This window comes from Egbenema bharatensis FJBBOT/2019, assembly GCF_048077055.1.
Lineage (GTDB): Bacteria > Cyanobacteriota > Cyanobacteriia > Elainellales > Elainellaceae > Egbenema > Egbenema bharatensis.
In genome coordinates, this window is the sequence record NZ_CP182236.1 from 7,164,335 (window position 1) to 7,222,005 (window position 57,671).

A 57,671-nucleotide genomic window follows, 5' to 3' on the forward strand; every position below is an offset into this window, starting at 1 on the left:
CGCCTTCACATCCTTCGGGAAACAGCTTCCCCCGAAGCCACAGCCTGCCGCCAGGTAAGTAATAGAGGCAGGGAAAATGCGCTCGCCAGTTTCCAGAATTGGCGTAAACCGCTTATCCAGATGGACTCCGTTCATGGCTTCCACTACATCTACGCCGACGGTAGCGCAGAGGTTGCCAATTTCATTGGAGAAGGAAATCAGCGTTGCCAGCAGCGAGTTTGCGGTGTACTTAATCATTTCAGCGGTGCGGGTGTTGGTGCGGATCTTGTCCACTCCATCAAAAATCGCGTAGAGTTCCGCCAGGGCATCAATACTGCGATCGTCAATCCCGCCCAGAACGATGCGATCGGGATACATAAAATCAGGAATCGCTTCTCCTTCCTTCAAGAATTCGGGGTTCATGCCTACCCCAAAATCAGTTCCCGCCTTCTTTCCAGACGCTTTTTCCAGAATCGGCAACACTACGCCATCGCTGGTGCCCGGCACGACGGTACTTTTCACCACCACCACATGGTATCCGTCTTTATCCTTGAGAACCGTGCCAATCTGTTCGGAAACCTGCTTGATGTATTTCAGATCAATTTCGCTACCATCGAAGGGCGTTCCCACCGCAATCAGCGAGAGATCAGTGTCCATCACTGCCTGCCGTAAATCGGTACTAGCCACCAGATTCTTATGCAGATTCTTCTGGAGCAGTTCTTCCAGCCCCGCTTCATAAATCGGAGGAATGCCCTTGTTGATTTTGTCTACCTTGGCCTGGTCAACATCCACACAAATGATTTGATGTCCTTTCTCAGCCAGGCAAACGCCCGAAACCAAACCGACGTATCCTGTTCCAATCACTGAAACCTTCATTTATGCATCCTCCGCAACTTGATTATCTTGATACCAAATCAGGGCCCGGCGTAATCCTTCATCAACCGAGATACAGGGGTCGTAACCCAGGTCATTCCGCGCTTTGGTGATGATGGGGCAACGGCGATTGGGGTTATCCACCAGGTACGCCTTATCTTCGCTGACTTTGCGAATTACCTGACCTTGATAGCCAAACAGCTCGCGGGAGAGTTCCACCACTCTTTCCGCCAGGGTTGCCATCGAGATTTCCGGTGTCTCAATCCCAATGTTGTAAGCTTCGCCCTGACGACCCACCACCAGGATTTTGTAGTAACCCACGATCGCATCGGCGATATAGCAGAAGGTGCGCGTGGGGGAACCATCGGAGAGCATGATGATGTCTCGTCCTGCCAAAACATCCCGGGCAAAGTCTGGCAACACGCGGCGATCGGTGATTTTTAAACCAGGGCCGTAGTTGTTGAAGGGACGAGCAATTTTAATCGGCAAGTTATACTGCTCGGCGAAGTTAACGCAGAGGGTTTCGCCATAGCGTTTCGACTCGTCGTAGCAGGCTCTTGGCCCCGTACATGAGACATTCCCCCGGTAGGTTTCAGGAGTCGGAATGTTCTCAGGGGTTGGATCACCGTAAATTTCACTGGTGGAGTAGAACAGGAATCCATCCAGCGGCTTGCCCTTCTCCTGCTGTTGCTTGGCGTATTCCAACAGCGATCGCAGTCCATTCACGTTGGCATCCATTGTTTCGATCGGATACTTACGGTAGAAAATGGGCGAGGCGATCGATGCGGCGTGGATGATGTACTGAAAATCATCCATATCGTCTGGCAGAGGATGGGTAATATCGTGTTTAGCCAGAATTAAGTTGGGATTCCCTTTCAGGTTCGTTAACCACTCAGGAACGCCACGAATGTAGTTATCAAAAACCGTGAGATGAATGGGGTCTTTACCGCTAATTTGATTCCAGTGCAGAATTGATTGCACCAGATAATAGCCCAAGAATCCAGCTCCACCCACAATCAGCAGCTTTTTGCCGGACATCTGAGAAAATTCAGATTGCAAATTGCCGCAAATATAATCTAAGTCAGCACTAATTACATCCTGAGCAGTTTTCATGCGTTTTTCCTAATCGTAAAAAATTTGTTCAACCAGGGATGCATCCCTGAACCTAGACAGCAGCAGGCAGTTTAACGGGGAAGTGAGCATCTTGCTCTGCCCGGAGTTTGTGGGAAAGGCTGTTTTCAGGCAATTCCACATCGTCGTAAGTCAAAACTTGATCCTTGGGAACATCACGCTTGAGGCGGCACCCTTCGGCTAATCCCATCGGCAGCAGATTTTCAGCGCGCACCGTTTCGTAGTTTTCGCACTGGCCGTAGGTCATATACCAGCCCAATCCATCCAGGGTTTCACCCGCCTTCAGGTCAATCTTGGCTGTCGTCACCACATCCACCTGGGGTGCTCCCAGCGGCGCAATCACCACGTCATTGAACAGCACCACTCGCGCTACGGAGAGCGGCACTTCAAAGATGGTCAGGTGGTAGGGAACATAGAAACTGTAGAGTGGGCCTTCACCCAGCTTGCCGTAGTTGAGGTAGTGTTTTTGGGTGGATTCGTGGGCTTCCGCAAATACATAAACCCCAGGGCTGGGTTTAGCTCCGACGACATAATCAACGATGCCGCCCAGGGAACGCAGTTGGTCAATATCGTACATACCAACCATTTCATCAACATGACCTTTGTAGTCCAGCCCAATCATGCCGCGTTGCGCTACCTTCATGCCCGTTGCGTTGGCCACGATCGCCTGTTCAAAGGAGATTTTAGTCCCATCCGCAAAGCTTGTGACCATGTGAGGTGTTTGCCCCCACTGTTTGGCAAAACCTGCCTGGGTCGTAGGGTTGCGATAACGGTCTTGTAGCCCTTTGATGTTGCCGCAGAGTAAGGGTTTTAGCCCAATGCTCTTGACGAAACGATAGAGGTTGAGCTGCACGCCGGGTTGGTCGCCATCGCAGCCCGTTAAGATCACGCCTGCTGCATCCGCCTTCGCCTTGAGGATAGGGCCAACCGTGCCGTCCAGTTCTGCATTCATCAGCACCATGTGCTTTTTATGCTCGATCGCCAGCACTGTCACCTGGGCTCCGTATTCCACATGCCCCGTCGCTTCCACCAGAGCTTCAATACTGTCCGCCTGACAGGGAACTTTGGGATCGCTGGTGACGGCATACTTACCTTGCTGGATTGCGTCCTCCAGTTCGCCCGCTGTCTTCACCTCGACAATTTGCGCTCTGGGAACGCCAATCTGAGTGTAGGCTTCGATCGCCGCTTCAACGGTGCGGTTACAAATCACAGACAGGTGCATTCCAGGCATATAGTTCACGACCTGGTTAGCCAGTCCGCGCCCCATAAAGCCAGCTCCATACATGCCGAACCGAACCGGATTGCCAGCCTCGGCCCGGGCTGCCAATGCAGTATCAACAATAATCATGCGATAAACTCCTTAATTTTGAGTGCTTGATGCGTATTCAGATGCCTATCCCAACGCCTATTCCAATGCCCATTCAACAAAGTTTCAGGCTTTCACCCCTGCGGAGATCTGCAACAGCTCCCAGGCGACATCTTTAGCGGATATTTCGCTGACGGGCAGCGGCCACTCGATTCCCAGAGCCGGATCATCGTAACGAAGTCCCTGCTCATATCCTGGCGCATAAAACTCACCTACCGAATAAGTCACTTCAGCATCATCGGTTAAGGTTTGATAGCCGTGGGCAAATAGATCGGGCACGTAGAGCATCCGATAGTTATCGGCGGTTAGCTCAACCCCAAAATGCTGCAAGTAGGTCGGCGAGTCGGGTCGCATATCGACAATCACATCGTAGATTGCGCCGCGAGTGCAGCGAACCAGCTTTGTTTCAGTGGCAGGGGGCAACTGATAGTGCATTCCCCGCAGGGTGCCGCGCTTGTGGTTAAACGACAGGTTGCACTGAGCAATCACAGGTTTGAGTCCGTGTTCCTCGAATTCTCGACCGCAGAAGGCACGAGCGAAAAACCCCCGGTTATCCGATCGCTTTTCCAGGTCGATGACGAAGGCATCTTTGAGCGGAGTTTCTGTAAACTGCATAAAATGTGAAAACGGTTTGTGAGCTTACTGTAGATTGAGTCAAACAACCCTGGGGTAAATCCAGTCAGACAGGGACAGCCAGTCAGACAGGGGCAGCCATCACAGGGTTCGACTTACCAAACTTTCCAGGGGGCCTTTTTGTCTTCCCACAGACCTTCCAGGTATCGCTTATCCCGCAGCGTATCCATTGGTTGCCAGAAACCAGAGTGCTTGTAGGCGTGGAGTTGTCCTTCGTGGGCCAGCTTCTGGAGGGGTTCCTGCTCCCAGGTAGTGGAATCATCTGCGATGTAGTCAATCACTTCCGGTTCCAGAACAAAGTAGCCGCCATTGATCCAGGCTCCATCGCCATCCGGCTTTTCGTGGAAGGAGTGAATTTTGGTTTGTTCTTCACCAAGGACGATCGCCCCAAAGCGTCCAGCAGGCTGCACAGCGGTCAGAGTTGCCTTTGCCCCATGGGACTTGTGAAACTCTACTAGCTCACTGATATTGATATCGGCAACACCGTCCCCGTAGGTAAAGCAGAAGGTTTCGTTGCCAACGTGCTCACGCACCCGCTTCAAGCGTCCGCCTGTCAGCGTACTTTCCCCCGTATCCACCAGCGTTACCCGCCAGGGTTCGGCATTACCCGAATGGATATTCATTTGATTAAACCGCATATCAAAGGTGACATCTGACATCCGGAGAAAATAGTTAGCAAAGAATTCTTTGATGACGTACCCCTTGTAACCGCAGCAGATCACAAAGTCGTTTATTCCATGGCTTGAATAAATTTTCATGATGTGCCAAAGGATGGGCTGACCACCAATTTCCACCATTGGTTTTGGTTTAACGGAGGTTTCTTCGCTCAAACGAGTGCCTAGTCCACCAGCCAAAATTACTGCCTTCATGCAACCTATACCTCTACACTCCAAAAGTTCTGTTACGACTAAGGAATCTATTCAGTCCAATCACTTCAAAATCGGTCGATCGATCGACCTCAAAGCTGGAACAATACTTGAAAGACAGCTTGCAACCTTGCTGCGGAGCAAATTCTAAATTGCTTTGAAGAGGTCTCAAAGAAGATATTTTGAACCTACCAATTTCCGCAGTTCCAATTACAAGCCCTGGTCAACAATTCAACTGAAAATAGAACTCTATATAGGGAACATCACATGATTCAAGCCGTGTTCCAGAAAAGTTATTCCACCAGGAAGTCCTTAGCAAACAGCACATCATTGCAATATGAACGTATCCATAAGAGAAATCAGAACTTGTTCAAAACATACCTGTAGAAAAGCTTCTGGATGCACCACTTGACTTATAAATATAGATTACAGTGAGACTGGCAAAAACTTCTAGAGCAACCTGTAAAGGCACGATAAACAAATATCTTTTCTATGTAAAAACTGCGTGAACGATGGGCAGTACAACGGTCTTGATCAACTACAAACTTCAGTGGAATGACCGAGTAGCAACGTTTTTGTGAATAAGCTCAAAGTTGTTGGATCCATTCCAGCCTGAACCTGTCAAGGCGATCGCTGGGCTGCCTCCGCAGGGGAAGGCTGACAATCTCAGCCAAATCCTTGTACTGGAGCAAAAGTAGACCAGGGAGCGTTTTAAAAAACCTGTACAGTACTAGTAGAAGCGAGGGTGAATTGAGCAACCGTAGAGCGGGCATCTTGCCCGCGCAGGCTGGAAGCCTGCACTATGAAAGGTGGGCGTATTGCTGCCGAGGTGTCTACATAGTATGTCTGAACGCACCCCTTTCCAGCCCTTTTGCACGAATATCAGCCCATACCAGCGAAGATGTATCTCTGGGTAGACGATTTGGTATAAATCGCTTCATAAAATCCTCTTTAGCGTATGGCTGAAAACCGAATCGGGTTTTTACAGTCCCGGATATAAGGATTTTTACGCCAGGTTTTCCATGCTTTCAATTAGGAGTTTTTTAGTATGCAACAGGTTATTTCTGGATTAGCTTCTGTACTGGTTCGATCGCTGCGTCGAGGACTGGTGCTGGTTATTGCTTTAGGTTTATTCAGCGTTGCCGGATGGTTTAGCTTCAGTCAGCCCAGCCAGGCAGCCACTTCTACCCCCGAAGAGGCTCTGCAAGAGATTCAGCGCGATCAGTCCAGGCAAGATCGGCAAGAGTTCTACAAGCAACAAGTTCAGATCACCGAGCAGCCGAAGACAGGCGCGGAACAGGAATACGAGCAAAATATTGAGCAATATTATCAAGCAAACCCTGATGAAGCAGGCGTTGTGGAAGGGGCAAAGGAACTGGTCAACAAAGTAACAGGTAACGATTAGAAGCTCATTTGCCTGTAGAACTCAGCTTCAAAGAACCAGAACTGCGAATTGATCTTGCATTCCTTCGAGGAAACTTGAGGATGAGATATGAGACTCGAATTTAATTGAAATTGCATCTAAAAAGGATGTAGTTTGAGTCATTATTCTGAATCAGTCAGATGAATTTCTGGCTGATTTTTTTATTGGTCTGGTGGCAACTTTGGGGAAGGCAAAAGGAAGCATCCCACTTTTGTAACAGAATGAAGATTAACCCACCTCTGCCCCGCCCAAGCGGGGAAATGGAGGCCCCCTGCTCAACCAGGAGAACATCCAAGTGCCTGGGTTGTCAGGTTTGTTTCACCCTTGCTTCTGCTTTGCTTGTTTCGCAAACGAAAGATACTGTTCCAGAAAAGGTAACCCGCCGATCGCCGGGAGGAAATAGCGAGAGGTGCAGAGTAAGCCCAGGGCCGCTCCAGTTGCGGCATCAAAGTAGGGTTGATAGAACAAAATTAGGGCTGCATCACGGGTTCCTACACCGGCGAAGGTGAGGGGTAAAAGTCCCGCCAGGATGGCTAGCGGAGATAGGGCCAGGTTTGTTAAAAACGGGGCATAGGCGTTGAGAGCCAGGATGAAAAACCAGATCTGCAATAAATGTAAAAACCAGATAAAAATTGAGGTCAGGGCAATCTTCGTCAGGTTCCACTTATCCTGCCAAAAGTAGTCATGCATATCCTGCCAGGCGTAGCTCATTTTACCCAGCTTGGCCTTTAGCTTCTTGGGCGCGATCGTTTGCAGCACTTTAAAAAACGATCGGGCAAATCTAGGAACGCTTAAGATTGCAATTCCCAGCACCAAACCCAGCCCCACGCTGAACGTCATGACCCCAAACAACCAATCTCCCTGAGGATACAGCAGTAGCCCAAACACGCACCACAGCAGTAAGGACAGCATATCGCAGGTCTTTTCAAACACCACTAGCGATAACGCCATTGCGCCCGTTAAATGCCCCCGTTCTTGCATGAAGTAGGCCTTGGCAATATCTCCCATCTTGGAGGGCAACACCATATTTAAGCTGCTAGCCGCCAGGATGAGCTTATTCGCCTCTAAAAACGTCAGCGACTCGGATCTGGGTTCAGAGGGAAGATTAACTCCCATCGGCTCAACCTTCGCACCAACCATCGCTTCAGATAGGGTAGAGGGCATAAGCTGCTGGAGCCGCCATGCGGTGATCATCGTGATGGGAATGACCATGCCCAGACTAATCATCATCCAGGGAAGATTGCTATTGCGAAAGACTGCAATTAGCCCCTGAAAGTCAATTCTCCAGTAGATGAGTGCCAGGATCAGGAGACTAACGCAGATGGAAATAAGACGTTTCATGGGCACCTGGGCAGTAAAGGACGCAAAACAAACGCAACAATCCTTTAAACGAACAAGATTTTACCCTATTTCTTTTCATTTCGTTTCCTGGGTTCTTGCTGTTCCCCTTTGCATTGCTGGGGGTTGGCAGTAGACTGTTAGTCACTATAAAAGAGAGCAAAAGGCAAAAGAAAAGCCCTTGCAACTGTTAACTGAGCGAATTGAGCACTGCTACCCCCCAATAAAGTCAATTTATGCGTATTTTACTGTTGTATCCTCTGTTTCCTAAAAGCTTTTGGTCCTGGGAAAAGACAATGGAATTGCTCGATCTTAAAGCATTTTTGCCGCCACTTGGGTTGATTACGGTTGCGGCCCTGCTGCCGCAGGAGTGGGAATTTAAGCTGGTCGATCGCAATGTTCGCACCGTCACCGAGGCAGAGTGGGAATGGGCAGATCTGGTGATTCTGTCGGCGATGATTGTCCAGAAGCCCGATTTTTTAGCACAGATTCGAGAAGCCAAACGCCGGGGGAAACGGGTGGCAGTAGGCGGGCCCTACGTTACGTCCGTCCCTGATGGGGCAAAAGCAGCAGGAGCCGATTATCTGGTTTTAGATGAGGGAGAGCTTACCCTTCCCCTCTTTGTGGCTGCCCTGGAGCGCGGAGAACCGACGGGAACGTTCCGCGCCACCGAAAAGCCCGATGTCACCAGTACGCCCATCCCACGCTACGACTTACTGCAACTGGATGTTTACGATAGTATGTCGGTGCAGTTTTCCAGGGGATGCCCGTTTCAGTGTGAATTTTGCGACATTATTGTGCTGTACGGTCGCAAACCCCGCACCAAAACCCCCCAGCAGTTAATTGCAGAGCTGGAATATCTTTACAACCTGGGTTGGCGCGGCAGCATTTTTGTCGTAGATGACAACTTCATTGGCAACAAACGCAACGTCAAACTGTTGTTGAAGGAGTTGAAGGAATGGGTGAAGCAGCGGGGTTATCCCTTCAGTTTTGGTACGGAGGCATCCGTTGATCTGACCAGGATCAGGAGCTGATTGACTTGATGCTGGAATGTAATTTTGCCAGTGTGTTTTTAGGCATTGAAACCCCTGATGAAGATAGCCTTTCCCTTACCCGCAAGTTCCAGAATACGCGCAATCCACTGGCGGATGGGGTGGAGCAGATCGTCCGGAGCGGATTACGGGTGTTTGCGGGATTCATCATCGGCTTTGACAACGAAAAGTCAGGTGCAGGCGATCGCATTGTGCGGTTCATTGAGCAAACCTCGATTCCAGGGGCTTTCTTCAGTATGTTGCAGGCCCTCCCGGATACTGCCCTCTGGCATCGGCTGGAAAAGGAGGGCCGTTTACGCTCCAGGGATTCTAACCTGAACCAGACAACGTTAATGAACTTCGTGCCCACCCGCCCGATCGAAGAGATCACGCGGGAATATATTGATGCCTTCTGGACGCTCTACGATCCTCACGTTTACCTCGATCGCGCCTATCGCCATACGATGATGACAGGTCTACCGAAAGTGAAGGTGACAGCCCAACCCACTACCTGGAAGAAGCTGAGAGCCGGACTGATTCTGGTCTGGCGGCAGGGCATTCGGCGGCAAACCCGCTGGCGGTTCTGGCATCACTTAATCAGCGTTTGGCGACAGAAACCTCAGCTCGTCACCCGATTTTTGATCACCTGTGCCTACGGTGAGCATTTCACCGAGTATCGGCAGATTGTCTGTGAGCAGCTCGAACAACAGTTAGCTGAATTTTTAGCAGAGGAAGCCCAACGGCAAGTAGCAAAAGGAGCGATCGAGGAGGTGATTCCTTTTTAGGGAGGCAAATTGAATTGGCTATTGCGGGTAGGTGGCACAATACTGGGTAGGGGTACATGGCTTGTGGCAAAAAACGTACCGGGTGGGCGCACTTGCACTGGGCGGGCGCACAGCGGTGCGCCCCTACTGGGTTGCTTGGAGGGAACCAACGGTTTTGGTTTGGGGAATGCGAACGGTGAACGTTGTGCCGACTCCAACCTGGCTTTCTACGCTGATCTCCCCTTGATGGAGATCCAGACAACGTTTAACTACGGCCAGTCCTAACCCGGTTCCCATGACTGCTTTGGCATTGCTACCCCGAACGAATAGATCATAGAGATGCGGCTGATCTTCAGGTGGTATGCCGATACCCTGATCTTTGACCTGAAATAGAACTGCATCCGGTTCGCAGAGAAGAATCAGGTCAACGCTACTGTCAGGCGGAGAAAACTTGATCGCGTTGGACAGAAGATTGCTGAGGATGGCATACAGCAGCTTTTCATCTACACAGGCGCGAATGCAGTTTCCCTGTTGTGTAAAGGCGAGCGATCGCCTGGAATCACCATAGAGCTGAAAGTCTTCAACTAAATTGAGGCAAAAGGTTTGAATTTCAACCCATTCTGGCTTGTATTCCAGCTTGCCAGCATCGGCTCTGGCCAAAGTCAGAATATCGCTGAGGAGTTGGGTCATCATCTTGGCGGAAGACTGAATTCGGTACAGGTTCTTCAGCTTGGTGGGTTCCACTTGCTGCTTCAAGGTTTCATCTAAAAGCTGGGCAGATCCCAAAATCAGGCTGAGGGGAGTCCGAAATTCATGGGACACCATAGAAAACAATTGGAGCTTGAGTTGGCTTAACTCTTTCTCTTGAGCCAGGGTACGCTGCTGGGTTTCGGCTTCTTGCCGTTTCACCATCTGACGATAAAGCTGGGCATAAACCCCAAACAAAATGACAAAGGTTAGTAAGGTTCCTAACGGCTCAATCAACATCCTGAAGCGCAGATTGGATTGGGATTGCTCAACGCGCAGTTGCAGCAGCTCTTCTTCCCTAGCTTCCAACAGAGCGATCGTTTGCCGAATCGATTCCTGGTTTTGGCGGCTCTGCACCACTAGCGGATCAGCACTGGAAAGAATAGCCGGTAAGGATAACTCCGATCGCCCGTCTTCCGGCTCCGCTTCCCGGATAAAGCGATTTCGTTGTAGCATCGACCGTTCCAATAAATCCACCTGCTCAATGATTAGCCTCTCTAAGGTGTCGAGCCGTTGCTGTTGCACGGGAGTATCTGCCAGGGATTGTCTCAACTGCTGAAGCAAGGGATCTATATCGCGGATCGCGGCTTGATAGTGGTTCATCTCCATGCGATCGCCGGAAAAGATATAGCCCCATCGCCGGGACTCCGCCTCCGCCAGAGTGATAGACAAATCAGTCAAAATATTAAGGATCCCATTGGTCTGCTTCACCTGATTTGCGCTGTCCACCAATCGCATAGCATTCTGATAAGAAGTCAGGCTGACAGCCCCCATGAGCAAGACGGCCAACCCAAATCCACCTGTCATCCATTTCCCTTGATGTAGCCATTTCATACTGACCCTATGCGTATTTTGGTTGTTGAAGATGATGTTCAAATTGCTGATCTATTGACGGAAGCGTTAACAAACCGCCAGTACAAAGTTGATGTAGCGAAGGATGGCGAGGAAGCCTGGAGTTGGACAGAAGCCCTGGAATATGACTTGATTTTGCTTGACATTACCCTGCCTAGACTGAACGGAATCCGATTTTGCCAACGGCTACGCGAGCAGCACTCGACGGTTCCCGTTTTGATGCTAACTGCTCGTGACACGATCGCCGACAAGATTGTTGGACTGGATGCGGGAGCCGATGACTATATGGTGAAGCCCTTTGACATTGAAGAATTAATGGCGCGCATTCGGGCCCTGCTGCGACGGGGAGGCACAGCAATGCGACCTAATTTGTTTTGGGGCGACTTATCCCTCAATCCCAACACCTACGAGGCAACCTATGCCAACCATCCCCTGACGCTCACCCCCAAAGAATATGCCCTACTGGAACTACTGGTAGCAAACGGACGACGGGTCCTGAGCCGACCGGGAATCATTGAGCGATTGTGGGCTTTGGATGATCCCCCTACCGAAGAGGCAGTCAAGTCCCACGTTAAGACTTTGCGCCAAAAACTGCGATCGGTGGGTGCGCCAGAGGATTTTATTGAAACGGTACATGGATTGGGCTACCGCTTACAGCAAACCCAGTAGGAATCATCTCTCGAAATGTTGAAATTTAGAATCCCCTCTAAATCTCCCGAAATCCCCCCGAAATCCTCCCCATTTTTGAAAGATGAAACGGTACTCTTAAACGTAGCGATTTCATAAATGCTCTAGAGTACCCCTTCATGCACTGTATATCCTCACCTCGGATTCGAGTTGAGGTTTTTTTTGCTATTCTTCCCCCCGAAATCCCCCCGATTTTCCCCTCTTTTCGCCCATTGGGACAGTATCTTGGACGGGTTAAACCTCATTTGATACTCCCCCAAGCGGCCGAGTTTACGGGGCGGGCGTAGAATACAGTGATTAACCGTTTGAGTCACCCCATATTTGAAGGGCTGGGAACCAACGAATTAACAGACCTGGTAGCAAAGACCCGCCGATCGAGGTTTCCAGCTTTTGTCCCTGGACAGCAACTAGAAAAGCAACACGAGTCATGGCTATGTTAACTGTTGGCGATCCGGCTCCCTGGTTTACCCTTCCCTCCACCTCAAACCCTCAGTATCACTTTGATACGGTGGGAGGCTACCGAGCCGTTTTGTTTTTTTTCGGTAGTTCCCAAATCCCAGGAGTAGCTGAGGTTCTTAAGAATTTTTTACAGTGTCAGGAGCAGTTTGCCCGACTGAAAATTCCCTTTTTTGGGGTCAGTATTGATCCAGCAGACGAGGGGCTAAAAGCGGCGATCGAAGACCCCACCTACTGTAAGTTTCTGTGGGACTTTGAGCAGTCCGTCAGTCAGAAGTATGGCGTATGTCAGGCGGAGGGAGAAAAATTCTACTACGCCCCCACCACCTACATCATGGATGAAAGCCTGCATGTGGCGCATGTTCTCCCCCTCGAAAATCCTGAAGCCTATGTCACGGCGATCATGGCTATTCTGGAAGCTTTTCCGGAACCGGAACCCCACTCGATCGCAGCACGGCAGGCTCCTGCATTAATCATTCCCCGAGTGTTTGAACCCGAACTGTGCCAGCACCTGATCCAGCTTTACCAGACAAACGGGGGTGAAGAGTCTGGATTTATGCGCGAGGTAGACGGTAAAACCGTTGCCATTATGGACTATGGCTTTAAGAAGCGACGGGACTTTCTGGTTGAAGATCAAACCCTGCTGGAGGCAATCAACACCCTGGTGATTCGGCGGATCAAACCCGAAATTGAAAAGGCCTTCCAGTTTGAAATCACCCGCTTTGAGCGACATTTAATTGCCTGCTATGATTCCAGGAATCAGGGATTTTTCAATCGCCATCGAGATAACACCACCAAGGGAACTGCCCATCGCCGCTTTGCCATGACCCTGAACTTAAACACGGGGGAGTACGAAGGAGGCTGTTTATGGTTTCCAGAATACGGCAGACAATTGTTCCGTCCGGGGGTGGGGGAAGCAATAATCTTCTCCTGCTCCATGCTCCATGAGGTGACTCCCGTAACAGCAGGGCAACGGTTTGCCTTGTTATCCTTCTTCTACGGTGATGAGGATGCGCAGATCCGGGAGCAGAACCGGAAATATCTGGCCACGAAACAAGCTGCTGATCGCCAGGAAGTGAATCCTCAGGAAGTGAATCCTCAGGAAGCCAGCCCTCAGGAAACCAGCCCCCCGGAAAGAGCCGCAAAAGCAGCCGCAACGCACACAACTGTAGTCGAAAAGGTCACAAACTCTGAAGGGAACCCGGATTCCCAGGAAGCAATCCCAGCCGTTGGCGAATCTGAAGCAGCAGAGAATGTTGCAGTCCCGATCGCGTTGGAGTCACCGACAGATGAACCGATGCATCCAGAAGAGCTAGATCCAGAAGAGCCAGATTCAGAAGAGCCAGATTCAGAAGAGCCAGACGATACGTCGCTGGACACCCTATCGCCAGCAATGTCCACAGCAATGGCGGAAACTGATATCAGGTTAGCCGATGGGATCGTTGAGCCGGAAGCAGAGGAGCTAGAGGCAGAGGAGCTAGAGGCAGAGGAGCAGCCAGACAAACCGGATACCCCTACTGGAAAGGGGGTTGTAGTGGGCGATCGATCGACCAGAGAACAATCATCGACCAGCCAACGATCGGGACGGGGATTTCAACCCAAATCCAAGAAAAAGCAGATTAAACGGGCGAAAAATCCCACCAAAATTCTGTTCCTGCATCCCAACTTTCCGGCCCAGTTCCGTCATCTGGCCACCACCCTGAGCAGCGATCCAAACTATCAAATTGTCTACGGCACAACCCGCGAGGAAGGTTCGATTGCCGGGGTGAAAAAAATCCTGTATACCCCTAACCGAGAACCCCATCCCGAAACCCATCATTATGTGCGATCGTTGGAAGGTGCCGTGCTGCAAGGGCAAGCCGTCTATCGCATCCTTCAGCAGCTTAAAGACGAGGGCTTCGTTCCCGATCTGGTGTATGGCCATTCCGGCTGGGGTCCAACGCTGTTTATCAAAGATGCCTTACCCAAAGCCAAACTCCTGTGTTACTTCGAGTGGTTCTACCGGGCCCACGGTTCAGACAGCGACTTTGATCCAGCCAACCCTCTGAATGCCGATGATGAAGCCCGAATTCGGATCAAGAATTCACCGATTCTGCTTGATCTGTATAGCTGCGATCAGGGACTTACGCCCACTCGCTGGCAACAGCAGCAATTTCCACCCGAATTTCGATCGAAGCTCAAGGTCCTCCATGATGGGGTAGATACTGACTTCTTCCAGCCAAATCCCGGAGCCAGGCTAGTTTTACCCGATCTGGGCATTAACCTCTCTGAAGTCGATGAACTGATCACCTACGTAGCGCGAGGCATGGAACCCTACCGGGGCTTCCCACAATTCATGCAGGCGGTTTCCCTACTACAAAAACGTCGTCCCAATTGCCATGTCGTAATCGTTGGTGAGAATCGGGTGGCCTATGGGCGAGAATTACCCGATGGCAAAACCTACAAGCAGGTAATGCTGGAACAGTTGCCCCTCGACCTGTCCCGCATCCACTTCACGGGCTATTTAGCCTACAGCGACCATCTGAAGGTTCTACAGGCTTCCTCTGTTCATGTTTACCTGACCTATCCCTTTGTGCTGTCCTGGTCGATGCTGGAGGCCATGGCCACCGGATGCCTGGTGCTCGGTTCCAATACACCCCCCGTTCTGGAAATGATTCAAGAAGGGGAAAACGGCTTGCTGGTCGATTTCTTTAAGCCCGATCGCATTGCCGAGCGCATCATTGAAGTACTAGATCACCCCGATCGCATGGCATCCCTGCGGCAAAAAGCGCGGGAAACGATTTTAGAGTCCTATCGCCTCAGTGATCTACTACCGCAACATTTAGCCTGGCTGAAGGAGTGGATCACTGCTTAGGGACGCAAATTAAATAACTCCGATTTTTTCTGTACGGGCGCACAGCAGTGCGCCCCTTCTGGAGATTAAATTATGGATATCTTACTGGCAGGCAAGATGCCTGCGCTACAGACGATCGGTTGACATCGGTGGGATACTCCTAACCCGCTAACGTTTTTAGAATCTAAAATCCCTGACAAAATGTTCGTTAGGTTTTTAACAAAAATACACGAAAAATAGACAGGCTTAGGGATTACAGTCAATGATATTCCTGAAAGACCTTATTCCTGAAAGACCTGCTGAAACTTTCCCTGGACTATTCATGTTTCACCTTGCTCACCTTTCGCTCTACTGGCTGGTTCACGCCCTCCAACCGCTCTTTGTTCCTATCTGCTTTGTTTCTGCCTGGACGATCGTTTTGTTGTTGTGCTGGAACATTTGGGCTGCTCTGCGAGATGGAGTCAGTAGTGCCCAAACCATGCATCAAATTCCCTGTTCAAAGTGCCGTTTTTTCACCGATAACTATCACTTGAAATGCCCCGTCCATCCCTACAAAGCTCTTTCCACTGAGGCAATTGATTGCGTAGATTATGAAGAAAATTCTGGCTATTTGATCGCACCCCATCAAGATTAAACCTAGCAAGAGATCAGCACTGTGCTAATTCAAAACCTCAACGATTGTCCAGAATTTATTGCTGGAGACGGTACCCAATTGCGCGAACTGCTGCATCCCGACAAACAACCGATCGCCCTGCGGTATAGCCTGGCCCATGCGATCGTTCCCCCTGGGCAAACCTCCATCCCCCACTCCCTCACCACCTCGGAGGTGTACTACATCCTGGAGGGAACTGGAGAAATGCATATCGATGAAGAAACCCAGCCAGTTGCCCCTGGAGATGCGATATACATTCCTCCCGATGCGATGCAATATATCCACAACAACGGCACGATTCCCCTCGTTTTCCTGTGCATTGTTGATCCAGCCTGGCGTAAGGAAGATGAAACAGTGTATCCTTAGACACTTTTTCGTGTTTGAAGAATAATTAAGAAATGAAATCTATTTAAATTGTTTATTGGCTGGACAAAAACCTGAAAACCCTTTTGTACTGCCAGGTTCACTCGAAATTGATGTGCACTACTCTACCAGGCAAAGCAGTGAATTGTATAGCAGAATACAGAACTGTATTATTATCAATTGATGAAATCTCATATGATACATACCTTGCTTTCAGTGCTGCTTGAATCTCGCATCAGCATATTTTCAGCAAATGTGATTGATGCTATATGATTCCGTTGGCTGGTTCATCTGACGTTCCTGCCCTCCTACTTAGAACCTATCCGAAAATCCCGTCAGGGGTTTTGGATTCCAAAAGCTCTAGTGAGTTCTCGGATAGGCACTTAGAGGGTGACTGAAAGGTTGCTAAAGGGTATTGGTTGCTCCTCCTATCCGAACGGTAACACTCTGCTGTCCTTGTAGAGTTATTGGCTAACTGCAACGATTAAGGAACATCTGACGATGTCTAAAAACCTGGTTCTCAAGAGAAAGAGGAAACTGGGAAGCAAATCAGCACGGTCTGCTTCCTGGGGATCTGCCTTACCAAACGTTTCTGAGGCGTTTAAAGCGCTGAAGCGTGTAGTCCCCCAAGTTTCGATCGGTTGGTTGGCGTGTGTTCCCCTCACTGCCCTAATCGTCGGTGTCTGGGGCATTGCGGCCTCGGCTCAAGTTGAAGAAGAAATTACAGCTGAAAGCGTTCAGGCAACCCTGGATAACATCTGGGTTCTGGTGGCTGCCATTCTGGTGATTTTCATGAACGCAGGTTTCGGAATGCTGGAAACCGGCTTCTGCCGCCAAAAGAACGCAGTAAACGTCCTGTTCAAAAACCTGATTGTATTTGCTCTGGCTACAATCGCATTCTGGGCGATCGGCTTTTCCCTGGCCTTTGGTGCGGGGGGGGGCTTTGCTGGCAGCGGCGGCTGGTTCCTGACGGGTGATCAGGCGACCTATGGACTGGACGGTACAACCCTAACGGTTCCGGTCTTCTTCCTGTTCCAGGCGGCCTTTGCTGGAACGGCTGCGACGATCGTTTCCGGGGCTGTTGCCGAGCGCATCAAGTTGATTGACTTTATCCTTTTCAGTCTGCTACTCACCGGTATTGCTTATCCCATCAGTGCCCACTGGACTTGGGGCGGTGGCATGCTTTCGGAAATCGGTTTCCTCGGTGGTGCTGGCTTCAGTGATTTCGCTGGATCAACCATTGTCCATTCAGTGGGCGGTTGGGCCGCCTTAATGGGGGCAGCCATTCTTGGTCCCCGGATCGGCAAATATCAAAACGGTCAACTTTCGGCTCTTCCCGGTCACAACATGAGCATTGCGACCCTGGGATGTTTGATCCTATGGATCGGCTGGTTTGGCTTCAACCCTGGCTCAGAGTTGGCTGCGAACGAAGCTGTTCCTTACATTGCTGTCACTACGAACCTGGCAGCGGCAGCCGGCGGAGTTGCGGCAACGGTCACGTCCTGGGTTGCATCGGGCAAGCCCGATCTGTCCATGACCATTAACGGGATTCTGGCTGGTTTGGTGGCCATTACCGCTGGTTGTGCAGGTGTCACCTACCTGGGAGCCGTCATCATTGGTTTGATTGGGGGCATCCTGGTGGTCTTCTCGGTCTACTTCTTTGACAGTATCCGCATTGATGACCCCGTAGGCGCAACGTCCGTTCACCTTGTTAATGGAATTTGGGGAACTTTAGCTGTTGGTCTATTTGACCAGGAACTTGGCTTGTTCTTCGGAGGTGGCGCAACCCAACTGATTGCTCAAATCCTTGGTATTCTGACCTACGGACTCTGGACCGTGGTACTGAGTTCCATTTTCTGGTTCGCCCTCAAGTCCATCTTAGGTTTGCGGGTGTCAGAAGAGGAAGAACTGATCGGGCTGGACGTTGGCGAACACGGTATGGAGGCCTACAGCGGTTTCCTCAAGGAAGCGGGTGGTGTTTCTGGTGCTTCGGTGACGACTCCTACGGGTTCCACGGGTGCAGCTAGCAGCAATTTCTAAGCGTCCTGTAAGGATCCTGAATTTTGAGGTAGAAGCAGTTCAAACTTCTATCTCTGGAAAATGATGATCGTGGGGGCATCGACAACGGTGCCCTTTTTGCGCTTCAGGGACATCCGGAAAACGTACCCGTCAGGGTTCTACTGCTGTATGCCCTTATTCCTCTGTTGCCGATGTTGCCGATTCTGTTGCCGATCGCAATACACGACAGGGATTGCCGACCGCCACCACATTGGCTGGAATATCTTTCGTCACCACACTGCCTGCGCCGATGGTCGTACCATCGCCGATCGTGACTCCCGGACAGACAATTACCCCGCCGCCAATCCAGACGTTACGGCCAATGCGAATGGGAGAAGCCAGTTCTCTGCCCGTCAAACGGACGGTGGGATCAACCGGATGATGGGCCGTGTAAATCTGGACATAGGGCGCGAACATCGTATCATCCCCAATGTGAACCGTATTGCAGTCCAGAATCACGCAGCCATAGTTCATATACACCCGATCGCCCAGATAAATATTGCTGCCATAATCGCAGTGAAACGGTGGTGTGATTACAATTTTTTCACCCACCTGGGCAAATAGTTCTTGCAGAATTTCAGTCCGGCGATCGCGCTTATCCACCGTCGTTTGGTTATATCGATGGAGCAGGCGAAATGCCCGTTTGCTACCAGCGGCTAATTCTGGGTCAGCGGCAAGGTAAAGCTCTCCCGCCAGCATTTTTTGCTTTTCTGTTTTAGATTCCCTGTCCATTTCGTGCCATCCCACACGTAAGTTTGTAATTTGCAATTTAAGTTTGCAATATAAATTCCTAATTAAATTTCTGTGGAAATATCGACGCGATATCCTGACCGAGGCTATTGTATTGTTCGATTTCTCTACTTTTTCAAAACCTATCGCGTGATAGATTCTAGATTGAGTCAAATTACCGCTTTAATAAAAGCGTAGGCTGAAGCCATTCTGAACCTACACCCACTCAAATAAATTTTTCATTACACTGACCTCTGTACTCGTCTAAAACATTGCTATGCTCTTTCCCCGATCGAGCGGTATCCTGCTGCATCCTACGTCTTTCCCCAGCCGATTCGGTATTGGCGATCTTGGCCAGAAGCCTATCGGTTTGTTGACTTTCTGGAGGCGGCCGGACAACGGTTCTGGCAAATTCTCCCCCTGGGCCCACGGGCTACGGGGATTCTCCCTATCAGTGCTTCTCTTCCAATGCGGGAAATCCCATGCTCATCAGCCCGGAACGACTGCGGGATGAAGGGTTATTAACCGATGCTGATCTCAGCGAAATGCCTGAGTTCCCCCTGACGATAGACTATGGCTGGGTGATTCACGCCAAAATCCCCCTACTGCGAAAAGCCTGTGACAACTTTCAGACTCAGGCGACTCCCGCCCTGAAGCAAGCCTTCGAGGAATTTTGCCAGGATAAGGACTGGCTGGACGACTATGCCCTGTTCCGCGCCATTAAGGATGCCCACGATGGAGTGAGCTGGCACGAGTGGGATCCGTCGATCGCCCGTCGTGAACCGGATGCGATCGAGCAATGGCGGCAGAAGTTAGCCTCCGAGCTTTTCTATCACAAGTTCTTCCAGTTTGAATTTTTCCGGCAGTGGACGGAGATTAAAGCCTACGCCAATCAAAAAGGGATTGAGATCTTAGGCGATTTACCCATTTATCTAGCCCACGACAGCGCAGAAGTGTGGGCCCACCCCGAACTATTTTGCCTGGATCAGGAAACGGGCTTACCGTCCTTAATGGCGGGTGTTCCACCAGACTACTTCAGTGAGACGGGGCAGCTCTGGGGCAATCCGATCTACAACTGGGACTACATCCAGGAAGAAGATGATTTTAAGTGGTGGATTCAACGCTTCAAGGGCTTGTTTGAGCGAGTGGATCTGGTGCGGATTGACCACTTCCGAGGGTTTGAAGCTTACTGGGCTGTACCGATGGGTGAAGAAACAGCCGTCAATGGGGAGTGGAAGCTGGCTCCAGGCAAGGAATTCTTTACCCGGTTGCGGGAGGATCTGGGCAAGCTACCGATCATTGCTGAAGATCTGGGTTTAATCACGCCGGAGGTGGAGGCTCTGCGGGATGAATTTGAGTTTCCTGGGATGAAGGTGCTGCACTTTGCCTTTGACTCGGAACCAGACAATCCCTATCTCACCTTCAACTACGTGCATAACTCGGTGGTCTACACCGGAACCCACGATAACGATACGACGGTGGGCTGGTTCAACAAACGATCGCCCGAAGAGCAGGATCGCGTTCGTCGTTACTTTAGCTGTTTTGGCACGGATGGCATCCACTGGGATCTGATCCGCATGGCCTTTAGCTCTGTTGCCAATCAGGCGATCGTCCCCCTCCAGGATGTCCTGGGGCTGGATACAGAGTGCCGGATGAATGAACCCAGCCGTCCGATGGGTAACTGGGGCTGGCGATATCATCCAGATTCCCTGACTGATGCAGTGGCAGGTCAATTGCGGGATGTGGCAGCGTTGTATGGGCGAGTGCCGGAGCGGAAGAAGTAGGGAGTGGGGAGTGGGGAGTGGGGAGTAGGGAGGGAAGATCCCTGATTGGGGACTCAGCTCTTGGTTGACTGGGCGGGCAAGATGCCCACCCCACAAGAGAAAGGATGAAAAATGAAGTAGAAAAACTTTATTGCTGGCCCCTGACTCCTGACTCCTCCTTCCTTTGCTCTCTTCTCTCCTGACTCCTCACTCCTCACTCCTCACTCCTCACTCCTCACTCCTCACTCCTCCAAATTCTCGATCGCCACAGGTTCTACCTCGTCCGCTAACTCAAACCCAAACACCCTGGAGTAGAAGTAAATCTCTCCGTCTAACGTGCGTTTGATGTTTTCGGCTTTGCGGAAGCCGTGTTGTTCGCCTTCGTACAGTACATAGGCAACGGGGAGTCCCTTGGCTCTTAAGGCATCCACCATCAGTTCAGCCTGGTTGGGGGGAACGATCTTGTCTTCATTGCCCTGGAAGAAGATCACCGGACAGGAAAGTTGGTCAATGTGATGAATGGGGGCGCGTTCTTTGTAGAGTTGGATTTCTTCGGGATATTTGCCGATCAGTCCATCCAGGTAGCGAGACTCAAACTTGTGGGTATCTCGCACTAAGGCTTCTAGATCGCTCACCCCATAAAAACTGGCTCCTGCCTTAAAGGTATCCCGGAAGGTTAAGGCCGCCAGAGTAGTGTAGCCGCCCGCACTGCCCCCGTCGATACACAGCCGATCGCCATCTACCAGCCCTTTCTCCGCCAGATACTTAGCTCCGTTGGCGCAGTCATTTACATCCACAATGCCCCAGTTGTCCTTCAGCCGTTCGCGGTACTCCCGCCCGTAGCCCGTGCTGCCCCCATAGTTGACATCCAGGATGGCAAAGCCGCGACTCGTCCAATATTGAATCCCAGGATTGAAAGCAGCAGAGGTGGCTGCCGTGGGGCCGCCGTGACTTTTAACGAGGAGGGGGGGACGTTCACTGTCTGGAGCCGCGTAATCTCGATTTTTGGGTGGGTAAAAGAATCCGTAGGCGGTCAGTCCCTCTTCCGTCGGGAACTCAATCACCTCTGGTTCAGACAGATAGCCTGCATCCACATCTAACTGACTCGATCGCCGCAGTTCATCAACCTGCCCCGTTTGCAGATCCAGACGGACGATCGCGCTCGGCTGAGTTGCTGATCCACCCAGGAACGCTGCATAGCCCTCACCCACCCGTAAACCGCCCAGGCTGGTGTAGGGAATTCCAATCTCGGTTAGCTCCAGCGTTTGCGTATTCAGCCGTGCCAGATGAGCAATGCCGTCTTCGCTATAGGTGCAGATCAGTGAGGTCGATGATTCAAACCCATAGGTGGTCATACCAAACACCCAGAGGGGCAAGCCAAACTCCGCCGATTTCTCACACAATGGTTCAACCTGTCCCCCCCGCCAGCGATACAAGTTCCACCAACCCGTGCGATCGCCAACGAAATACAGCACCCCATCCGGCGACCATTCCGGCTGAAAGATCGATTCAGTTTCACCACCCGCAATGCATTGAGATTCACCCAGCGAACCGTCTGCCTTAACTTCCGCGACCCACAATTCCGTCCCATCCCAGGGCATATTCGGATGATTCCAGCTAATCCAGGCAAGCTGAGTTCCATCGGGGCTGAGGCGAGGCACCGCATAGAAATCACTGCCAGACACCAGCACTGTGCCACCGTTTGTAGCGTCTAAATCCACCGAGACGATCGTATTTTCGGGTTCATGTTCATCGACCGTATAGTCTTCCCGCACGCAAATCAGCCGCTTTCGTGGCGCATCCAGCACCGCATCGGCGTAGCGCAAATCCACCCCTTCGGGAGTCAGGGGAACGGGAGCTTCACTGATCGTCTGCCGATACAATCGCTGATCGGCAAAATTAGAAAAATAAACCGTACCGCCTTCAACGATATAAGCCCCACCGCCATACTCATGCACCCGCGTTCGCACATTGTAGGATTGCTCAGCAGTGACATCGGTGATTTGCCCATCGGGCGATCGTCGCACCACCACATTTCGTCCACCTTCCGTGGGTCGGCCTTCACTCCAGTAAATATCAGCTCCATCTAAACGAATTTCTCCCAGCCGTAAACTACCCGCCACAATCAGGTCAGAGGTGATGGGAGATTTCCAGGAGCCATAGGGTGCAATTTGGGGAGTTGTCATTGATTCCAATCCAGCGATCGACTAACGTTGCAAACTCTTTCTAGTCTGAGCATAGAAGCAAAATGGGGCATGACTCAATGGAGGGAATCAGGTAAGCGGATTCTGGACTTTCACGTTTAGTGGGTTGGTATAGGGCATACTAAATCAGTTGCTTCAAACTAGCGTATAAAGCAGGTAAATCAGATTGGATTGTTTCCCAAATGATTGACAAATCCACCTGAAAATATTCATGTACGGTGATATTTCGCATTCCTCTCATCTGACGCCAAGGAATCTGCGGATAAAGCTGTAGCCTCTGGCAACAAACTCGCAGCAGCTTCTCCAATCACGGCCAAGCTATAGAGAGTTGCCTTAATAGTGCGTTGATCTTGACAAAATTCTTCAAAACTCAGCTCAGTAACCATCTGCTGAATTTCCTCAATCTCAGTCAAAATATCCTGCAAGCGTTCTTGAAAACCTCTAGAAGGCACGAACCGCCTCCTTTAACACGGCATCTCTAAGAGTCGGACGTAAAGACTGGGGCGTACCTAAATCAACAGAACAATTTAAAATCTCTTCCAGATACTCCTTTAGCTCAATAAAGGCGAATAAGCCTACGGGTTTCTCAAACTCCACTAGCAAATCGACATCACTTTCAGCATGGGCTTCATCCCGGGCCACAGAACCAAACAGTAAAAGCGTCTTAACCGCAAACTTTTTAAGCTGCTCTTGATGATTCGCCAAGGTCTGTATGACTGCCTGCTGACTTAACACCTTTTTCTCCTAAACAAGAATTTGGAAGCTCTATTGATTAAACTCAAGCAAACCGATCGCCCCACGTCAAGAGAACCTTAGACAGGATACAGTCCTCATTCAAACAATTAGCCTGTCAGCCTCAAAACGTCTTTTGGATCTTTCGCGCTGAGTTTCGATGATGCGATCGCCCGCTTTGTCTCATTCAGCAATCTCATTCAGCGATCGTGATGAGACGAATACACCTCAAGCCATTGCTAGTGCAATCGTGCGGGTCGTTGGGAGTGCGGCATTTTATTATTAAGTTTAGTGGTTTAGACAGTGAATTAGCCCAATCCTAACAGCGATCGGGTTCCCTGCATTGAGTTCGTACACTCGTGACTTTGCCAAAGCATAGAATCAATGAAGAAGCTTGAAATATCAGATCTGGTTGGCTGCCAAGATCTTTAGTTTGTAGGGGGAATTTTTGTATGGTGGCATCCAAGCGACCCGTTGAACTTCAGAATCATCCTCAAACTCATCCTCAGAAATATCCTCTGATCCATTCTCTGGAAGATTGGCTGGAGAATCCGCCAGAGCGGACGGAGTGGGTGGATGAGTCACTAGTCGAGAAAAATGGGATGACGCTGAAACATAGTCGGGTTCAATCTAAGCTGGCACGGTGCTGGGGAAATTACAAAGAGTCTAATGGTTCCGGGGGAGAAGTCTATACGGAGGCTCCCTGCCGCACCCAAAAACAGGGTCGATCGCCGGATGTGGCATACTTGACTCCCGAACTTGTTGCCCAGTACGGAGATGGCAAAGTCCTGCCCCAGAGTTTTCCCCTGACGGCTGAGATTGTGTCGCCAACGGATTTAGCCGAAGACCTGCTTGCCAAAGCCCTGGAATATCTGGAGTCAGGTGGTGAAGAAGTCTGGCTGGTTTATCCCGAAGTGCGTTGGATTATGGTGATCACAGCCGACTCTCGCCAGATCTTTGTTGCAGAGGATGAGGTCAAAACGCGATCGGTTTTGCACGGGTTCAGGATTGGGGTGGATGAGTTGTTGGGGTGAGGTTATGCCTTGGTGGATTGGGCGGGCAGGATGCCCACCCCACAAGAGGTATGGCTTGTCGTTTGAATTTTCAAGATTTTTTGGCAGGCAAGATGCCTGCGCTACAACACTTACTCCTCACTCCTCACCCTAAGCCGCTCTTAACTTCGATCGATCGACTCCGTGGAGAATGGGCGGTGGTGAAGCTTCAGAGGTGGCCTTCATTAAGCGGGGAATGTCGTGACTGTTGTAGACGCGGAATTCGCTGGCGACGGTGGCGCTGGCGGTTCGTACAGCTTGATTCAGAACCAGGGAACCATCTGGGTCAGACACCGATCGATGGAATGTGCCAGGGGGAATGCGGAGGATCGCCCCGTTGGCTTCTAAGCGGACAATATGAAAGGGCTGTGCCCAGGAAAAATTAACTAAGTAGAAGGTTCGTCCTCCCGTCAGAGCCAATAGGTTATCTTCTTGGTTAGGGTGGAGATAAAATTGCCAATAACCTTCAGGGCTATTATTTGGACTGGTGGCTGGCCCATCATGGGAAACCAGATCACGGGCATTTGAGTTGGGAATCGTAATATCGAAAAACCGAACGCTAGGAGTATCTCTAAACTTCTCGTAAGGAATTAGTTCAAACATGACAGCAGAGAGGTAGATGGGACAACAAAATGGGTCAGCCATTGGTCAGTGAATCGATCGTCGTGTGTTTCAATCCCTTAACCAATGTCCAACCAACTTAACGCTGGGTGTTTGATTGAATCAAAACAGATTGCGATTTGTATCTATTTCAAAATCGAATCGATCGACTAGATGAACATTTTTCATTTGCAGGTTTTGCTGACGGTTGTGGAGTGCAAAAACTTCTCGACGGCTGCCCTGAAGCTCGACATTTCCCAGGCGGCAGTCAGTCGGGCGATCGCTGCCCTGGAGGATGAACTGGGGGTGACACTCCTGGCACGGGGGCGATTTGGGGCATACCCTACCTTGATTGGGGAGCGAGTAATAACTCACGCTCAACGAATTTTGCAGGTGCGGGAGGACATGGAGGATGAAATTAATCACGCGAAAGGATTAGAAGGGGGACGGGTGCGGATTGCCTCCTTTCGCAGTGCCGCCACTCACCTGCTGCCTCCCCTGATTGCCCGCTTCAGCCATCGCTTCCCCAATGTGGAGGTGTCCCTGGTGGAGGATGACCCGACGGGTGTGGAACAAGCCTTACGCGAGGGCAAAGTGGATATTGGGCTGGTTCCCCTGCCCCGATCGTCTGAGGATCTGGAAACCTGGGAGATTGCCAGGGATGAATTTGTGGTGTTGCTGCCTCAGTCGGCGATCGTGCCAGAAACCCTAACCTGGGAGGAATTATCTGCCTACTCGTTTATTTTGCTGAACTACGGGGAATGTACTTCGGTGGTGCAGAGTCACTGGGAGAAGTGGGGACAGTCCTTTAAGGTCGCCTACGAAATCAAAGAAGATTCCACGATCGTCAGTATGGTGGCGCAGGGATTAGGGGCGGCCATTCTGCCTCGACTCGCTGCTATGCCCATTCCCGAAGGTGTACAGGTGCGATCGATGCCGGTTCCGCTGGAGCGCAGTATTGGGGCCGCAGTGATGGCGACGGTGCTGCATCCGCCAACGGTGTTTACGTTTTTGGACTTGCTACGGGGAACGGGGATATTTGCAAAAACGGCTTAGATTGAGGAAAATCTGCAATGAAGGTCTTATGAGTTAATAGCTTGTCAGTGTTAGACGGGACTGAGTCGTGAGCTGTTTTGCCGTGTCGATTCACAACCCCACCCGATACACACCAACCGGAAAACAATCAAAGAGAAGGGAAACAGGAACGATCGCCTGCTACAATCCCACCATGTTTGACAATGTTTGCAAGTTTCTTGCCGAGAATTTTTCTGCTGACATCAGCACTTGGCTGCTGGGAGAATCGATCGAACTCACTGAATTAAGCCCATCTGAACTCTCCCTGGAACCCATTCGAGCAGATGCTCTAATTTTGCAGCAGTCCGAACAAGTCGTACTGCATATTGAATTTCAAACAGAGCCAAGACCAGATATACCCTTTAGAATGGCAGATTACCGTTTGCGAGTTTATCGACGTTTTCCTCAAAAGCGGATGCAACAAGTAGTAATTTATCTGCAACCAAGCCGTTCACAACGGGTGCAACAAAATGTTTTTGTTTTAGAACGGACTCGTCATGAGTTTGATGTCATTCGGTTGTGGGAACAGCCAACAGAAATTTTTTTGCAATCTCCAGGACTCATGCCTTTTGCTGTGCTGAGTCAAACTAGCGATCGTCTTGAGACTTTGCAGCAAGTAGCTCAAGCTATCTCGCAGTTTTCAGATCTGCGTTTGCAAAGCAACATTACAGCATCAACAGCTATCCTGGCTGGGCTACTATTGGAAAAAGCGTTAATCCACCGAATTTTGCGGAGAGACCTTATGCAAGAATCCATCATCTATCAAGATATTTTGCAAACAGGAGAACTCTCTCTAATTTTGCGGCAGTTGAATCGTCGAGTAGGCACAGTTCCGCAAGAGGTGCAACTGCAAATCCAGGCTCTGCCATTAGTTCAACTGGAGGCGTTGGGAGAAGCCCTGCTCGATTTTTCCAGCATTTCAGATTTGATCCATTGGTTGCAGCAACAGCCCACTGATTAACCAAACCCGATCGCCTCTAAAATTTCATCAAAAAGTATTGGGATACGCTTGATCTCTCCAAACGTATCCCTTATGCTATTGCGATGCTGGTTGTTTCGACGAGAAGGAGCCAGTTCAACCCATCCGGCTTAAGGTGAGGTGTGACGCTGATTAGGGAAGTATCCAGCGACCCTAACCAGCTAACCTGACTCTCTGCGTTATCAGAGAGCTAGGCTGTGCTGATTGTAGATCATGTATTGAAGATCAGTTGCCTCGCTGTTTTAGTAAGGAGTCTGGGGGATTGTTCCTGGAACATACTCCCCACACCTTAAGCTTTTCTTCCCTTACGCCATTTCCAGCGAGGAACTAAATATGTCTTCAGAGTTCAACGAACGGTTGCCCGTCGTGCCAGACGAGCGGGCCCAACTTTGGATTATCGGTACGCGGGATCAGGTGATTTTCACCATGAATGAGCTATACGTCCGGCGAGTTGCCACCGATCGCGTCCAGTTCACCCCAATCATTCCCGCTCCCTTTGCCACTGGAAAATACATGACCGTTCTGGTGCGTTAAAGTGCGTTAAAGAACGATCGATTTCCGTAGCGCAGGCATCTTGCCTGCCTGCCAGTGAACGATCCATCCCAGTAAACGATCCATCCAGTAAACGATTCACTATGCAAATGCAATAGGATACACCCCTATGTCAGTGCCATTCACGCATAATTGGTTGACGTGGCTCGAATCACCGAACCCAGGTCAGGGGCAAACTCAACCGTGTAGTTGGGCGAAGTCCCCGTCACGCCTTCCAGACGAGTCATTGCAGTGCGATCGGGTTTGCGAGGGGCAAAGGCAGAATCCGCCTGAACCAACAAATAGCTGCCGTTGAGCGACAGACTTTTGACCGAAACAGAGTTCGTTTTATTCCCATTTAATGCAGTCAGGAAAGAAGCATTCGTCACCGTTCCCGTCAAAGGATCGAGCTTTGCCAGAATCGCAACTTTCCCGCCACCGCCACCTCCCGGACTGTAATCAGAATAGCTGCGGAGCCAACCATTTTGGGCAAAGCGGCGGAAATCCTGGGCGGGTGTTCCCTGCGTTCCAGTAGACGTAAAGGCAGCATAGAGCAGTCCCGTGTTGTTATCCCACAGTAAATGAGTTCCCCGGCTATCATCGTTGGTGATTTCATAATCATCCCGATACCAGTTCAGTCTGTCATTCGTAAAACTGGCCACCCAGGGGTCTTGATTGCCGATATCGTTTCCGGTAGACACCTGATTGTAGCCCGTGTAAATCGTCGTGTTACCCGATGTCATCTGAGTCGTAGCCCGACTTTGAATTTGAGCTTCCGTCGGTGCATCATCATCCACAATGGTCAGGAACGCTTTGGATTGACCCAGAGTTGCACCATTGGTGGGATTACTCAAGCTTAAGCGCAAAACTTCTGACCCTTCAAACAGGGCATCTTGCAGAATCGGCACGGTAAAAGTCTTGCTGGTTTCCCCTGCATTGAAGGTCAGGACTCCGCTAGCGGCACGGTAATCCTGTCCGGCTTTTGCCGTGTTGTCACTGGTGCTGTAACCCACGGTAACACTTCCAGTACTCCCTCCAGTGCGTGTTACGGTAATTGTCGCCAGTCCCCCCCCTTCGCTGACTCGATAGGAAGAATGGCTGAAGGATAGCGTACCGATTCCAGGGGTAGGGCTGGGTATTGGGCTGGGGGATGGATTAGGGCTGGGTATTGAACTGGGTATTGGGCTGGGAGATAGATTAGGACTGGGTATCGGCGCAGGATTCAGTCCCGTTGACATCAGATCCGCCCGACTCAGACGAACGTTTTGCAGAATGGCCAGATAGTTTCCGGTGGACTGATCTTGGAGCAGCGTATGACCGGACTGCTGACCTTTACCTGCAATTACATTCAGTTGATCAAACGACAGTCCAGCCAGTTGAATGGAGTCTTCTCCTCGCTTAAAGTCTGTAATCACCGTCGTATCCGCCAGCTTACGGCTCCCCCACTGCCGACTTAAAACAAACACATCCTGCCCGGCTCCTCCCGTCAGCCGATTTTTCCCTTTCCCTCCCAATAGGATGTCATTCCCCAATCCGCCGACCAGCGTATCATTCCCCTGACCGCCAACCAGCCGATCGTCCCCGCTATTGCCCACCAGCCGATCGTTGCCACTGCCGCCATTGAGCGTATCACCGCCCGCTCCCCCCACCAGGGTGTCATTTCCTGTATTGCCAAACAATCGATCGTTTCCAGCACGTCCGTAGAGCTTGTCATTTCCCCCTTTGCCACGAATGATGTCATTGCCCTCTCGTCCGCGCAGCACATTATTAGCGCGATCGCCCACCAGGGTCAGTCCAGGGGTGCTCTGACTGCGAAAGCGAGGTAAACCGCTGCCCATACCAGCAGGGTGACTTGGAGGAGAAATTGGATCTAATAATCCAGTTCCTGATGAATGGAATGCGATCGAGTTCAGGTTGAGATTTTGAGAAGAATGCGAATTAGGGTCTGAAGTGAACATGACTACCTCAAACAAAGAATAAATATTATCGATGAACACTCAGCCGAATCTATTTCAGCACAAACGAGCGATCGCTTCAGGAAACAAAAGGCGATCGAATTGGCAATCCGTAACTCAGTGTTTCAGGACAGACTCTGGTTGATTAGCTGGAACTGTGATCAGTTCTAGTTGGTAAATGATGGACTGATGGCGATCGTTGTCAAGCAACAGATGGGGATAAAGGGCAGACTCTTCAGCGAGACAATGAATTTACAACCTGTTATCCCAACGCTGCTTTACCAACGAGATGCTCACAGCACAAACCCTGTTTCGTACCGTCTCTGTTTTAAACAGAAAAAAGGATGGATGCCCTCAGAGGTTTTGCGGAGGACATCCTCAAAGTTTTTGTTAATTTCTCAGAAAAATTACGTCCTGCTCAGAAAAATGCCCCTGCATTCAGGACAATTCATCCAAGACATTGAATCTGCCAGGCAAGATCAGTAGATCACAAACCTGGTTTAGATCCCCCCTAGCCCCCCTTGAAAAGGGGGAACCGTTCGCGGAGCGTGTGCGTAGCACAAACCGAAGAGGGTTGAAGTCCCCCTTTTTAAGGGGAATTTAGGGGGATCAACCCCAGGGTTCACTGTGAAACGAACCCATTTTAGATCTACTGAGTCTGTCAGTTTTTTGTGCCACTCCAATGTCGGCTGCGGTTCCCCAATTACCCGCAGATGAATTCGCGGGCTTTCCTATCTCACAGCAATTCTCAACGCAATCACGAGATTTCTAATGAGACGGCACTGGATTTCGTTCCCGCTCCTTGTTCGCAATCCACTCTGCAAGTTGCACCACTTTATTGGGGTGCACAGTTCGCCAACCTGCTTGCTCTAGCTGAGACGGGGTCGCAGTAGTCACGATCTCGTAGCGGGGACAATAAATGACCACCATGCTGTTGTTACTCATCGTCACGTAGCACGAACCCCAGTCCAATCCTTTACACTCTACCCGTTGTCCTTCTTGCCAAGTCATGGAACCTACCTTCAATCCTCTTATTCAACTGTAGATGCAACACCACAGTTAAACGTCCTACTTCTATGTCAACCGATTGGGTGACGCTTTACTCAGACTTTATATTAAAGCTGCCCTATCCAGTATTCCCGTGCAGGGGGACAAGTATTTCAAAAGAATGCTTAAGAAAAACCAAAAAACATTACGTCGATTCAGGTCGCGCAGAAGGGAGTCTCACCCCCATAATAGAAAAGAAACGCTTTACATTCCTTCATTATGGCGAGAGACTTACGGGAATTTTTGAATTTGCTGGAGCAACGGGGTCAGTTGCAGCGGATTAAGGCTTTGGTAGATTCTGATCTGGAGATTGCCGAAATTTCCAATCGGATGCTGCAACAGGGTGGCCCGGCTCTGCTGTTTGAAAATGTCAAGGGATCGCCCCACTCGATCGCCATTAACGTCATGGGAACCGTAGAGCGGATCTGCTGGGCCATGAACATGGAGCAACCCCAGGAGTTGGAAGATCTGGGCAAAAAACTGGCGATGCTTCAGCAGCCAAAACCACCGAAGAAAGTGGCCCAGGCGATCGATTTTGGTAAAGTTCTTTTTGATGTGGTGAAGGCAAAACCCGGTCGAGATTTCTTTCCGCCCTGCCATCAGGTTGTCGTTGAAGGAGAAGACCTGGACTTAAACCAGATCCCAATGATTCGCCCCTACTGCGGCGATGCAGGGAAGATTATTACCCTGGGACTGGTGATCACCAGGGATTGTGAAACCGGAACACCCAATGTGGGGGTCTATCGCCTCCAGCTTCAGTCCCAAAACACCATGACCGTCCACTGGCTCTCGGTGCGGGGTGGGGCACGGCATTTGCGGAAGGCAGCCGAGCAGGGCAAAAAGCTGGAAGTGGCGATCGCTTTAGGAGTAGATCCGCTGATCATCATGGCCGCAGCGACTCCCATCCCGGTAGACCTATCAGAATGGCTGTTTGCAGGACTGTATGGCGGTTCTGGGGTGAAGCTGGCGAAATGTAAAACGGTCGATCTGGAAGTGCCGGCCGACTCAGAGTTTGTCCTGGAGGGAACGATTACTCCGGGTGAAGTGTTGCCCGATGGCCCCTTTGGCGATCACATGGGCTACTACGGCGGCGTAGAGGATTCCCCCCTGATCCGCTTCCACTGCATGACCCACCGCAAGGATCCAATCTACCTCACGACCTTCAGCGGTCGTCCTCCTAAGGAAGAAGCCATGATGGCGATCGCCCTCAACCGCATTTACACGCCCATCCTGCGGCAGCAAGTCTCGGAAATTACCGATTTCTTTTTGCCGATGGAGGCCCTTAGCTACAAAGCGGCCGTGATTTCCATTGACAAAGCCTATCCGGGACAGGCCAGACGGGCGGCTCTGGCCTTCTGGAGTGCCCTACCGCAGTTCACCTACACCAAGTTTGTGATTGTGGTAGACAAATCCATCAACATCCGCGATCCCCGTCAGGTAGTCTGGGCCATTACCTCCAAAGTGGATCCGGTTCGGGATGTGTTTATTCTGCCAGAAACGCCCTTCGACACCCTGGATTTCGCCAGCGAAAAGATTGGTTTAGGGGGACGCATGGGGATTGATGCCACCACGAAAATGCCACCGGAAACCGATCATCCTTGGGGCGATCCGCTGGAATCTGACCCAGATGTGGCGGCAATGGTCGATCGGCGGTGGGCAGAGTATGGATTAGCAGATCTGAAGTTGGGTGAGGTCGATCCGAATTTGTTCGGGTATGAAATGTGAGGTTTTGATGAACTCTCTCCATGCCTGGGAACTCTGGATCTCATTCCACTCCATTTTTTGGAGAACCTAGGTGCATTGACCCATGCGACGGGATTCGATTTTCTACGCTCTATTTCAGCAGTATCCTGCCCTCCTGTTCGACCTGCTGGAACACCCACCCCCCGATGCCCAACACTATCGGTTCGATGCCGTTGCCGTCAAAGAACCCAAATTTGAAATCGATGGGGTGTTCTTACCACCTGAAGCTGAAACGCCTGGAGTGGTGTACTTCTGCGAGGTGCAGTTTCAAAAGGACGAACAGCTTTACGAACGGCTATTCGGCGAGTCATTTCTGTACTTCTACCGCAACCGATCGCGCTTCAGCGATTGGCAGGCAGTCGTAATTTACCCCGATCGCCCCACTGAGCAGACCACGACCCATCCTTACCGGGCTTTACTCACCAGCGATCAAGTCCACCGAGTTTATCTAAACGAGTTGGGCGACATCCAACAGCTACCCCTGGGAGTCGCACTGATGGCTCTAACCACGGTAGACGAGGCAGATGCTCCAGCAGTTGCCCGATCGCTGCTCTCCAGATCAGGGCAGGAGAAGGAATCGCAGGCAGCTAATCGCACCATAATGGAGATGATCACGACGATCATGGTCTATAAGTTCACAGCGTTGAGTCGGCAGGAGGTGGAAGCAATGTTGGGGTTGAATCTGAAAGAAACACGAGTCTACCAGGAAGCCAAGGCGGAAGGACACGAGGAAGGACGAGAGGAAGAAGGCCGATCGCTCATTCTGCGTCAACTGAATCGCTGCTTTAGAACTTTGCCTGAAGACTTGCACGCCAAAATTACCAGCTTATCGATCGCCCAAATTGAGTCCCTGGCAGAAGCCTTGCTAGAGTTTCAGACGATCGCTGATCTGGAGAACTGGTTAAACCAGGATGGGTCAATTGATCCCTGATCCAGCACAATAAAAATAGATTCCCCTTGCGACCCACAGCCCGTTAAACGAATGAACCTGACTTTTCTTCGAGGGCTGACCCAATCTGAGCCTGCTCATCCGTCCTCCTCCCGCCTCGCCCATCTACTCGATCGCCTCCAACCCTCTCCAGAAACCCTGGTTCTGCTGTTAGCCGTCTTCATTGGTACGGGAGCAGGGGCAGGGGTAGTTTTGTTTCGGGCATTAATCCAGTTGATGCATCGATTGATGTTTGGTGAGGTATCGAGTCTCCTGTCGGCGTGGGGTCATTGGACATTGGCACTGATTCCCTTGCTCGGTGGCATGATGATTGGTCTGCTACGCTGGCGGATGCAGGACTTTGGCCCCGGACTGGCGACGCTGATGGAAGTGGTGCAGGGCAAGCGGGAACTGGTGCTGCTTAATCCCATTACCAAAATGAGTGCAGCATCTATCTCTCTGGGCAGTGGGGCTTCCCTGGGCCGGAAGGGCCAAGTGTGGAAATTGGGGCTTACTTTAGCTTGTTACTGGGACAGGCGTTGAAGGTCTCTCAGGAACGACAGCGTTTATTGCTCAGTGCTGGAGCGGCGGCGGGATTAGCGGCGGGATTTAATGCGCCGATCGCTGGTGTATTCTTCGCCCTGGAAATCGTCATGGGGTCAACCTTTGCTGCCTCAGCCGCCAGTGTGGTGCTGTTATCCGCCGTGATCGCTGCCTGGATTGCTCAGATTGGCTTAGGTTCTCAACCCGCCTTTGCCTTGCCTGCCTATGAAGTGCGCGGGGTCTTGGAACTACCGCTTTATATGGGCTTAGGTCTGGTGGCTAGCCTGGTATCTCTGGTCTACGTGCGATCGTTGCAGTTCTCGCAGCAGTGCTTTCAGGGAAAGATCGCGGGGCTGGAAGGATTAGCTCAAATTCCTCGATCGCTGCATCCGGTCATCGGTGGATTGTGTTTAGGATTGGTGGCATTAAACCTCCCGCAAATCCTGGGAGTCGGGTATGAAACGGTAGAATCCATGCTGCAAGATGTGCAGTTTCCCCTGCATCTGGTGATTTCCCTGCTGGTGATTAAGCTGATCATGACCGCCATCAGCTTTGGTAGTGGCTTTGTGGGTGGAGTCTTTGCACCTGCCTTATTTCTGGGAGCCTCCCTGGGATCCGCCTACGGCAAAATCCTGGCCATTACCTTACCAGGCGCAGAGAATTACATGGCATCCTCCCCCGCCTATGCCATGGTCGGCATGGCGGCCGTGCTGGCTAGTAGTGTTCGCGCTCCATTAACGGCAATTTTGCTCTTGTTTGAACTAACCCATGATTATCGAATTGTTTTACCGCTCATGGCGGCTGTTGGTTTAAGCATCTGGCTGGTTGAATACCTGCATCCTCAAACGATTATCGACAACACGCCAGAACCGGAACCCTCCGTGCCCCTGGCTGAACCCAGTCTCCCAGCTTCCCTCTCGGTGGCCGAAGCCATGCAGCCCGCCCCCCTACAGATTGCGGACAACTTACCCCTGGTGGTTGCCGTGCAGATGTTGTTAGATCATCGCAGCCATAGCGCACTGGTTCTAGACCAAGACAAACAACTGATTGGCATCTTAACCCTACGGGATGCTTATCGCTGGATATCGAAAAGCAAGACAGACACAGAGACTGATTCTTTATTGCAGCAACCCGTTCAGACGCTTTGTACCACTGAACTAGTATGCGCCTACGAAGATGAGTTAGTGACAGATGCAACCGATCGCATGTCTACCAGAGGATTACAACAGATTCCAGTTGTGGAACGCGATCGCCCCCAATCGGTTGTTGGGTTACTCACCCAGGAAGGAATCAATCTTGCCTACAGCCTGAGCCAAATTCGTGAAGCTCTGGAGCATCAGCTAGAGAAACCTGACTTTAAAGATTTAGCGAATGAAGGGGATAAAGGTACGAACGACCCGACGGATCCGGAGTAGATGGATGAGATATCGCAAATCCTCCGATACCGTTCCATATAGTTCCGGCTGTCGCTGCAACATTTCCTCCAATTCTGCATATTCCGCAGCCGTCATTGGCTCACCATCAATGGGCGATCGAGCTTCTGTGATCACCTCTGTCCGCAAAACTTCTTCGGGTAAATCCTCGGTCGGCGGTAGAGCAAAAGCGGCGATCGGTGAGGTCAGCAGAACAGTTTGAAGAACACACGATAAAAATTTCTTCATCTAGCCATAGATTTGAGCCAGAGTAGGACACTAACAAAACAGAGAAATGAACCAGAGGGATGTGAATGAACGCGAATAGTGCGAATAAAAAGTTGATACCAAGTCTGCCTGGTTAAGCAACACTGTCAGACTGATCCCTCACAGAATCAGCATATCTAGCAAGCAAGTCTATCAGGTGAATGCCTCTAACCAAGATGCAAGAAAAACTCCCTGCTCAATAAATCGTAATAAAGATACCGCTTCCAGTGTTGTTCCGATGTGCCGAAGCATCGGAGATAAAACTAAGACAGTTTGATCTGAAAACAGCCCAGAAACCACCCCAAGCGGGCGTAGATTCCGAACCTCCAAACACTCGATCGAGCCTTCGGAGTTGATTAAATGTATAAGAATGGCAGACTTGGCATCAACACAAAATGGACTCGGCTTGTCCGACTCAGCCGCTATTAAGGAGAAGGAGACTCTACGGGAGACTCGGCAGGAGCATCAGCTGGAGGAGCATCAGCCGGAGCGTCAGCCGGGGGAGTCGTCGTATCGGTGGTATCGGGGGTACCACAAGCAGCCAGAACTGTGGATAAGCCCAGAGCCAGGAACAATCCGAGCATAAGTTTCTTAGTCATTGAATTTCCCCTTCTATACAGTGAATTAACATCGACGAGATCAACGAGTGGAAGATTGCCGGCACAGCTAAAACAGCGGCAAATTCATTTCATCCCCGGACAGAGCACAGAATCACCAGCTTGCTAGAAGTAGCTTTACCAGATCTCTGCGACCGACCATTTGTGAACGAAACGGGCCATCTTCAAAAGCACTCTAGATACTTTTAGCAGATTAAATGATTATTTGTGTATCCGTACAAAGATAGGCTTCCTGTCTCAGTCTAAAGAGAGACGTTGCAAGATTGGATCAATGCAGTCGTGCAGGGACTTTTGCCGTTTCTTCAAGTCGAGCAGTTCTGGATGCTCTATGAGGATCTCTGGATAATCTCTGGGCGATCGAATTTACAATTGTTCATAGGAGCTATGGACTGAGCATTCATCTCAGGGAAAGGTTATGCAACGGATTGTTTTGATTGCTGGATTTGAATCCTTCAACGCAGACCTCTATCGGCAGGCCGCCAAACTGGCTGAAGACCGCTGTACTGATCTAGAGATTCAGGTCTTCAGCGATCGGGATTTAGCGGCAAACCCAGAGGCAGTCGAGGCAGCGCTACAAACCGCTCAGGTGTTCTTTGGCAGCCTGCTATTCGACTACGATCAGGTGCTATGGCTACGAGAACGAGTCCAATCCATCCCGATTCGTCTAGTGTTTGAGTCTGCGCTGGAACTGATGAGCCTGACGAAACTGGGTAAGTTTGCGATCGGGGATAAGCCGAAGGGAATGCCCAAACCCGTTCAATTCATCCTCAGTAAATTTGGTGGCTCTCAGCGGGAAGAAGACAAGCTAGCCGGATATCTCAGCTTCCTCAAAGTTGGGCCTAAACTCCTGAAGTACATTCCCGTTGGCAAAGTCCAGGATCTCCGCAACTGGCTGATCATCTACGGCTACTGGAATGCAGGCGGTTCAGACAATGTTGCTGCCCTCTTCTGGTTTCTCGCCAAAACCTACCTGGGACTTCAGGTGGGAGAAATCCCGGCACCGATCGAAACGCCCAATATGGGACTGCTCCATCCGGACTATCAAGGCTACTTTGAGTCCCCTCGGCAGTATTTAGAGTGGTATTTGGAGCGGGGAGTGGGGAGGCGGGAATGGGGAGTCGGGAGTCAGGAGTCGGGAGTCGGGAGTCGGGAGTCGGGGGTTGGAGGTTCAAACCATGCCTTCTCCATGCCCCAACTCGCAGGCAAGATGCCTGCCCTACGGACATCGTCTCCTCCGACGATCGCCCTTCTGCTTTACCGCAAGCACGTTATCACCCAACAGTCCTACATCCCACAATTGATTCGTCAGTTCGAGCAAGCAGGATTGCTCCCTCTACCGATTTTTATCAATGGCGTGGAAGGCCATGTGGCGGTGAGGGATTGGTTGACGACTAGCCATGAGCAATCCCAGCGACAACAGGGGACGATCGAAACGGCTTCTTTGTCGCCAGAGGCAGTGCAGGTGGATGCGATCGTTTCTACGATTGGGTTTCCGCTGGTGGGTGGCCCGGCGGGTTCGATGGAGGCGGGTCGTCAGGTGGAGGTAGCCAAGCGAATTCTCAGTGCCAAAAATGTGCCCTATTTTGTGGCGGCTCCGTTGTTGATTCAAGATATTCACTCCTGGACACGCCAGGGAATTGGTGGATTGCAAAGTGTGGTGCTGTATGCCTTGCCGGAACTCGATGGGGCGATCGATACCGTACCGCTGGGGGGATTAGTCGGCGATCGAATTTACCTGATCCCTGAGCGCGTTCAGCGATTGATTGGTCGTGTCAAAAGCTGGGTGACTCTACGCCAAACCCCTGCTTCTGAACGCAAGCTAGCGATTATTCTCTACGGGTTTCCGCCTGGATATGGAGCCACGGGCACAGCAGCTTTGTTAAATGTCCCGAAGTCCCTGGTCAAACTGTTGCAGGCATTAAGGGCAGAAGGTTACACCGTTGGTGATTTCCCTGAAGATGGAGAAGAACTGATTCGGCAGGTACGGGAAGCCGATGAAGCCTATGTCGGGCAGGTTCCGGCAGTCGGCAGCCTGGAGTCAGCTCCGATTACAACCGTTACGGCAAAATCTCTGGAGCATTGGCTCGGTTATCTGCTCACGACGCGAATTGAAACCCAATGGAAATCTTTGACCGAAAGCGGCATTCGCACCATTCCAGACGATCGCCCGGAGGAGTCGCGCTATCTGCTGGGGGGAGTGCAGTTAGGCAATATCTGGATTGGAGTCCAGCCTCCCCTCGGACTATCCGGCGATCCGATGCGCCTGATGTTTGAGCGAGATCTAACGCCCCATCCCCAATACGCTGCTTTCTACCAGTGGTTGCAAAATGAATTTCAGGCCAATGCGATCGTCCACTTCGGTATGCATGGCACAGTAGAATGGCTGCCGGGTGCTCCCCTGGGCAACACTGGCTACTCCTGGTCAGATATTTTGCTGGGCAATCTCCCCAATCTTTACCTCTATGCGGCGAATAACCCTTCAGAATCCATCCTGGCCAAGCGACGGGGCTATGGGACGCTGATTTCCTACAACGTTCCACCCTACGGCAGGGCGGGACTGTACAAAGAACTTGTTGCCCTACGGGATTTGATCAGCGAATATCGGGAAGATCCAGAGAAAAACTATGCCCTCAAGGAAGCCATTTGTAAAAAAATTCTGGATGCGGGACTGGAAGCCGACTGTCCGTTTCCGGAGGCTCGAAAACTAGGAATTGAATTCACGCCAGAAAATATCCGGCTCTTTAGCCAGCACACCTTCAACGATTACCTCGTCACCCTTTACGAATATCTCCAAGTCCTGGAAACCCGCCTCTTCTCCTCCGGACTCCACGTTCTGGGTGAACCCCCCACCCCCGAAGACCTCCGCCAATACCTCAATGCTTACTTCAACGAAGACATTCCCCCAGACTGGCTAAATACCCTATCCCATTCCTCACCCACCTCACCCACCTCCTCACCTACCCATCCACCCACTTCCCCTCCTCACTCCTCACCCCTCACTCCTCACTCCTCACCCCCCCTCGATCAGGTTCACCAAATCTGTACCCTCCTCAACCAAACCACCGATGAGTTAACCAACCTCCTGCGGGGACTCAATGGCGAATACATTCCTCCAGCCCCAGGAGGTGACTTACTGCGGGACGGCATTGGCGTATTGCCCACCGGACGGAATATCCATGCCCTGGATCCCTACCGGATGCCTTCTCCTGCGGCCTACGAACGCGGCCGAGCAATTGCCCAAAAAATCATCGCCCAGCATTTACAGGAACAGGGCAGCTATCCTGAAACGATCGCCGTCATGCTCTGGGGACTGGATGCAATTAAGACGAAGGGGGAATCCCTGGGAATTGTGTTGGAGCTGGTGGGGGCGGAGCCGGTCAAAGAAGGAACAGGTCGGATTGTGCAGTACGGCTTGAAACCGCTTGCAGAATTGGATCATCCCCGGATTGATGTCCTGGGGAACCTGTCGGGCATCTTCCGCGATAGCTTTGTCAACATCATTGAACTGCTGGATGATTTGTTCCAGCGAGCGGCAACCGCAGACGAGCCAGAAGCACAAAACTTTATTCGCAAGCACGCCCTGGCACTGGAAGCTCAGGGAATTACCAACTCCGCTGCTCGATTATTTTCCAACCCAGCCGGAGATTTTGGCTCCCTGGTCAACGATCGCGTCACGGATGCCAACTGGGAGTCGGGAGCAGAACTGGGTGATACCTGGCAGGGTAGAAACACCTTTAGCTATGGCAGGCAGGATAAGGGGCAGGCCCGTCCAGAAGTTCTGAATACCTTGCTGAAAAGTACCGATCGCATTGTGCAGCAGATTGATTCTGTAGAGTATGGCTTGACGGATATTCAAGAATACTACGCCAATACGGGCGGGCTGAAGAAAGCGGCAGAAATGCAGCGCGGACAGAAAGTGACGGCCAACTTTGTCGAAAGCTTTTCCAAAGACACCACACCCCGAAAACTGGAAGACCTGCTGCGCATGGAGTATCGCACCAAGCTACTGAATCCCAAATGGGCGGATGCAATGGCAGAACAGGGATCTGGCGGGGCCTATGAAATCTCTCAGCGGATGACTGCCCTGATGGGCTGGGCGGGCACGACCGACTTTAAGGAAAACTGGGTCTATGATCAGGCGGCAGATACCTATGCTCTGGATGCTGCAATGGCAGAAAAATTGCGCCAGGCTAACCCTGAAGCGTTCCGCAATATTGTGGGCAGAATGTTAGAAGCTCACGGTCGCGGCTTCTGGAGTCCTGATCAAGAAAAGCTGGAAAAACTGCGATCGCTTTACGAACAAACGGACGAAACATTGGAAGGAGTCACCCTTTAAGTGATTTCCCAATGAAGACCCGGTGAATGAAGACCCAGCGAAGGATAGATCAACCCCGATCAATTTTGATAGTCTTGGACAGAATCAGGAACGTTTCGATAACGTTCATTTCAGGGTCGCATTGGGAGCATTCCACTTTTGTAACCATGAACCCACCCCTACCCCTCCCAAAAGGGGATTTTATGGACATTCTCCTGGTTGAGCAAGGTGTCTTCAGAGTTTCCCCCTGATGCAGAGGTTCCAGTCAATAATTCTCAAGTCAAGACTCAAGAGACTCACTTCCATTTTTCAGGTCAATGTTCTTGCTTTTTTCACAATGGTTAAATCGCAGTGAAAGTTACGACCAGACGGGATGGAATTCAAGTCGGTTACTGGGTTTCATGATTAGATTGAATGAGCTATGCATCACCCCATCTATAAACACGGTTTTGCTGACACATGAGTAACCTGAAGAAAATAACGCTTACAGGGGCATTCTGGACGCTGATTGGCTACGGAGGAAGTCAGGTTCTACGCTTCGGTAGTAATCTGCTGCTGACTCGGTTGCTGTTTCCAGAATTTTTTGGCTTGATGGGGCTGGTGAATGTCTTCATCATTGGATTGGCTCTTTTCTCCGATGTCGGCATTGGGGTCAGCATTGTTCAAAATAAGCGGGGTGAAGAACCTGCCTTTGCCAACACTGCCTGAACCATGCAGGTAATTCGGGGGATTGGACTCTGGATTCTGTGTGTCGCAGGTGCAGTTCCCCTGCCCGAGCCTATAACCAACCTGAACTCCAATGGCTGATTCCCGTTGTCGGACTCAGTACTCTAATCGCAGGGTTTGAGTCTACTTCGCTGGGTATTTTACAGCGACGTATATCTCTGAAGGAGTTAACCTTTATTGAACTGGGAACCCAAACCGTTCAAATCGTGGTGATGCTGATTTGGGCTTACCTCAGTCCAACCATCTGGTCCCTTGTGGCAGGTGGCATGGCGGCGGCTCTCACTCGAGTCTTCTGGAGCCACCGCATCCTGCCCGATCGCCCGAATCGCTTCAGATGGGAACCCAGTGCTGTCCGAGAATTGTTTGATGTAGGTCGCTGGGTATTTCTCTCCACCGCCCTGACGTTTTTGGCAGAACAAAGCGATCGGCTGCTCCTGGGAAAATTCTTTAGCCCAGCTCTATTTGGGATCTACGGTATTGCCCTCATGCTGAGTGAAGTGCCGCGATCGGTGGCATTGTCCGTCAGTGGCAGGGTCATCTTTCCCGCCGTTTCTCAGTTGATCGATTTGCCACGTTACGAACTGCGAGAAAAATTGCTGCGGAACCGCCAAAAGCTACTACTGATGCTCACGGCAGGTATGATCGTTTTGATTGCATTGGGCGATCGAATCATTTTGTTTCTCTACGACGATCGCTATGCTGAAGCCGCCTGGATGCTGCCGATTCTGGCTCTGGGCATTTGGCCCAGATTGCTTTGCTCCACAATGGATGCGGCCCTGGTTTCCTTCGGCAAACTCCACTATGCAACCATTGGCAACTTTACGCGCTTAGTCTTTACGGTGGTGGGGATTCTGCTCGGCTATCAATGGTTTGGTAATGTGGGAGCCGTGAGTGCGGTTGCTTTGAATGATCTGGCTTACTATGCTGTGGTCATGTACGGGCTTTCCTATGAAAAGCTAGGCTGTACGGCTCAGGACATTAAAGCAACGGCCATGCTGTTTGCTGGAATCGGCATCATTGCGATGGTTCGGATTATCCTGGGAATAGACTTTCCGTTCGCAACCGCTTTTTAGGAGCCAATTGATTCATGCACGTCCCGCTTCAGACCCCCCACAGTGGCTATCACTGGGATGGTTCAAGCCGACGCTTTTTTGAAGGGTGGTACTACAGAGTCACTCTACCCGAAATCGCCCAAACCTTTGCCTTCATGTATTCGATCGAAGATCCGATCGGCGGTCAACCCTACAGCGGCGGAGCAGCCCAAATTCTTGGCCCGGATGGAGAATATCTTTGTCGAACTTTTCCTGATGTCCGCCAGTTCTGGGCCTGGGAACAGGCTCTGGGTTTAGGCCATTGGGGACAAGTGAACTTATCGGCAGACTCAGCGGCAGACTTACCCCAACCTCCCACCTATCTTGATCCAGCCGAATTCGATCGCCACCTTGATCAGGGAACCTTCGGTCAGGGCTATCAGGGCACTGCTACCTGGCATCAGGGATATCTGGCTGATCCGGGAACGAACCAAACGGCACGCTGGGCCTACACGATTCAGCCGCTGTATGGCTGGGGAAATCCCGATCGCCCTCAGCAATCCACCGCTGGCTGGTTGTCTCAGTTCCAAATTTTTGAACCAGGCTGGCAAATTTTGATGGCGCATGGGTGGGCAACGGGTTGGATTGAGTGGAATGGCCAGCGTTACACTTTCACTCAGGCTCCGGCCTATGGCGAAAAAAACTGGGGGGGAGCCTTCCCGCAAAAATGGTTCTGGTTGAATTGCAATGCCTTCGAGGATGAACCCGATCTGGCATTAACGGCGGGGGGAGGCCGACGGGGGGTGCTGGGCTGGATGGAATCGGTGGCTATGATTGGGATTCACTATCGCGGCCAGTTTTATGAGTTTGTCCCCTGGAATGCTCAGGTGCAGTGGGAGATCCATCCCTGGGGCTACTGGCGAATGACGGCTGAAAATTCGCACTATCAAGTTGAGTTAACTGGAACTACGACTGAATCTGGAACTCCCCTGCGGGCCCCCACCATTCAGGGTTTAGACTTCTGCTGTCGGGATACGATGAACGGTCACCTGAGTTTAGAACTGCGGGAACAGGGGGAAGGCCGTACCATGACGCTGCTCAGAGCAAAAAGCTCCCTGTGTGGGCTGGAAGTGGGAGGACAACCCTGGGATGAAATCTGGCGATCGGCGAGCTAACCCTGGATATCAGCAAAAACCTGTGACAAACTATCCTACCCTCTCCGGAAGACCGCCCCTGATCATTGCCCATCGGGGTGCCAGTGGCTATTTACCAGAACACACCCTGGAAGCCTATCAACGGGCGATCGAATTGGGTGCTGATTTTATTGAACCCGATCTGGTGATCACCCGCGATGGTGTTCTGATGGCTCGCCATGAACCGAACTTAATTGAAACCACCAATGTCAGTGAGCTGCCAGAGTTTGCCGATCGTCGTCGTGTTGTTGAGATTGATGGACAGCCTGTGGCAGGTTTTTTTTCTCACGACTTTACCCTGGCTGAAATCAAGCAGCTACGGGCCAGGCAACCCCGTCCGTATCGAGATCAGTCGGACAACGATCGCTTCCAGATCCCAACGCTATCAGAAATTTTAGATTTGGTGCAGCAGGTGAAGGCAGCCACAGGACGCAGGGTTGGGATTTATCCAGAAACCAAACATCCCACCTACTTTCAGCAATTGGGATTGGGGTTGGAGGCACCGTTGATTCAAACGCTCATGGAGTATCACTTTGTTGATCCCAAACGAGTCTTTATTCAATCCTTTGAGGTCTCCAATCTCAAGGATCAACTAGTTCCCTTGATGGCAGATTATAGGATTAATCTACCGCTTGTGCAGTTGTGTGATGCACTTCATCTTCAACCCTACGATTTTGTGGTGAATCAAGATTCGCGCACCTATGCCGATTTAGTTCATCCCGATGGACTTAAAGACTTTGTTTCCACCTACGCCAGCGCGATCGGCCCCTGGAAACGATCGATTGTTTTCACCGAGGCGATCGAGGCGATCGAGGAACAGAATCCGCTTCAGACCAACGAACGCCTGACGGGAAAAGTGTCATCCATCATAACCGATGCCCATGCCGCAGGACTGGCGGTTCACGCCTACACCTTTCGCAATGAACCCCAATTTCTAGCAGTGGATTATCACAACGATCCGATCGCTGAGTATCAGCAGTTTTACCACCTGGGTATTGATGCTGTGTTCTCTGATTTTCCTGACACTGCCCTTCAAGCCAGGTTATGGGATTAAGTTGACTAAGCAGACAAGATGCCCACCCCACAAGAGGTGCTGTCAATCATTCTGTTTTGTTGACTGGGCGGGCAAGATGCCCACCCCACAAGAGTTATAGGTTATTCAATTTGCCTGCTCGTGAATCTTAATCCATCAAAAGTCAAACCGTCGGGCCGTCATCAGTTTATAACCGCCAAAGAGGGAGGCAAACGAGAAGAGAAACGTTACTAAACTCGTAGGACGCAGCACCACCCCTCCACTCAAGAACACAAACAGGATGCCCAGTCCGATTAAAATCCAGCCAAAGTCTCGTCCACTCCGACCGGCAAACAGTAGCGTTAAGAGTCCACCCGTCAGCATCAGGACTGATCCCATCGCTGGAATCCCACGCCACCAGAAGCGGGAGAACTGAGTGGTGAAGAAAATATTTTGTCCCAAGAAATAGATCCCAGCCAGAATCAGCAACAAGCCAAGAATTTGATTAAAAAGACGCATAGCGGTATCCGTAGTTAGACCAGGAGTAGACGTAGATGAGTCGTGATCAGCCTCGATCGCCAAGGCACTGCATTTCGCAGCCCAATCCAGTATGCCCGGAAAAAGCTGGCTCATTTTCATTTGTCGCCTCTGGGGCCGCAGGTTCAGGAAAAATGTAAAACAACTTTAGAATTATGCATTCGTTGTGAGATTATTCCCGATGCCGTTTCAATCTCCCAATCAAGCGAATCACATGGCTGGCTCCCTGATTGAAAAAGTGCTCTGTTAGGGTATCTTCCCCACCCCAGATTGGAATGGCTCCACCAATGCGAGTGAAGGTGTCATAAACAATAAAGCTAGCTACCTTGCCGTGCTGTCCAGCCGCAGAATAGAGCATCTGACAGGGATAGGCAATATTGCCAATCATCAAGGGAATCATCCCAACAAAAAAGGCAAGCCAAGGAATTTCTTTTGACTCTGCGGCGGATTGAAACATTCTAAATCCGGTGTAAACCGTCCGAGAAAGCGCGCCTCCCATTAATAGAATTAACGCCAACGTAAATTCGTTGATAAACCCTGCGGCATAGACGATCGGGAAGATGCCATACTCCACCGCTTTCACAAACACCTTCATGCCCAGGTGAACGCCCAAATCGCTGACATAATCACTCCCACTTTCCCGATCTAAGCGGGCGAGTAAGTCGTCGGATTCTTCATCTGTGAGCTGATGGCGATCGCGCCAGGCTTCAATACGGCGAATCACATAATCTCTGGCAACTTTCGTCCGAAATCTTCTTGAAATAATCAATTTACATAAATCTCGGAAGAACCCAGTAAAAGAGATATTACGGATTTTTTGAGTAATTTTGACGGGTAAATCAACAAATAGTTTTTTGACAACTTTAGGTACAACTTTTTTGAGTTCTTTAATGTACCAGAGCGGGGGAAATTTCAGGTAGCGATCGGCTTGAGTCTGAGTAATTTTTCCCAGGCGAAGCTGACAGAATACTCCCCGCTTCAGACGACTCAACGATCGCCATTCTCGCTGATAATGATCTAGTTTGCCAATATGATCTAGCAATTCATAGTAGCGCTCGTTGCCGACCCTTTCCTTCAGCGTATCTTCATGCTGATAGGTGTAAGCAATTAACTGCTTGACATCAACATCATCAAACAAAAAGGTTTTATGCTTATAGCATTTTGGCAAATAAAATGAAAACAAAGTGGAAACATTCAAGGGAAATAGGGCTGGTACTCCTGATTCCATATCAATCCAGACAAAGGTGCGATCGCCCTGCTCTGTATCGATGACCAAGAAGTTGTTGAGAGCAACGGGATTGCCCTTTCCCGCCTGCCAAACTAACCCATCAAATCCGGATTCAATCAACCGTTTCTGCAACGGCTCCATGACTTTGTGGAGTAGCTCCTCAATCTCCTGACTGCCTCTAGGGTCAAAGGGTTGACGGAGTGCCGAATTCCGACCCGGAATAAATTCTGCATCTAACTGATTCGCCTGGAGTTCTTCATTCCATTCTGCCCCGATCGCTCTGGCAATTTTCAGCTTAGAATCAAACCAATACTCAACTAAAATATCTAAAATTTTTCTGCGGTAATAGCCACATTGTAGAAAGTCACCATTCCAAATATAGGGATTATCTGCCCCTAATAAAACATAATGCACCAGGCTGGCTAGAGAATCCCCTGAAAACACTTTTCGAGCAATCTGACCCGATGGAGTTTCAATCAGGAATACCTGCCCCGATCGCCCTGCGCCTAATTCCTTGGCTTCTAAATTTGTTTGCAAATGGCCCATTTTCGAGTAGCAGTTACTAATAGCGTTGCTGCAGGTATGACGTAGTTATAGATATAGCCTTCCCAACATAGCCTCTCTAAAGGTTGGTTGCTTCTTACCATAGATGGATTGTTGTCACAGCGCGGACTATGGCGATCGATGGATTCTTTTCTACAGACCATGACTGATGCCCATTGGCTTTGTACAGTAGTAGAAACGGGAATATTCACTTCAGGGATGAACAGTTTATGATGATGCAATCATTGGGCAACTCTGGAATCCAAATTACGCCAATTATTTTTGGCACCTGGCAGGCGGGAAAAAGTGGCTGGGTTGGAATCGAAGATGCAGACGTGATTCAGGCCATGCGATCGGCGTTTGAGGCAGGAGTGTCTACCTTTGATACAGCGGAAGTCTATGGTAACGGCTATTCAGAGCAGCTTGTGGCAGAGGCTCTGGCTGACGTGCGGGATCAGGTTGTGTATGCCACTAAGGTGTTTGCCAATCATCTGGAATATCAGCAAGTGATTGAAGCCTGTGAAGGATCACTCAAACGCCTGAAAACGGACTATATTGACCTGTACCAGATTCACTGGCCAGCGGGTTCATTCAAAAGTAAGGTGGTTCCCATTGAAGAAACCATGAAGGCATTAACCGATCTGAAGCAGCAGGGCAAAATTCGGGCGATCGGCGTTTCTAATTTTTCCCGAGATCAGCTGGCAGAGTCCGCACAACATGGGCAAATCGACAGTATTCAACCGCCCTATTCGCTGTTCTGGCGACAGGTGGAGCAGGAAATTATGCCCTATTGTATGAAAAACAATATTTCCATCATTGCCTATTCCGCTTTAGCTCAAGGGTTACTGACAGGAAAATTTGCCCCTGATCATCAATTTGAAGAGGGTGATATTCGGGCTAAGAATAAGCTGTTTCAGGGTGAACACTATCAGCGGGCCAGGCTGCTCTGGATCAACTCCGGCCGATCGCTGAACGCCACGGCTGTACGCTGGCGCAACTGTCTCTAGCCTGGTTGATTGCCCAACCGCAAACTAGCGCGATCGTAGGAGCACGCAATGCCGAACAGGCGATGCAAAATGCTCAAGCCGCAGATGTGAGCCTAACCCCAGACGATCTGAAGGAAATCGATGCGATCGGCCGGACAGTAACGGATCATCTGGATGCTGATCCGGTGATGTGGAATTTTGCGGCTTAATTGGGGTTGAGAAGTTCATTCGGGACAAATCCCTTCTGAATCGCCAGGATTGCCGCCTGTGTTCGATCGCGTACTTCCAGCTTTTGCAAGATGGTGTGAACGTGAACTCGCACAGTTCCAGGTGCGATGTAGAGCATGGTGGCAATCTCCTGGTTGCTTTTACCTGCGGCGATCAGGGCTAAGATCTCTTGCTCCCGCTTAGTTAACGGGTTTTCGTTTGCCTGGGAAAGGGTTGGCGGGAACGCCAATTCTTGCTGAAAGGCAGCCTGAATTTCCCTTGTAGCAGTCGTATCCCACCAGGAAGCCCCTGCTACCACCGATCGAATCGCCAAAATCAGTGATTCCGCAGGAATGCCTTTGACGCAATACCCGTGAGCCTGAGCCTCGATTAAACGGGCAATCAACGGAGCCTGGGAATGGGAGGTTAAAGCTAGAACGGGAAGCTGGGGATGCTGTTGTTTGATCTGACGGCAAGCTTCCACACCGCCAATGCCGGGAAGCCCCACATCCAAAATCACAATATCAAACGGCTGCTGGCTGGCGAGTTCGATCGCCATTTCTCCATCCTCGGCTTCAGCCGCAATGTTGAGATCATCTTCCTGCTGCAACCGGGTGGAAAGCCCCAGTCGGAACAGTTCATCGTCCTCTACAAGCAAAATTTGGATGGTGGAAGGTTTCATTTATTCTGTACGCTTGCCACTGTGGGATCGATCTGGCAGGTAGGGAGTCTCATCCGTCACAGAAGGTAGCTGGAACGCAAAAGTTGCTCCCCGCGGCGATCGTTGTTCTGCCCAAATTTTACCGCCATGCGCTTCAATAATCTGACGGCTCAGATAAAGTCCCAGTCCAGTGCCTTTAGCTTGACGATCGCTTTGCCCTTGATAGAAGCGATCGAACAGGTGAGATAATTCGCTGTCCTGAATGCCCTGCCCTTCGTCCATAATCTGTACCACATGATGGTTGTGCTTCAGGGTAATTGCGACTTCGACTCGTCTACCTCGCAGGGAGTGGTTAATGGCATTGGCAATCAGGTTGTAAAAAACGCGGCTGAGTTGGAGCGGGTCGGCATTGACCCAAGCGGGCTGGCGAAAGTCGGATGTGCCCGATCGCAGGCGAATATGAATTTGGCGGGTGGAGGCAAGCTGCGTCAGGCTGGTGATCGCCTCTTCCGCCAGGGTGAAGAGATCGAGCCTTTGGCAGTGAAGCTGTAAACCTTCGGCATCATTACGGTAGACATCCAGTAAAGTTTCCACCAGTTGCAGTGTAGTCTGGTGGCTGCGGATCATCACGTTTAGCACCTTGCGTTGTGCCAATGTTACTGCCCCAAATTTTTCTGCTTGAAAGGCTTTAAGGGTTTCGATCGCCCCCAGCATCGGCGTTTTCAAATCGTGCGTCAGCGTGGAAACAAAATCTTCCCGGACTTTGGCCAACTGCTCCTGAGCGATGATCTGGGTTCGTTGCCGAGTCACCGCTTCACTATAAAGCCGTAGCCGATCGCTCAACCATGCCGTCACCACCAATGCCAATACTGTGATCATGCGATTCGCCACAGTGATAGCTGTAATCGGTTCAAGCCCTGGAAAAATCAGATTGAGCAACGTCAACGCGACAGAAACTCCTGCGATCCCAATCGTTGCCTGCCGACTCAAACGGGCACTGGCTAACAGCACTGCTCCCACATAGAGATAGCCAAAGACAAAAGGTGGAGGGGTTGTGTATTCCAAAAAGGCGACGATGATAAACAGCCCGATGATGAACCATTGCACCCTACGGGGAGTTGAGATGGGATGCTTGAATTGAGCTGTTAAGGATGGAGGAGGCATGATCAGTCTTCCAGGTTTTCTGATAACTTGAGTTTGGTTCAGGCGAAATTGTCAATCTATTCTAGGGAATAAAATGGCGATCGGGTAAGAAAATATATCAGATGATATAGCAGTTTAGGGACACCAATTAAACGCTGATATATCTACAGTTTAGATAGAAAAATATAAATCACTTCTAAACGGCTTCTTATACCTTGTTTTTTAGGTTTAAGTCGTCAAAAATAGCAACAGAGTTGATTGTCAGAATAGAACCCAATTAAGAGTTGGCTTCTAGAGAGAAGTTAGAGCAAGCAACATCTTTAAACCGAATTTCTCCATGCTGACTTTCTTATCTTTATCTATTCGCCCAATCGGTTCATTCTAACCAATTTCTCTATATTGCGATCGTCTCTCTTCGGTGAGACAAATCAGATGGAACCTAAACTAATCTCGCAGAAAATACAGTTCAACAGTATTCATCGCGGAGTCACTTTAAACGAAATTCGACTTCCAGAACAATGCTTCTTTTTGGGATTAATCCGTCAAAAGCAAATAATTTTGGCCTCTAAAAATCCTACTGTTCACGATCAAGACATTCTACTTGCTGTAGCAATCAATTCTTCCCTTGCACCTGGATTGAAAGTGTGTTTACAACAGACCCGTTATGTGTCCTGGTTGCAATCACACGATCGATTCGTTTCGCTTTAAAGATGTTTCAAACTAAAACCTATGGCTTCAGGATTTTTGCAGATCGCTTTAGTTTTACTGATTCTTGCCTTGGTCGCCCCTTTGCTGGGAGGCTATATGGCGCGGGTCTTTCTCGGACATCCTACCTGGCTAGATGCGATCGCAGCACCGATCGAGCGACCGATTTGGGCATTGAGCGGCATTCAGGTGGGTAAGTCTATGAACGGAGGACAGTACATTCGGGCTGTACTCGTCAGCAATCTGGTCATGGGTGTGTTGGTATATCTCATTTTCATGACCCAGGGAATTTTGCCGCTCAACCCAACAGGATTGTCGGCTCCTAGCTGGGATCTGGCTCTGCATACCGCCATTTCCTTTGTCACCAACACCAACCAGCAGCACTATTCCGGCGAAACCACCTACACCTACTTCAGTCAGGTGGGAGCGTTGGGGTTCCTCATGTTCACCTCAGCCGCAACTGGAATTGCCGTTGCGATTGCCTTTATTCGAGGACTCGCAGGGCAACCAATTGGCAACTTCTACGTGGATTTAGTCCTGTCCATTACGCGAATTTTGTTACCGATTTCCGTAGTGGGGGCGATCGTCTTACTGATTGCTGGAGTCCCGGAAACGCTGGCGGGTCCAGCTCAAGCTACAACTTTGGAGGGGGCAACCCAGTACATTGCCCGTGGTCCAGTTGCCCATTTTGAAATCATTAAAGAATTGGGGGAGAATGGCGGCGGATTTTTTGGCATTAATTCTGCCCATCCGTTTGAGAATCCCAATAATTTCACTAATTTGCTGGAAACCGTCATTATGATGGTGATTCCGGCAGGCTTAATCATCACCTACGGCATTATGGCGGGCAACCCAAAGCAGGGGTGGCTAATTTTTGGGATGGTGTTCATTCTGTATGCGGTGCTGGTGGGGATAGCGGCGATCGGCGAGTTTCAAGGCAACCCGTTGGTGAATGCGGTTTTGGGCGAACAACAGCCCAATTTGGAAGGGAAGGAAGTTCGGTTTGGTTGGGCGTTAACGGCACTGTGGGCAGTCTCTACCACTGGAACTATGTGTGGTGCAGTGAATGGGATGCATGACTCGCTGATGCCAACTGGCGGATTTGTCACGCTATCGAATATGTTTTTGCAAATTGTTTGGGGAGGGCAGGGAACGGGAACCGCCTACCTGTTTGTCTTCCTGATTCTCACCGTTTTCCTGACAGGATTAATGGTAGGGCGCACTCCTGAATTCCTGGGTCGCAAAATTGAAAAGCGCGAAGTGATTCTTGCCAGTATTGTTTTACTGGTACATCCGATCGCCATTCTGGTTCCAGCCGCCATCACTCTGGCATTCCCAGATACCCTTGCTGGTATAACAAACCCCGGTTTTCACGGCATCTCTCAGGTGGTTTATGAATATGCCTCTGCGGCTGCCAATAACGGTTCAGGGTTTGAAGGGCTGGACGATGACACCGTTTGGTGGAATCTGAGTGCAAGTTTCTCCCTACTTTTAGGACGGTACGCTCCCATCATTGCGCTGATTTTGTTAGCAGATAGCCTGGTTCGCAAGCAGCCTGTTCCCGAAACTACAGGGACGTTAAGAACCGACACGGTTCTATTTACCAGTGTCACCGCAGGTGCAATTTTGATTCTGGGGGCATTGACCTTTCTTCCCGTCTTAGCCCTTGGCCCGATCGCAGAAGGGTTTCAGCTAGCCAGTCGTGCATTTTGATTCTGGGTTTTGATTCTGGATCTTGATTCTGGATTTTGTTTCTGGATTTTGTGTTTGTGCTCTTGAACTTGTGATTTTAGATTGAACTGAATATGACCTCCAATCAATCCGCATTACGACAGCCCGGTGAACCACGCCACGATCGCCGACATACCCCAAAGGCAAACCTCTCTGGCTTATATCAACGGGCATCTCGAGAAGCTTTCTTCAAGCTTGATCCCCGCATCATAATTAAAAACCCGGTAATGTTTGTGGTGTGGGTAGGAACGTTGATTACGGCGTTATTAACGGTAAATCCCAACCTGTTTGGTGATGCTGCCATTGAGAATGCTGTTTTCTTTAATGGGTTAATTACCCTCATTTTGCTGTTCACGATCCTATTCGCAAATTTCGCTGAAGCAGTGGCAGAAGGACGAGGCAAAGCCCAGGCAGATGCCCTCCGTTCAACCAAATCAGACACGATCGCCCGTAAGCTGTCCTCAGATGATTCCATTGAAGAAGTGAGTTCAACCCGTCTCAAGAAGGGCGATCGGCTGCTTGTGGTGGCAGGAGACATCATTCCGGCGGATGGCGAGGTATTGGAGGGAGTTGCTTCGGTAGATGAGTCTGCCATTACCGGAGAATCGGCTCCGGTGCTAAAGGAACCTGGCTCAGACGTTGCCAGTTCTGTTACGGGCGGAACCCGCATTATTTCCGATGAACTGGTGATTCGAGTGACCTCCGATCCCGGCAAAGGCTTCATCGATCGGATGATTGCCCTGGTGGAAGGGGCAGAGCGATCGAAAACGCCCAACGAAATCGCGCTGACGGTGTTACTGGCGGTTTTGACTCTGGTGTTCCTGATTGTCGTTGCCACACTTCCCCCTCCTGCGAACTACATCAATAGCCCCGTTGCCGTCACGCTGTTAATCGCCCTGTTGGTGGCTCTCATTCCCACAACGATCGGCGGTTTGCTAAGTGCGATCGGCATTGCAGGCATGGATCGGGTGGCGCAGTTTAACGTCGTTGCCACCTCTGGGCGGGCAGTAGAAGCCTGCGGTGATATTAATACGCTGGTGCTGGATAAAACCGGAACGATTACCCTGGGAAACCGTTTGGCGGAAGCCTTCATTCCCCTGAACGGCTACAGCGAAAAGGATGTTGCGACGGTTGCCCTTGCTGCCAGCCTATTTGACACGACCCCAGAAGGAAAGTCGATCGTCCGTTTGGCGGAGAAATTAGGAGCGACTGTCCCTTTCGATCGAACCCAGGCAGAAGGCATAGAGTTTTCGGCTCGTACCCGCATGAGCGGCACCGATCTGGCAGATGGGCAGGAGGTACGGAAGGGAGCCGTCGATGCCATTCGGGGGTTTGTGCGTTCCCGTGGAGGGCAAGCTCCAACGGATTTAGACAGTGCATATGAACAGGTTTCCCGGTTGGGTGGCACTCCCCTTGCTGTTTGCCAGGATAGCGAGATCTATGGGGTGATTTACCTGAAGGATATTATCAAACCCGGTATCCGCGATCGGTTTGATCAGTTGCGCCGGATGGGAGTTCGGACAGTAATGCTGACAGGCGATAACCGGATTACTGCTTCAGTGATTGCCGAGGAAGCCGGAGTCGATGACTTTATTGCGGAGGCAACGCCAGAAGATAAAATTCAGGTGATTCAAGCGGAACAGGCGAAAGGCAAGCTAGTTGCCATGACGGGGGATGGAACCAACGATGCTCCTGCCCTGGCGCAGGCAAATGTCGGTTTGGCAATGAATTCGGGCACCCAGGCGGCTAGAGAAGCAGCAAATATGGTGGATCTGGACTCAGACCCAACCAAGCTGATTGATCTGGTCACGATCGGCAAGCAACTCCTGATTACACGCGGAGCACTCACCACCTTTTCGATCGCCAACGACATCGCCAAGTATTTTGCCATTATTCCCGCTATGTTTGCCGCTGCCGGAATTGGGGCACTCAACATCATGGGACTCAACAGCCCTCAATCTGCCGTCCTGTCTGCCTTAATTTACAATGCTTTGATCATTCCCGTTCTCATTCCCCTGGCATTAAGAGGGGTAAAATTCCGTCCTTTGACCGCAAACCAACTGTTGCAACGCAATATTCTGATTTACGGTTTAGGTGGTGTCATTGCTCCGTTCATTGCCATTAAAGTAATTGATGTTTTAATCGGTGCAGTTGGTTTAGCATAATTCTTCACGTAATCTTCCCGATCGCTCCTCTATTTCCTCACAAATTGATTCACAAATCTAGACAAATGATGAAACCTGCTTCTTTTAATCACCCCAAACATCGATCGCCCACTCCCCAGTTCTGGAAACGCTATCGGTTGCCACTCGGATTATTTCTGGCTCTCAGCCTGAATGGGGCGATCGCTCCAGCCATCTATGCCGCAACCGATGAAACAACTCGTGGGAATGCCTATGCTATTGGGTTGTTGGGAGTTGTGGTTGTTGGGCTTGCGGTTTATTTGGCTCTTGTGATCCTCAAACCAGAACGGTTCTGAGCGTCAGAAATTCAATTACTTTATTGGGAGAACAACCGTTATGATTCGAGATTTTGTCATCAGTCTTCGCAGTGTTCTAGTGCTGTGGGGTTTGACGGTGATTATTTATCCACTATTTATTCTGCTAGTTGGACAACTCTTCTTTCCCTTTCAGGCAAACGGTAGCCTTCTCACCAATGCTCAGGGGCAAGTAGTGGGTTCTGCGTTGATTGGGCAAAGCTTCACCAGCGATGAATACTTTTTGAGTCGTCCCAGCGTCATTGACTATAGCGAAACCGCAGAAGCAGTTCCCACCGGACTTTCTGGAGCCAGCAACCTCGCCCCCAGCAATCCTGAGCTAATGGAACAAATCGAGTTTGAATTAGAACGCTTACAAACTGCCAATATTCAACCCACTGCCGATCTGCTTTATGCTTCTGGATCAGGACTTGATCCCCACATTTCAGTAGAGTCTGCCCAAGCTCAGGTGGAACGCATCGCTGAAAGTCGGGCACTTCCTGTAGAAGTCGTACTGGATTTAATTTCAGAACATACCGAAGGGCGGTTTTTGGGAATTTTTGGTGAACCTGGTGTAAATGTGTTACGGCTTAACCTGGCACTAGATCAGATCATTGAAGGATAAAAGCGCGATCGAGTTTAGAACAACTTGATTAACATCCCACTTCCCAGACTGGACAGGCAATTTGCCCACCCCCCAAGCCTTCTTACCTATTACCCCTCACCCATTACTCCTTACCTATTACCCTGCACTCCTCACTCCTCACCTACCATGTACGACCCCTCTGCCCTTACCTCCACTTACTTTCCCGATCGCTCCGCTCGATTGGGAAAGCACAAGATTTTTATCGGCATGGCTCCCGGCGTGGGAAAAACCTATCGGATGCTGGAGGAAGGGCAACGGCTGAGGGATGAAGGCGTAGATGTAGTAATTGGCTTTTTGGAAACGCATGGGCGAGAAGAAACGGCTGAGAAGGCAGTGGGGTTGGAGTTCGTTCCCCGAAAAGAAGTGATCTGGTCGGGGCGATCGCTGACTGAAATGGATACCGATGCCATCATTGCCCGGTGTCCTCAGTTGGTGCTGATCGATGAGTTGGCGCATACCAATGTGCCGGGATCAGAAAGAGAGAAGCGATATCGAGATGTAGAGGAGATTTTGGCGGCAGGAATTGATGTGTACTCTACGGTCAATATCCAGCATTTAGAAAGCCTGAATGATCTGGTACATCGGATTTCAGGTGTGGTGGTGCGAGAGCGAATTCCCGATCGCCTCTTGGATGAAGCAGATCAGGTTGTGGTGATTGATGTGACACCCGAAATGCTGCAAGAGCGACTGAAGGAAGGGAAAATCTATGCTCCTGAAAAAATTAACCAATCTTTAGAGAATTTCTTTCAAAAGCGGAATCTGATCGCCCTAAGGGAATTAGCTCTGCGCGAGATTGCCGACAATATTGAAGAAAACGGTATTGAAAACCATTCCCGCTATTGCAATATCCATGAGCGGGTTTTAGTCTGTATTTCGACCTATCCCAACTCAATTCAACTCCTCCGCCGGGGTGCCCGCATTTCCAGCCAAATGAATGGTCGCCTGATTGTGCTGTTTGTGGCTGATCCGGGACGATTTCTCACCAAAGCCGAAGCCCTGCACGTTGAGACCTGCGAGCGATTGGGTAAAGAGTTTGGTGGACAGTTTCTCCGGCTTGAATCTCCAGATATCGTATCTGCGATCACCGAAGTTGCCAGGGAACAGCACGTCACACAAATTGTGCTAGGCGAAACTCAGCGATCGCGGTGGCAGTTGTTCACCAAAGGTTCGATCGTCCAACGGTTGATGCGATCGCTTCCAGAGGTTGATCTGCATATCATTGCCAATAGTGCAACGATCGATTGAGGAAGTTTGTACATTTGTAACAGGGAATAAGGAGGGTAGAAAGACAAAACAAACCAATGCCGCCCCCATCCTTAATTTAGAAAAATTGTCTCCCCTCTTCACCACTAAAGGACTTTCTCCAAAAACTGGCAAGCTCGTTCGCTGCGGGGATTGGAGAAAAACTCAGCCGGTGGAGCATCCTCTGCAACCCGTCCGCCATCTAAAAACATGATCCGATCGGCCACCTCACGGGCAAATCCCATCTCGTGAGTCACGATCGCCATTGTAATTCCCGTGGTTGCCAGTCCCTTCATTACCTCCAGCACTTCCTTCACCATTTCCGGGTCAAGGGCAGAGGTTGGTTCATCGAACAGCATCACCTGCGGTTTCATGGCCAGGGCCCGGGCGATCGCTACTCGCTGCTTTTGTCCCCCCGATAGCCGAGATGGATACACATCCGCTTTATCTCCCAGTCCCACCTGCTGCAACAACTCCCGCCCCAGTTCCTCAGCCTCTGGTTTGCGAATTTTCTTAACCCGCATCGGCGCGTAGGTGACATTCTTCAGCACCGTCATGTGGGGAAACAGGTTAAAGTGCTGAAACACCATGCCCACATTTTGCCGCACCTGCTTAATATCGGTTTTGGGATGGGTCACTTCAACCTCATCAATATAAACTCGACCGCGTGTCGGCACCTCTAGCAAATTCAGACATCGCAGGAACGTAGACTTGCCGCATCCAGAGGGGCCAATAATAGCAACCACCTGCCCCTTTTTAATTTCAGTTGAAATGTCTTTTAACACATCTAAACTGCCAAACGACTTGCAAAGAAACTCTGTTCTAATCACTTCGCCGCATCCTTCTTTCAAAGCGTTGTGCTAACCAGGTAAACCCCGTAACCATGATGTAATACACTAAACCAACAAAGATCAATGGTTCAAAATAAATGAATCGTTCAGCAGCCACAATTTGCCCCCGTCGCATTAAATCCAGGGCCCCAACAGTGGACACCAGCGACGAATCCTTTAAAAGGGCAATGCTTTCATTCACCAGGGCAGGCAGAATGTTTTTAAAAGCCT

The 57,671-nt window shown here is 50.5% G+C and carries 46 protein-coding genes and 5 pseudogenes (2 of these 51 running past the window's edge); 28 read left to right on the top strand and 23 right to left on the bottom strand.

Features of this window, described 5'->3' with window-relative positions; translation table 11 throughout:
* The 5 genes from ACM1PF_RS33325 to rfbF form a co-directional block, all read right to left on the bottom strand.
* A protein-coding gene (locus ACM1PF_RS33325; RefSeq protein ID WP_416670754.1) for a UDP-glucose dehydrogenase family protein crosses the window boundary here: on the bottom strand, window positions 1-855 show its 5' portion. It extends 495 nt beyond the left edge of the window; 855 of the gene's 1,350 nt are visible here — the first part of the coding sequence; the start codon lies at window positions 853-855; the stop codon falls past the left edge of the window.
* On the bottom strand, window positions 856-1,965 hold the full coding sequence (locus ACM1PF_RS33330) for an NAD-dependent epimerase/dehydratase family protein (RefSeq protein ID WP_416670756.1): 1,110 nt from the start codon (window positions 1,963-1,965) through the stop codon (window positions 856-858).
* Window positions 1,966-2,017: 52 nt separating this feature from the next.
* Complete coding sequence (locus tag ACM1PF_RS33335; RefSeq protein WP_416670757.1) at window positions 2,018-3,331, bottom strand: NAD(P)H-dependent oxidoreductase; 1,314 nt, start codon at window positions 3,329-3,331, stop codon at window positions 2,018-2,020.
* A gap of 84 nt (window positions 3,332-3,415) precedes the next feature.
* The gene (gene rfbC / locus ACM1PF_RS33340; RefSeq protein WP_416670760.1) at window positions 3,416-3,964 is read right to left on the bottom strand and encodes a dTDP-4-dehydrorhamnose 3,5-epimerase; all 549 of its coding nucleotides are present in this window, start codon (window positions 3,962-3,964) and stop codon (window positions 3,416-3,418) included.
* Between the two features lie 113 nt (window positions 3,965-4,077).
* Window positions 4,078-4,851: a glucose-1-phosphate cytidylyltransferase gene (gene rfbF, locus ACM1PF_RS33345; RefSeq protein WP_416670761.1), complete on the bottom strand. Its 774-nt coding sequence runs from the start codon at window positions 4,849-4,851 to the stop codon at window positions 4,078-4,080.
* 1,045 nt (window positions 4,852-5,896) lie between these two features.
* Between rfbF and ACM1PF_RS33350 the strand changes: the two genes are divergently transcribed.
* Window positions 5,897-6,253, top strand: coding sequence for a hypothetical protein (locus ACM1PF_RS33350; RefSeq protein ID WP_416670763.1), 357 nt, complete (start codon window positions 5,897-5,899; stop codon window positions 6,251-6,253).
* Between the two features lie 336 nt (window positions 6,254-6,589).
* Here the strand turns inward: ACM1PF_RS33350 and ACM1PF_RS33355 are convergent, their stop codons facing one another.
* Window positions 6,590-7,612: a lysylphosphatidylglycerol synthase transmembrane domain-containing protein gene (locus ACM1PF_RS33355; protein ID WP_416670764.1), complete on the bottom strand. Its 1,023-nt coding sequence runs from the start codon at window positions 7,610-7,612 to the stop codon at window positions 6,590-6,592.
* Window positions 7,613-7,845: 233 nt separating this feature from the next.
* Between ACM1PF_RS33355 and ACM1PF_RS33360 the strand changes: the two are divergent.
* Window positions 7,846-9,425, top strand: a pseudogene (locus tag ACM1PF_RS33360) (B12-binding domain-containing radical SAM protein).
* A gap of 123 nt (window positions 9,426-9,548) precedes the next feature.
* Here the strand turns inward: ACM1PF_RS33360 and ACM1PF_RS33365 are convergent.
* Entirely contained in the window at window positions 9,549-10,985 is a 1,437-nt protein-coding gene (locus ACM1PF_RS33365; protein ID WP_416670766.1) for a sensor histidine kinase, read from the bottom strand.
* A 9-nt stretch (window positions 10,986-10,994) separates the two neighbouring features.
* Here ACM1PF_RS33365 and ACM1PF_RS33370 point away from each other — a divergent pair, with 9 nt between their 5' ends.
* The 6 genes and pseudogenes from ACM1PF_RS33370 to ACM1PF_RS33395 all read left to right on the top strand — a co-directional run bounded on the left by ACM1PF_RS33370 (window position 10,995) and on the right by ACM1PF_RS33395 (window position 18,034).
* Window positions 10,995-11,672, top strand: a complete 678-nt coding sequence (locus ACM1PF_RS33370; protein WP_416670769.1) for a response regulator transcription factor — start codon at window positions 10,995-10,997, stop codon at window positions 11,670-11,672.
* Window positions 11,673-12,123: 451 nt separating this feature from the next.
* Window positions 12,124-13,134, top strand: a pseudogene (locus ACM1PF_RS33375) (redoxin domain-containing protein); the annotation flags it as partial.
* 630 nt (window positions 13,135-13,764) lie between these two features.
* Window positions 13,765-15,000 carry a glycosyltransferase family 4 protein gene (locus ACM1PF_RS33380; RefSeq protein ID WP_416676918.1) on the top strand — a complete coding sequence of 412 codons (1,236 nt, stop codon included), beginning with the start codon at window positions 13,765-13,767 and terminating at the stop codon, window positions 14,998-15,000.
* Window positions 15,001-15,301: 301 nt separating this feature from the next.
* On the top strand, window positions 15,302-15,613 hold the full coding sequence (locus ACM1PF_RS33385; RefSeq protein ID WP_416670771.1) for a hypothetical protein: 312 nt from the start codon (window positions 15,302-15,304) through the stop codon (window positions 15,611-15,613).
* Between the two features lie 21 nt (window positions 15,614-15,634).
* A complete protein-coding gene (locus ACM1PF_RS33390; RefSeq protein WP_416670772.1) occupies window positions 15,635-15,997 on the top strand; it encodes a cupin domain-containing protein in 363 nt (120 codons plus the stop codon).
* A 498-nt stretch (window positions 15,998-16,495) separates the two neighbouring features.
* Window positions 16,496-18,034 carry an ammonium transporter gene (locus ACM1PF_RS33395; RefSeq protein ID WP_416670774.1) on the top strand — a complete coding sequence of 513 codons (1,539 nt, stop codon included), beginning with the start codon at window positions 16,496-16,498 and terminating at the stop codon, window positions 18,032-18,034.
* 153 nt (window positions 18,035-18,187) lie between these two features.
* On the opposite strand, the gene ACM1PF_RS33400 is transcribed toward ACM1PF_RS33395, so the two are convergent.
* Window positions 18,188-18,784, bottom strand: a complete 597-nt coding sequence (locus ACM1PF_RS33400; RefSeq protein ID WP_416670777.1) for a sugar O-acetyltransferase — start codon at window positions 18,782-18,784, stop codon at window positions 18,188-18,190.
* A gap of 274 nt (window positions 18,785-19,058) precedes the next feature.
* On the opposite strand from ACM1PF_RS33400, the pseudogene malQ reads away from it, so the two are divergent.
* Window positions 19,059-20,565, top strand: a pseudogene (gene malQ / locus ACM1PF_RS33405) (4-alpha-glucanotransferase).
* 221 nt (window positions 20,566-20,786) lie between these two features.
* Here malQ and ACM1PF_RS33410 read toward each other — a convergent pair.
* The 4 genes from ACM1PF_RS33410 to ACM1PF_RS33425 form a co-directional block, all read right to left on the bottom strand.
* Window positions 20,787-22,730, bottom strand: a complete 1,944-nt coding sequence (locus tag ACM1PF_RS33410) for a S9 family peptidase (RefSeq protein ID WP_416670778.1) — start codon at window positions 22,728-22,730, stop codon at window positions 20,787-20,789.
* 139 nt (window positions 22,731-22,869) lie between these two features.
* A complete protein-coding gene (locus tag ACM1PF_RS33415) occupies window positions 22,870-22,989 on the bottom strand; it encodes a HepT-like ribonuclease domain-containing protein (RefSeq protein WP_416670781.1) in 120 nt (39 codons plus the stop codon).
* Window positions 22,958-23,200, bottom strand: a complete 243-nt coding sequence (locus ACM1PF_RS33420) for a HepT-like ribonuclease domain-containing protein (RefSeq protein ID WP_416670784.1) — start codon at window positions 23,198-23,200, stop codon at window positions 22,958-22,960. The genes ACM1PF_RS33415 and ACM1PF_RS33420 overlap by 32 nt, the downstream gene beginning before the upstream one ends.
* Window positions 23,190-23,483 (bottom strand): nucleotidyltransferase family protein, encoded by a 294-nt coding sequence (locus ACM1PF_RS33425; RefSeq protein ID WP_416670785.1) that lies wholly within the window; start codon window positions 23,481-23,483, stop codon window positions 23,190-23,192. The genes ACM1PF_RS33420 and ACM1PF_RS33425 overlap by 11 nt, the downstream gene beginning before the upstream one ends.
* Window positions 23,484-23,932: 449 nt before the next feature.
* Here ACM1PF_RS33425 and ACM1PF_RS33430 point away from each other — a divergent pair, with 449 nt between their 5' ends.
* On the top strand, window positions 23,933-24,514 hold the full coding sequence (locus ACM1PF_RS33430) for a Uma2 family endonuclease (protein ID WP_416670786.1): 582 nt from the start codon (window positions 23,933-23,935) through the stop codon (window positions 24,512-24,514).
* Window positions 24,515-24,643: 129 nt separating this feature from the next.
* Here ACM1PF_RS33430 and ACM1PF_RS33435 read toward each other — a convergent pair whose 3' ends face one another.
* Window positions 24,644-25,135 carry a redox protein gene (locus ACM1PF_RS33435; RefSeq protein WP_416670788.1) on the bottom strand — a complete coding sequence of 164 codons (492 nt, stop codon included), beginning with the start codon at window positions 25,133-25,135 and terminating at the stop codon, window positions 24,644-24,646.
* A 171-nt stretch (window positions 25,136-25,306) separates the two neighbouring features.
* Here ACM1PF_RS33435 and ACM1PF_RS33440 point away from each other — a divergent pair, with 171 nt between their 5' ends.
* The 3 genes from ACM1PF_RS33440 (at window position 25,307) to ACM1PF_RS33450 (ending at window position 27,719) form a co-directional block, all read left to right on the top strand.
* Entirely contained in the window at window positions 25,307-26,188 is an 882-nt protein-coding gene (locus ACM1PF_RS33440; RefSeq protein ID WP_416670791.1) for a LysR family transcriptional regulator, read from the top strand.
* Between the two features lie 172 nt (window positions 26,189-26,360).
* Window positions 26,361-27,167 (top strand): Rpn family recombination-promoting nuclease/putative transposase, encoded by an 807-nt coding sequence (locus ACM1PF_RS33445; RefSeq protein WP_416676920.1) that lies wholly within the window; start codon window positions 26,361-26,363, stop codon window positions 27,165-27,167.
* Window positions 27,168-27,518: 351 nt separating this feature from the next.
* Window positions 27,519-27,719 (top strand): hypothetical protein, encoded by a 201-nt coding sequence (locus ACM1PF_RS33450; RefSeq protein WP_416670793.1) that lies wholly within the window; start codon window positions 27,519-27,521, stop codon window positions 27,717-27,719.
* A gap of 140 nt (window positions 27,720-27,859) precedes the next feature.
* On the opposite strand, the gene ACM1PF_RS33455 is transcribed toward ACM1PF_RS33450, so the two are convergent.
* A complete protein-coding gene (locus tag ACM1PF_RS33455) occupies window positions 27,860-29,674 on the bottom strand; it encodes a Calx-beta domain-containing protein (protein ID WP_416670795.1) in 1,815 nt (604 codons plus the stop codon).
* A 765-nt stretch (window positions 29,675-30,439) separates the two neighbouring features.
* On the bottom strand, window positions 30,440-30,682 hold the full coding sequence (locus ACM1PF_RS33460) for a hypothetical protein (RefSeq protein ID WP_416670797.1): 243 nt from the start codon (window positions 30,680-30,682) through the stop codon (window positions 30,440-30,442).
* Between the two features lie 255 nt (window positions 30,683-30,937).
* Between ACM1PF_RS33460 and ACM1PF_RS33465 the strand changes: the two genes are divergently transcribed.
* The 4 genes from ACM1PF_RS33465 (at window position 30,938) to ACM1PF_RS33480 (ending at window position 35,347) form a co-directional block, all read left to right on the top strand.
* The gene (locus tag ACM1PF_RS33465; RefSeq protein ID WP_416670798.1) at window positions 30,938-32,443 is read left to right on the top strand and encodes a UbiD family decarboxylase; all 1,506 of its coding nucleotides are present in this window, start codon (window positions 30,938-30,940) and stop codon (window positions 32,441-32,443) included.
* 82 nt (window positions 32,444-32,525) lie between these two features.
* Entirely contained in the window at window positions 32,526-33,392 is an 867-nt protein-coding gene (locus ACM1PF_RS33470; RefSeq protein ID WP_416670800.1) for an Rpn family recombination-promoting nuclease/putative transposase, read from the top strand.
* Window positions 33,393-33,443: 51 nt separating this feature from the next.
* The gene (locus tag ACM1PF_RS33475; protein WP_416670801.1) at window positions 33,444-33,932 is read left to right on the top strand and encodes a hypothetical protein; all 489 of its coding nucleotides are present in this window, start codon (window positions 33,444-33,446) and stop codon (window positions 33,930-33,932) included.
* The gene (locus tag ACM1PF_RS33480) at window positions 33,887-35,347 is read left to right on the top strand and encodes a chloride channel protein (RefSeq protein ID WP_416670803.1); all 1,461 of its coding nucleotides are present in this window, start codon (window positions 33,887-33,889) and stop codon (window positions 35,345-35,347) included. The genes ACM1PF_RS33475 and ACM1PF_RS33480 overlap by 46 nt, the downstream gene beginning before the upstream one ends.
* On the opposite strand, the gene ACM1PF_RS33485 is transcribed toward ACM1PF_RS33480, so the two are convergent.
* Both ACM1PF_RS33485 and ACM1PF_RS33490 read right to left on the bottom strand, forming a co-directional pair.
* Complete coding sequence (locus tag ACM1PF_RS33485; RefSeq protein WP_416670805.1) at window positions 35,297-35,593, bottom strand: hypothetical protein; 297 nt, start codon at window positions 35,591-35,593, stop codon at window positions 35,297-35,299. The genes ACM1PF_RS33480 and ACM1PF_RS33485 overlap by 51 nt on opposite strands.
* Window positions 35,594-36,036: 443 nt before the next feature.
* On the bottom strand, window positions 36,037-36,210 hold the full coding sequence (locus tag ACM1PF_RS33490) for a hypothetical protein (protein WP_416670807.1): 174 nt from the start codon (window positions 36,208-36,210) through the stop codon (window positions 36,037-36,039).
* A gap of 433 nt (window positions 36,211-36,643) precedes the next feature.
* Between ACM1PF_RS33490 and bchH the strand changes: the two genes are divergently transcribed.
* The 5 genes from bchH to ACM1PF_RS33515 all read left to right on the top strand — a co-directional run bounded on the left by bchH (window position 36,644) and on the right by ACM1PF_RS33515 (window position 44,547).
* Window positions 36,644-40,564 carry a magnesium chelatase subunit H gene (gene bchH, locus ACM1PF_RS33495; protein WP_416670809.1) on the top strand — a complete coding sequence of 1,307 codons (3,921 nt, stop codon included), beginning with the start codon at window positions 36,644-36,646 and terminating at the stop codon, window positions 40,562-40,564.
* A gap of 438 nt (window positions 40,565-41,002) precedes the next feature.
* Complete coding sequence (locus ACM1PF_RS33500; protein WP_416670812.1) at window positions 41,003-41,251, top strand: oligosaccharide flippase family protein; 249 nt, start codon at window positions 41,003-41,005, stop codon at window positions 41,249-41,251.
* Between the two features lie 38 nt (window positions 41,252-41,289).
* Window positions 41,290-42,342, top strand: coding sequence for an oligosaccharide flippase family protein (locus ACM1PF_RS33505; protein ID WP_416670814.1), 1,053 nt, complete (start codon window positions 41,290-41,292; stop codon window positions 42,340-42,342).
* 14 nt (window positions 42,343-42,356) lie between these two features.
* Window positions 42,357-43,475, top strand: a complete 1,119-nt coding sequence (locus ACM1PF_RS33510; protein WP_416670816.1) for a tocopherol cyclase family protein — start codon at window positions 42,357-42,359, stop codon at window positions 43,473-43,475.
* Window positions 43,450-44,547 carry a glycerophosphodiester phosphodiesterase gene (locus ACM1PF_RS33515; protein WP_416670817.1) on the top strand — a complete coding sequence of 366 codons (1,098 nt, stop codon included), beginning with the start codon at window positions 43,450-43,452 and terminating at the stop codon, window positions 44,545-44,547. The genes ACM1PF_RS33510 and ACM1PF_RS33515 overlap by 26 nt, the downstream gene beginning before the upstream one ends.
* Before the next feature lie 135 nt (window positions 44,548-44,682).
* Here the strand turns inward: ACM1PF_RS33515 and ACM1PF_RS33520 are convergent, their stop codons facing one another.
* Together ACM1PF_RS33520 and ACM1PF_RS33525 are read right to left on the bottom strand one after the other, a co-directional pair.
* The gene (locus ACM1PF_RS33520; protein ID WP_416670819.1) at window positions 44,683-45,138 is read right to left on the bottom strand and encodes a hypothetical protein; all 456 of its coding nucleotides are present in this window, start codon (window positions 45,136-45,138) and stop codon (window positions 44,683-44,685) included.
* Window positions 45,139-45,214: 76 nt separating this feature from the next.
* The gene (locus ACM1PF_RS33525) at window positions 45,215-46,816 is read right to left on the bottom strand and encodes a hypothetical protein (RefSeq protein ID WP_416670821.1); all 1,602 of its coding nucleotides are present in this window, start codon (window positions 46,814-46,816) and stop codon (window positions 45,215-45,217) included.
* Between the two features lie 227 nt (window positions 46,817-47,043).
* Here ACM1PF_RS33525 and ACM1PF_RS33530 point away from each other — a divergent pair.
* Window positions 47,044-48,008 (top strand): annotated as a pseudogene (locus tag ACM1PF_RS33530) (aldo/keto reductase).
* Here the strand turns inward: ACM1PF_RS33530 and ACM1PF_RS33535 are convergent.
* Complete coding sequence (locus ACM1PF_RS33535) at window positions 48,005-48,688, bottom strand: response regulator (RefSeq protein ID WP_416670822.1); 684 nt, start codon at window positions 48,686-48,688, stop codon at window positions 48,005-48,007. The pseudogene ACM1PF_RS33530 and the gene ACM1PF_RS33535 sit on opposite strands and share 4 nt — an antisense overlap.
* Window positions 48,689-49,831 carry a sensor histidine kinase gene (locus ACM1PF_RS33540; RefSeq protein WP_416670824.1) on the bottom strand — a complete coding sequence of 381 codons (1,143 nt, stop codon included), beginning with the start codon at window positions 49,829-49,831 and terminating at the stop codon, window positions 48,689-48,691. It lies immediately after the preceding gene.
* Window positions 49,832-50,539: 708 nt separating this feature from the next.
* On the opposite strand from ACM1PF_RS33540, the gene kdpA reads away from it, so the two are divergent.
* The 5 genes from kdpA to ACM1PF_RS33565 all read left to right on the top strand — a co-directional run bounded on the left by kdpA (window position 50,540) and on the right by ACM1PF_RS33565 (window position 56,613).
* Complete coding sequence (kdpA, locus tag ACM1PF_RS33545) at window positions 50,540-52,228, top strand: potassium-transporting ATPase subunit KdpA (protein ID WP_416670825.1); 1,689 nt, start codon at window positions 50,540-50,542, stop codon at window positions 52,226-52,228.
* Window positions 52,229-52,320: 92 nt separating this feature from the next.
* A complete protein-coding gene (gene kdpB, locus ACM1PF_RS33550) occupies window positions 52,321-54,411 on the top strand; it encodes a potassium-transporting ATPase subunit KdpB (RefSeq protein ID WP_416670826.1) in 2,091 nt (696 codons plus the stop codon).
* 65 nt (window positions 54,412-54,476) lie between these two features.
* On the top strand, window positions 54,477-54,725 hold the full coding sequence (gene kdpF, locus ACM1PF_RS33555) for a K(+)-transporting ATPase subunit F (protein ID WP_416670828.1): 249 nt from the start codon (window positions 54,477-54,479) through the stop codon (window positions 54,723-54,725).
* Window positions 54,726-54,765: 40 nt separating this feature from the next.
* A complete protein-coding gene (gene kdpC, locus ACM1PF_RS33560) occupies window positions 54,766-55,347 on the top strand; it encodes a K(+)-transporting ATPase subunit C (RefSeq protein WP_416670830.1) in 582 nt (193 codons plus the stop codon).
* A 147-nt stretch (window positions 55,348-55,494) separates the two neighbouring features.
* Window positions 55,495-56,613: a sensor histidine kinase KdpD gene (locus ACM1PF_RS33565; RefSeq protein ID WP_416670831.1), complete on the top strand. Its 1,119-nt coding sequence runs from the start codon at window positions 55,495-55,497 to the stop codon at window positions 56,611-56,613.
* A 104-nt stretch (window positions 56,614-56,717) separates the two neighbouring features.
* Here the strand turns inward: ACM1PF_RS33565 and ACM1PF_RS33570 are convergent, their stop codons facing one another.
* Window positions 56,718-57,440 carry an amino acid ABC transporter ATP-binding protein gene (locus ACM1PF_RS33570; protein WP_416670833.1) on the bottom strand — a complete coding sequence of 241 codons (723 nt, stop codon included), beginning with the start codon at window positions 57,438-57,440 and terminating at the stop codon, window positions 56,718-56,720.
* Window positions 57,433-57,671: pseudogene (locus ACM1PF_RS33575) on the bottom strand (amino acid ABC transporter permease); its annotated part runs 418 nt beyond the window's last position; the annotation flags it as partial. The pseudogene ACM1PF_RS33575 and the gene ACM1PF_RS33570, both read right to left, overlap by 8 nt.

Coding starts and splice junctions, on each gene's coding strand:
- ACM1PF_RS33330 (WP_416670756.1), bottom strand. CDS start 1,965: ATGAAAACTGCTCAGGATGTAATTAGTGCTGACTTAGATTATATTTGC.
- ACM1PF_RS33335 (WP_416670757.1), bottom strand. CDS start 3,331: ATGATTATTGTTGATACTGCATTGGCAGCCCGGGCCGAGGCTGGCAAT.
- rfbC (WP_416670760.1), bottom strand. CDS start 3,964: ATGCAGTTTACAGAAACTCCGCTCAAAGATGCCTTCGTCATCGACCTG.
- rfbF (WP_416670761.1), bottom strand. CDS start 4,851: ATGAAGGCAGTAATTTTGGCTGGTGGACTAGGCACTCGTTTGAGCGAA.
- ACM1PF_RS33350 (WP_416670763.1), top strand. CDS start 5,897: ATGCAACAGGTTATTTCTGGATTAGCTTCTGTACTGGTTCGATCGCTG.
- ACM1PF_RS33355 (WP_416670764.1), bottom strand. CDS start 7,612: ATGAAACGTCTTATTTCCATCTGCGTTAGTCTCCTGATCCTGGCACTC.
- ACM1PF_RS33365 (WP_416670766.1), bottom strand. CDS start 10,985: ATGAAATGGCTACATCAAGGGAAATGGATGACAGGTGGATTTGGGTTG.
- ACM1PF_RS33370 (WP_416670769.1), top strand. CDS start 10,995: ATGCGTATTTTGGTTGTTGAAGATGATGTTCAAATTGCTGATCTATTG.
- ACM1PF_RS33385 (WP_416670771.1), top strand. CDS start 15,302: ATGTTTCACCTTGCTCACCTTTCGCTCTACTGGCTGGTTCACGCCCTC.
- ACM1PF_RS33395 (WP_416670774.1), top strand. CDS start 16,496: ATGTCTAAAAACCTGGTTCTCAAGAGAAAGAGGAAACTGGGAAGCAAA.
- ACM1PF_RS33400 (WP_416670777.1), bottom strand. CDS start 18,784: ATGGACAGGGAATCTAAAACAGAAAAGCAAAAAATGCTGGCGGGAGAG.
- ACM1PF_RS33410 (WP_416670778.1), bottom strand. CDS start 22,730: ATGACAACTCCCCAAATTGCACCCTATGGCTCCTGGAAATCTCCCATC.
- ACM1PF_RS33415 (WP_416670781.1), bottom strand. CDS start 22,989: ATGAGAGGAATGCGAAATATCACCGTACATGAATATTTTCAGGTGGAT.
- ACM1PF_RS33430 (WP_416670786.1), top strand. CDS start 23,933: ATGGTGGCATCCAAGCGACCCGTTGAACTTCAGAATCATCCTCAAACT.
- ACM1PF_RS33435 (WP_416670788.1), bottom strand. CDS start 25,135: ATGTTTGAACTAATTCCTTACGAGAAGTTTAGAGATACTCCTAGCGTT.
- ACM1PF_RS33440 (WP_416670791.1), top strand. CDS start 25,307: ATGAACATTTTTCATTTGCAGGTTTTGCTGACGGTTGTGGAGTGCAAA.
- ACM1PF_RS33445 (WP_416676920.1), top strand. CDS start 26,361: ATGTTTGACAATGTTTGCAAGTTTCTTGCCGAGAATTTTTCTGCTGAC.
- ACM1PF_RS33450 (WP_416670793.1), top strand. CDS start 27,519: ATGTCTTCAGAGTTCAACGAACGGTTGCCCGTCGTGCCAGACGAGCGG.
- ACM1PF_RS33455 (WP_416670795.1), bottom strand. CDS start 29,674: ATGTTCACTTCAGACCCTAATTCGCATTCTTCTCAAAATCTCAACCTG.
- ACM1PF_RS33460 (WP_416670797.1), bottom strand. CDS start 30,682: ATGACTTGGCAAGAAGGACAACGGGTAGAGTGTAAAGGATTGGACTGG.
- ACM1PF_RS33465 (WP_416670798.1), top strand. CDS start 30,938: ATGGCGAGAGACTTACGGGAATTTTTGAATTTGCTGGAGCAACGGGGT.
- ACM1PF_RS33470 (WP_416670800.1), top strand. CDS start 32,526: ATGCGACGGGATTCGATTTTCTACGCTCTATTTCAGCAGTATCCTGCC.
- ACM1PF_RS33475 (WP_416670801.1), top strand. CDS start 33,444: ATGAACCTGACTTTTCTTCGAGGGCTGACCCAATCTGAGCCTGCTCAT.
- ACM1PF_RS33485 (WP_416670805.1), bottom strand. CDS start 35,593: ATGAAGAAATTTTTATCGTGTGTTCTTCAAACTGTTCTGCTGACCTCA.
- ACM1PF_RS33490 (WP_416670807.1), bottom strand. CDS start 36,210: ATGACTAAGAAACTTATGCTCGGATTGTTCCTGGCTCTGGGCTTATCC.
- bchH (WP_416670809.1), top strand. CDS start 36,644: ATGCAACGGATTGTTTTGATTGCTGGATTTGAATCCTTCAACGCAGAC.
- ACM1PF_RS33500 (WP_416670812.1), top strand. CDS start 41,003: ATGAGTAACCTGAAGAAAATAACGCTTACAGGGGCATTCTGGACGCTG.
- ACM1PF_RS33510 (WP_416670816.1), top strand. CDS start 42,357: ATGCACGTCCCGCTTCAGACCCCCCACAGTGGCTATCACTGGGATGGT.
- ACM1PF_RS33515 (WP_416670817.1), top strand. CDS start 43,450: ATGAAATCTGGCGATCGGCGAGCTAACCCTGGATATCAGCAAAAACCT.
- ACM1PF_RS33520 (WP_416670819.1), bottom strand. CDS start 45,138: ATGAGCCAGCTTTTTCCGGGCATACTGGATTGGGCTGCGAAATGCAGT.
- ACM1PF_RS33525 (WP_416670821.1), bottom strand. CDS start 46,816: ATGGGCCATTTGCAAACAAATTTAGAAGCCAAGGAATTAGGCGCAGGG.
- ACM1PF_RS33535 (WP_416670822.1), bottom strand. CDS start 48,688: ATGAAACCTTCCACCATCCAAATTTTGCTTGTAGAGGACGATGAACTG.
- ACM1PF_RS33540 (WP_416670824.1), bottom strand. CDS start 49,831: ATGCCTCCTCCATCCTTAACAGCTCAATTCAAGCATCCCATCTCAACT.
- kdpA (WP_416670825.1), top strand. CDS start 50,540: ATGGCTTCAGGATTTTTGCAGATCGCTTTAGTTTTACTGATTCTTGCC.
- kdpB (WP_416670826.1), top strand. CDS start 52,321: ATGACCTCCAATCAATCCGCATTACGACAGCCCGGTGAACCACGCCAC.
- kdpF (WP_416670828.1), top strand. CDS start 54,477: ATGATGAAACCTGCTTCTTTTAATCACCCCAAACATCGATCGCCCACT.
- kdpC (WP_416670830.1), top strand. CDS start 54,766: ATGATTCGAGATTTTGTCATCAGTCTTCGCAGTGTTCTAGTGCTGTGG.
- ACM1PF_RS33565 (WP_416670831.1), top strand. CDS start 55,495: ATGTACGACCCCTCTGCCCTTACCTCCACTTACTTTCCCGATCGCTCC.